This window comes from Kitasatospora sp. NPDC059646 (genome assembly GCF_042734615.1).
Lineage (GTDB): Bacteria > Actinomycetota > Actinomycetes > Streptomycetales > Streptomycetaceae > Kitasatospora.
In genome coordinates this window covers 1-55,032 of sequence record NZ_JBHWDS010000053.1, presented here as the reverse complement: position 1 = coordinate 55,032, position 55,032 = coordinate 1, and the positions used below count along the sequence as shown (strand labels likewise).

The 55,032-nt window shown below is 74.1% G+C and carries 58 protein-coding genes (1 of these 58 only partly in view); 18 read left to right on the top strand and 40 right to left on the bottom strand.

What is annotated here, in order from left to right:
* The 5 genes from ACFV1L_RS29505 to hemL form a co-directional block, all read right to left on the bottom strand.
* A protein-coding gene (locus tag ACFV1L_RS29505; protein ID WP_380371462.1) for a cytochrome c biogenesis protein ResB crosses the window boundary here: on the bottom strand, positions 1–79 show its 5' end (the start). Its footprint begins 1,727 nt before the window's first position; only the first 79 of its 1,806 coding nucleotides appear in the window; its start codon is at positions 77–79; its stop codon lies beyond the left edge, outside the window.
* 3 nt (positions 80–82) lie between these two features.
* A complete protein-coding gene (locus ACFV1L_RS29500) occupies positions 83–799 on the bottom strand; it encodes a cytochrome c biogenesis CcdA family protein (RefSeq protein WP_380371485.1) in 717 nt (238 codons plus the stop codon).
* 59 nt (positions 800–858) lie between these two features.
* Complete coding sequence (locus tag ACFV1L_RS29495; protein ID WP_380371460.1) at positions 859–1,458, bottom strand: TlpA family protein disulfide reductase; 600 nt, start codon at positions 1,456–1,458, stop codon at positions 859–861.
* 195 nt (positions 1,459–1,653) lie between these two features.
* Positions 1,654–2,304: a histidine phosphatase family protein gene (locus tag ACFV1L_RS29490; protein WP_380371482.1), complete on the bottom strand. Its 651-nt coding sequence runs from the start codon at positions 2,302–2,304 to the stop codon at positions 1,654–1,656.
* 83 nt (positions 2,305–2,387) lie between these two features.
* Positions 2,388–3,728, bottom strand: a complete 1,341-nt coding sequence (gene hemL / locus ACFV1L_RS29485) for a glutamate-1-semialdehyde 2,1-aminomutase (RefSeq protein WP_380371457.1) — start codon at positions 3,726–3,728, stop codon at positions 2,388–2,390.
* A gap of 367 nt (positions 3,729–4,095) precedes the next feature.
* On the opposite strand from hemL, the gene ACFV1L_RS29480 reads away from it, so the two are divergent.
* A complete protein-coding gene (locus ACFV1L_RS29480) occupies positions 4,096–4,584 on the top strand; it encodes a hypothetical protein (RefSeq protein WP_035863661.1) in 489 nt (162 codons plus the stop codon).
* Between the two features lie 262 nt (positions 4,585–4,846).
* Positions 4,847–5,413: a DUF4262 domain-containing protein gene (locus ACFV1L_RS29475; RefSeq protein ID WP_380371455.1), complete on the top strand. Its 567-nt coding sequence runs from the start codon at positions 4,847–4,849 to the stop codon at positions 5,411–5,413.
* A gap of 20 nt (positions 5,414–5,433) precedes the next feature.
* Here the strand turns inward: ACFV1L_RS29475 and ACFV1L_RS29470 are convergent, their stop codons facing one another.
* The 3 genes from ACFV1L_RS29470 to ACFV1L_RS29460 all read right to left on the bottom strand — a co-directional run bounded on the left by ACFV1L_RS29470 (position 5,434) and on the right by ACFV1L_RS29460 (position 7,602).
* Complete coding sequence (locus ACFV1L_RS29470; RefSeq protein WP_380371453.1) at positions 5,434–6,072, bottom strand: SMI1/KNR4 family protein; 639 nt, start codon at positions 6,070–6,072, stop codon at positions 5,434–5,436.
* Between the two features lie 85 nt (positions 6,073–6,157).
* Entirely contained in the window at positions 6,158–6,694 is a 537-nt protein-coding gene (locus ACFV1L_RS29465; protein ID WP_380371451.1) for a hypothetical protein, read from the bottom strand.
* Entirely contained in the window at positions 6,691–7,602 is a 912-nt protein-coding gene (locus ACFV1L_RS29460; protein ID WP_380371449.1) for a LysR family transcriptional regulator, read from the bottom strand. The genes ACFV1L_RS29465 and ACFV1L_RS29460 overlap by 4 nt, the downstream gene beginning before the upstream one ends.
* Positions 7,603–7,664: 62 nt before the next feature.
* Here ACFV1L_RS29460 and ACFV1L_RS29455 point away from each other — a divergent pair, with 62 nt between their 5' ends.
* Entirely contained in the window at positions 7,665–8,480 is an 816-nt protein-coding gene (locus tag ACFV1L_RS29455; protein ID WP_380371447.1) for an NAD(P)-dependent oxidoreductase, read from the top strand.
* 1,237 nt (positions 8,481–9,717) lie between these two features.
* On the opposite strand, the gene ACFV1L_RS29450 is transcribed toward ACFV1L_RS29455, so the two are convergent.
* Positions 9,718–11,001, bottom strand: a complete 1,284-nt coding sequence (locus ACFV1L_RS29450; protein WP_380371480.1) for an MFS transporter — start codon at positions 10,999–11,001, stop codon at positions 9,718–9,720.
* Between the two features lie 303 nt (positions 11,002–11,304).
* On the opposite strand from ACFV1L_RS29450, the gene ACFV1L_RS29445 reads away from it, so the two are divergent.
* On the top strand, positions 11,305–11,829 hold the full coding sequence (locus ACFV1L_RS29445) for a YbhB/YbcL family Raf kinase inhibitor-like protein (protein WP_380371446.1): 525 nt from the start codon (positions 11,305–11,307) through the stop codon (positions 11,827–11,829).
* Between the two features lie 164 nt (positions 11,830–11,993).
* Here ACFV1L_RS29445 and ACFV1L_RS29440 read toward each other — a convergent pair whose 3' ends face one another.
* Positions 11,994–12,752 (bottom strand): GntR family transcriptional regulator, encoded by a 759-nt coding sequence (locus ACFV1L_RS29440; RefSeq protein WP_380371443.1) that lies wholly within the window; start codon positions 12,750–12,752, stop codon positions 11,994–11,996.
* Positions 12,753–12,930: 178 nt separating this feature from the next.
* Here ACFV1L_RS29440 and ACFV1L_RS29435 point away from each other — a divergent pair, with 178 nt between their 5' ends.
* Complete coding sequence (locus ACFV1L_RS29435; RefSeq protein WP_380371440.1) at positions 12,931–13,437, top strand: ATP-binding protein; 507 nt, start codon at positions 12,931–12,933, stop codon at positions 13,435–13,437.
* A gap of 42 nt (positions 13,438–13,479) precedes the next feature.
* Here the strand turns inward: ACFV1L_RS29435 and ACFV1L_RS29430 are convergent, their stop codons facing one another.
* Positions 13,480–14,469: an N-acetylglucosamine kinase gene (locus ACFV1L_RS29430; protein WP_380371438.1), complete on the bottom strand. Its 990-nt coding sequence runs from the start codon at positions 14,467–14,469 to the stop codon at positions 13,480–13,482.
* Positions 14,466–15,221 (bottom strand): sugar isomerase domain-containing protein, encoded by a 756-nt coding sequence (locus ACFV1L_RS29425; RefSeq protein WP_380371435.1) that lies wholly within the window; start codon positions 15,219–15,221, stop codon positions 14,466–14,468. Before ACFV1L_RS29425 ends, ACFV1L_RS29430 begins: the two co-directional genes overlap by 4 nt.
* A 192-nt stretch (positions 15,222–15,413) precedes the next feature.
* On the opposite strand from ACFV1L_RS29425, the gene ACFV1L_RS29420 reads away from it, so the two are divergent.
* Positions 15,414–15,995, top strand: coding sequence for a DUF4291 domain-containing protein (locus tag ACFV1L_RS29420; protein ID WP_380371433.1), 582 nt, complete (start codon positions 15,414–15,416; stop codon positions 15,993–15,995).
* A 46-nt stretch (positions 15,996–16,041) separates the two neighbouring features.
* Here the strand turns inward: ACFV1L_RS29420 and ACFV1L_RS29415 are convergent, their stop codons facing one another.
* Positions 16,042–17,691 carry an RICIN domain-containing protein gene (locus tag ACFV1L_RS29415; protein WP_380371431.1) on the bottom strand — a complete coding sequence of 550 codons (1,650 nt, stop codon included), beginning with the start codon at positions 17,689–17,691 and terminating at the stop codon, positions 16,042–16,044.
* A gap of 256 nt (positions 17,692–17,947) precedes the next feature.
* Positions 17,948–18,187, bottom strand: a complete 240-nt coding sequence (locus tag ACFV1L_RS29410; RefSeq protein WP_380371428.1) for a chaplin — start codon at positions 18,185–18,187, stop codon at positions 17,948–17,950.
* Positions 18,188–18,442: 255 nt separating this feature from the next.
* Here ACFV1L_RS29410 and ACFV1L_RS29405 point away from each other — a divergent pair, with 255 nt between their 5' ends.
* The 4 genes from ACFV1L_RS29405 to ACFV1L_RS29390 all read left to right on the top strand — a co-directional run bounded on the left by ACFV1L_RS29405 (position 18,443) and on the right by ACFV1L_RS29390 (position 19,932).
* Positions 18,443–18,685: a chaplin gene (locus tag ACFV1L_RS29405; RefSeq protein ID WP_380371425.1), complete on the top strand. Its 243-nt coding sequence runs from the start codon at positions 18,443–18,445 to the stop codon at positions 18,683–18,685.
* Positions 18,686–18,844: 159 nt separating this feature from the next.
* Positions 18,845–19,087: a chaplin gene (locus ACFV1L_RS29400; protein ID WP_380371423.1), complete on the top strand. Its 243-nt coding sequence runs from the start codon at positions 18,845–18,847 to the stop codon at positions 19,085–19,087.
* 86 nt (positions 19,088–19,173) lie between these two features.
* Complete coding sequence (locus ACFV1L_RS29395; RefSeq protein WP_380371421.1) at positions 19,174–19,446, top strand: chaplin; 273 nt, start codon at positions 19,174–19,176, stop codon at positions 19,444–19,446.
* 102 nt (positions 19,447–19,548) lie between these two features.
* Positions 19,549–19,932 (top strand): hypothetical protein, encoded by a 384-nt coding sequence (locus ACFV1L_RS29390; RefSeq protein ID WP_380371419.1) that lies wholly within the window; start codon positions 19,549–19,551, stop codon positions 19,930–19,932.
* Positions 19,933–20,022: 90 nt separating this feature from the next.
* Here ACFV1L_RS29390 and ACFV1L_RS29385 read toward each other — a convergent pair whose 3' ends face one another.
* The gene (locus ACFV1L_RS29385; protein WP_380371417.1) at positions 20,023–20,730 is read right to left on the bottom strand and encodes a hypothetical protein; all 708 of its coding nucleotides are present in this window, start codon (positions 20,728–20,730) and stop codon (positions 20,023–20,025) included.
* A gap of 326 nt (positions 20,731–21,056) precedes the next feature.
* On the opposite strand from ACFV1L_RS29385, the gene ACFV1L_RS29380 reads away from it, so the two are divergent.
* From ACFV1L_RS29380 to ACFV1L_RS29370, 3 genes are all read left to right on the top strand, one after another.
* A complete protein-coding gene (locus tag ACFV1L_RS29380) occupies positions 21,057–21,401 on the top strand; it encodes a rodlet layer protein (RefSeq protein ID WP_380371415.1) in 345 nt (114 codons plus the stop codon).
* Between the two features lie 143 nt (positions 21,402–21,544).
* Positions 21,545–21,892, top strand: a complete 348-nt coding sequence (locus ACFV1L_RS29375; RefSeq protein ID WP_380371413.1) for a rodlet layer protein — start codon at positions 21,545–21,547, stop codon at positions 21,890–21,892.
* A 189-nt stretch (positions 21,893–22,081) separates the two neighbouring features.
* A complete protein-coding gene (locus ACFV1L_RS29370) occupies positions 22,082–22,339 on the top strand; it encodes a hypothetical protein (protein WP_380371410.1) in 258 nt (85 codons plus the stop codon).
* A 69-nt stretch (positions 22,340–22,408) separates the two neighbouring features.
* On the opposite strand, the gene hemB is transcribed toward ACFV1L_RS29370, so the two are convergent.
* The 7 genes from hemB to ACFV1L_RS29335 all read right to left on the bottom strand — a co-directional run bounded on the left by hemB (position 22,409) and on the right by ACFV1L_RS29335 (position 29,572).
* On the bottom strand, positions 22,409–23,389 hold the full coding sequence (gene hemB, locus ACFV1L_RS29365; RefSeq protein WP_380371408.1) for a porphobilinogen synthase: 981 nt from the start codon (positions 23,387–23,389) through the stop codon (positions 22,409–22,411).
* 66 nt (positions 23,390–23,455) lie between these two features.
* Positions 23,456–25,075: a bifunctional uroporphyrinogen-III C-methyltransferase/uroporphyrinogen-III synthase gene (locus ACFV1L_RS29360; protein WP_035863695.1), complete on the bottom strand. Its 1,620-nt coding sequence runs from the start codon at positions 25,073–25,075 to the stop codon at positions 23,456–23,458.
* Positions 25,072–26,046 carry a hydroxymethylbilane synthase gene (gene hemC / locus ACFV1L_RS29355; RefSeq protein WP_380371405.1) on the bottom strand — a complete coding sequence of 325 codons (975 nt, stop codon included), beginning with the start codon at positions 26,044–26,046 and terminating at the stop codon, positions 25,072–25,074. Before hemC ends, ACFV1L_RS29360 begins: the two co-directional genes overlap by 4 nt.
* Before the next feature lie 41 nt (positions 26,047–26,087).
* Positions 26,088–27,473, bottom strand: a complete 1,386-nt coding sequence (locus tag ACFV1L_RS29350) for a glutamyl-tRNA reductase (RefSeq protein ID WP_380371402.1) — start codon at positions 27,471–27,473, stop codon at positions 26,088–26,090.
* A gap of 31 nt (positions 27,474–27,504) precedes the next feature.
* Positions 27,505–28,374 carry a redox-sensing transcriptional repressor Rex gene (locus ACFV1L_RS29345; protein WP_380371477.1) on the bottom strand — a complete coding sequence of 290 codons (870 nt, stop codon included), beginning with the start codon at positions 28,372–28,374 and terminating at the stop codon, positions 27,505–27,507.
* Positions 28,375–28,481: 107 nt separating this feature from the next.
* A complete protein-coding gene (locus ACFV1L_RS29340) occupies positions 28,482–29,150 on the bottom strand; it encodes an exonuclease domain-containing protein (RefSeq protein ID WP_380371401.1) in 669 nt (222 codons plus the stop codon).
* 152 nt (positions 29,151–29,302) lie between these two features.
* Positions 29,303–29,572 carry a glutaredoxin family protein gene (locus ACFV1L_RS29335; protein ID WP_380371398.1) on the bottom strand — a complete coding sequence of 90 codons (270 nt, stop codon included), beginning with the start codon at positions 29,570–29,572 and terminating at the stop codon, positions 29,303–29,305.
* A 106-nt stretch (positions 29,573–29,678) separates the two neighbouring features.
* On the opposite strand from ACFV1L_RS29335, the gene ACFV1L_RS29330 reads away from it, so the two are divergent.
* The 3 genes from ACFV1L_RS29330 (at position 29,679) to ACFV1L_RS29320 (ending at position 33,396) form a co-directional block, all read left to right on the top strand.
* Positions 29,679–30,617 (top strand): HAD family hydrolase, encoded by a 939-nt coding sequence (locus tag ACFV1L_RS29330; RefSeq protein ID WP_380371396.1) that lies wholly within the window; start codon positions 29,679–29,681, stop codon positions 30,615–30,617.
* 470 nt (positions 30,618–31,087) lie between these two features.
* On the top strand, positions 31,088–31,942 hold the full coding sequence (locus ACFV1L_RS29325; protein ID WP_380371394.1) for an ECF subfamily RNA polymerase sigma factor, BldN family: 855 nt from the start codon (positions 31,088–31,090) through the stop codon (positions 31,940–31,942).
* 299 nt (positions 31,943–32,241) lie between these two features.
* On the top strand, positions 32,242–33,396 hold the full coding sequence (locus tag ACFV1L_RS29320) for a DUF5667 domain-containing protein (RefSeq protein WP_380371393.1): 1,155 nt from the start codon (positions 32,242–32,244) through the stop codon (positions 33,394–33,396).
* Between the two features lie 103 nt (positions 33,397–33,499).
* On the opposite strand, the gene ACFV1L_RS29315 is transcribed toward ACFV1L_RS29320, so the two are convergent.
* From ACFV1L_RS29315 to proC, 9 genes are all read right to left on the bottom strand, one after another.
* Entirely contained in the window at positions 33,500–34,504 is a 1,005-nt protein-coding gene (locus ACFV1L_RS29315; protein ID WP_380371391.1) for a lysophospholipid acyltransferase family protein, read from the bottom strand.
* A complete protein-coding gene (locus ACFV1L_RS29310) occupies positions 34,501–35,556 on the bottom strand; it encodes an NAD-dependent epimerase/dehydratase family protein (RefSeq protein ID WP_380371389.1) in 1,056 nt (351 codons plus the stop codon). Before ACFV1L_RS29310 ends, ACFV1L_RS29315 begins: the two co-directional genes overlap by 4 nt.
* A gap of 158 nt (positions 35,557–35,714) precedes the next feature.
* Entirely contained in the window at positions 35,715–35,813 is a 99-nt protein-coding gene (locus ACFV1L_RS29305) for a 30S ribosomal protein bS22 (RefSeq protein ID WP_003948845.1), read from the bottom strand.
* Between the two features lie 134 nt (positions 35,814–35,947).
* The gene (locus ACFV1L_RS29300) at positions 35,948–36,151 is read right to left on the bottom strand and encodes a helix-turn-helix domain-containing protein (RefSeq protein WP_035863710.1); all 204 of its coding nucleotides are present in this window, start codon (positions 36,149–36,151) and stop codon (positions 35,948–35,950) included.
* Between the two features lie 117 nt (positions 36,152–36,268).
* Positions 36,269–37,138, bottom strand: coding sequence for a phosphatase (locus tag ACFV1L_RS29295; protein ID WP_380371387.1), 870 nt, complete (start codon positions 37,136–37,138; stop codon positions 36,269–36,271).
* The gene (locus tag ACFV1L_RS29290; protein ID WP_380371384.1) at positions 37,135–38,319 is read right to left on the bottom strand and encodes an acetoin utilization protein AcuC; all 1,185 of its coding nucleotides are present in this window, start codon (positions 38,317–38,319) and stop codon (positions 37,135–37,137) included. Before ACFV1L_RS29290 ends, ACFV1L_RS29295 begins: the two co-directional genes overlap by 4 nt.
* A 39-nt stretch (positions 38,320–38,358) precedes the next feature.
* Entirely contained in the window at positions 38,359–39,618 is a 1,260-nt protein-coding gene (locus ACFV1L_RS29285; RefSeq protein ID WP_380371474.1) for an MFS transporter, read from the bottom strand.
* Positions 39,619–39,714: 96 nt separating this feature from the next.
* Entirely contained in the window at positions 39,715–40,365 is a 651-nt protein-coding gene (locus ACFV1L_RS29280) for an HAD family hydrolase (protein ID WP_380371382.1), read from the bottom strand.
* 11 nt (positions 40,366–40,376) lie between these two features.
* Positions 40,377–41,204 (bottom strand): pyrroline-5-carboxylate reductase, encoded by an 828-nt coding sequence (gene proC / locus ACFV1L_RS29275; protein WP_380371380.1) that lies wholly within the window; start codon positions 41,202–41,204, stop codon positions 40,377–40,379.
* A gap of 717 nt (positions 41,205–41,921) precedes the next feature.
* On the opposite strand from proC, the gene ACFV1L_RS29270 reads away from it, so the two are divergent.
* Both ACFV1L_RS29270 and ACFV1L_RS29265 read left to right on the top strand, forming a co-directional pair.
* A complete protein-coding gene (locus ACFV1L_RS29270) occupies positions 41,922–42,350 on the top strand; it encodes a hypothetical protein (RefSeq protein WP_380371377.1) in 429 nt (142 codons plus the stop codon).
* Between the two features lie 66 nt (positions 42,351–42,416).
* Entirely contained in the window at positions 42,417–43,628 is a 1,212-nt protein-coding gene (locus ACFV1L_RS29265; protein ID WP_380371375.1) for a hypothetical protein, read from the top strand.
* A 7-nt stretch (positions 43,629–43,635) separates the two neighbouring features.
* Here ACFV1L_RS29265 and ACFV1L_RS29260 read toward each other — a convergent pair whose 3' ends face one another.
* From ACFV1L_RS29260 to ACFV1L_RS29220, 9 genes are all read right to left on the bottom strand, one after another.
* Positions 43,636–44,142: a hypothetical protein gene (locus tag ACFV1L_RS29260; RefSeq protein WP_380371372.1), complete on the bottom strand. Its 507-nt coding sequence runs from the start codon at positions 44,140–44,142 to the stop codon at positions 43,636–43,638.
* Positions 44,143–44,188: 46 nt separating this feature from the next.
* Positions 44,189–46,033, bottom strand: coding sequence for a dihydroxy-acid dehydratase (ilvD, locus tag ACFV1L_RS29255; RefSeq protein WP_380371369.1), 1,845 nt, complete (start codon positions 46,031–46,033; stop codon positions 44,189–44,191).
* Between the two features lie 106 nt (positions 46,034–46,139).
* The gene (locus ACFV1L_RS29250) at positions 46,140–46,895 is read right to left on the bottom strand and encodes a class I SAM-dependent methyltransferase (RefSeq protein ID WP_380371367.1); all 756 of its coding nucleotides are present in this window, start codon (positions 46,893–46,895) and stop codon (positions 46,140–46,142) included.
* Positions 46,892–47,329, bottom strand: coding sequence for a VOC family protein (locus ACFV1L_RS29245; protein ID WP_380371364.1), 438 nt, complete (start codon positions 47,327–47,329; stop codon positions 46,892–46,894). Before ACFV1L_RS29245 ends, ACFV1L_RS29250 begins: the two co-directional genes overlap by 4 nt.
* Positions 47,330–47,386: 57 nt before the next feature.
* On the bottom strand, positions 47,387–48,199 hold the full coding sequence (locus tag ACFV1L_RS29240) for a sugar phosphate isomerase/epimerase family protein (RefSeq protein ID WP_380371472.1): 813 nt from the start codon (positions 48,197–48,199) through the stop codon (positions 47,387–47,389).
* A gap of 205 nt (positions 48,200–48,404) precedes the next feature.
* Positions 48,405–50,969 carry a hypothetical protein gene (locus ACFV1L_RS29235; protein WP_380371362.1) on the bottom strand — a complete coding sequence of 855 codons (2,565 nt, stop codon included), beginning with the start codon at positions 50,967–50,969 and terminating at the stop codon, positions 48,405–48,407.
* Between the two features lie 622 nt (positions 50,970–51,591).
* Positions 51,592–52,545 carry a Ppx/GppA family phosphatase gene (locus tag ACFV1L_RS29230; protein WP_380371360.1) on the bottom strand — a complete coding sequence of 318 codons (954 nt, stop codon included), beginning with the start codon at positions 52,543–52,545 and terminating at the stop codon, positions 51,592–51,594.
* Between the two features lie 49 nt (positions 52,546–52,594).
* Positions 52,595–53,872, bottom strand: a complete 1,278-nt coding sequence (locus ACFV1L_RS29225; protein WP_380371358.1) for an SUKH-4 family immunity protein — start codon at positions 53,870–53,872, stop codon at positions 52,595–52,597.
* Positions 53,869–55,032, bottom strand: a 1,164-nt coding sequence (locus ACFV1L_RS29220) for a toxin glutamine deamidase domain-containing protein (protein WP_380371355.1), incomplete at its 5' end; no start/stop codon positions are given. The genes ACFV1L_RS29220 and ACFV1L_RS29225, both read right to left, overlap by 4 nt.

Sequence of the window (55,032 nt, the reverse complement as noted above, 5' to 3'; positions counted from 1 at the left end):
CCTTCGGGTCGGGACCGTCCGGTGCGTCGGGGCTGTCCGGGGCGTCGGCCGGCTGGGGGCTGGTCTTCGTGTCGCTCACGGGTCAGATTCCGATCGAGAAGTTCTCGGTGAGGTACTGGAGCTGGTTCACCAGCGCGTCCCACGCCCCCGTCACCAGGGCCAGGCCGACCGCGACGAGCATGCCGCCGCCGATCCGCAGCACCCACTGGTAGTGCCGCTTGACCCAGCCGAAGGCGCCCAGCGCCTTGCGGAAGGCCAGGGCGGCCAGGACGAACGGTACGCCGAGGCCGAGGCAGTACGCGGTCATCAGCAGCGCGCCGCGCCCGGCGCTGGCCTGGCTGAACGCCAGCGACTGGATGGCGCCCAGCGTCGGGCCCATGCACGGCGTCCAGCCGAGCCCGAACACCACGCCGAGCAGCGGAGCGCCGGCCAGGCCGACCGCGGGGCGGCGGTGGCTGCGCAGCTCGCGCATGGTGAAGCCGGGCAGCAGACCCATGAAGGCCAGGCCCATCAGCACGGTGAGGCAGCCCATCACGATCGAGATGACCCGCTGGTGCGCCTGCAGGGTGTTCCCGAACGAGCCGAACAGCGCGCCACCGGAGACGAACACCGCCGCGAAGCCGAGGACGAACAGCAGCGAGCCGGCCAGCATCCGCCCCCGTCGCGCACCGCGCGCGTCCGACAGGTCGGCGGCGGAGAAGCCGGTGACGTAGCTGAGGTAGCCGGGCACCAGCGGCAGCACGCACGGCGAGAAGAACGAGACCAGTCCGGCGGCCAGCGCGATCGGCAGGGCGAGCATCAGCGCGCCGCTGCCCACGGTCTCGTTGTAGCCGACCCCGGCCGCGGCCAGGACGGTGCTCACTTCGACTCCGCGAGGACCGGCTCGATCATCTTGTCGAGGTCCTCGCCGGACAGCGCGTGCATGGCGCGGGCGGCCAGCTTGCCGTCCTTGTCGATCACGATCGTGGTCGGGATGGACTGCGGGTTGAGGCTGCCCTTGGGGAACTTGAGGATCTGGGTGCCGTCCGGGTCGTAGATGCTCGGGTAGGTGACCCCGAAGTTCTTCTCGAACGCGACGGCGTTGGCGGGGTCGGTGTCCCGGGTGTTGATGCCGAGGAACTGGACCTTGTCGCCGTACTTCTCGGAGCTGGCCTGCAGGCCCTTGGCCTCGGCGCGGCAGGGGCTGCACCAGGAGCCCCAGATGTTGAGGACGACCACCTTGCCGCGGTAGTCGGCCAGCCGGAGGGTGCCGGTGCCGTCCAGCCCGGTGCCGCTGATGTCGGGGGCGTCGGTGCGGCTGCCGACGGCGGCGGTGTCGATGCCGCCCTTGCCGGTGATGAAGCCGACCGAGCCGTCCCCGCCCGCGGAGCCGGAGCTGGAGCACCCGGCGAGGGCCAGGGCGGTGGCCGCGCCGAGGGCGGCGGTGAGGCGGAAGCGGCGGCTGGACGTCCGTGACATGTGAAAAGTTTCGCATGGCTCTTCGGCCCGTTTTAGGGGGGTCCGGCGTTGTCGGCCGGACCCCCCGTGACCTGCGCATACTCCACTTATGATCGTCTTAATTCGGGCATTCTGCCGCCCCCCGGGCTTACCTCCCGGCCGCCGGTGTGAGCAACGTCCCGGACCGGTGTGAGCAACGTCCCGGACCGGCGCGGGCTACGCCCCGAAGCTCTTCCCGACCGGCTTGTCGCCCTTCTTGCCCTTGCCCACCAGATGGGCCGGCAGCAGGTCGCGGGCCGGCTCGCGGTAGCCGATCGAGACGATCCGGTCGCCCTCGAAGGTGAAGCTGGTCAGCGACGCCAGCGAGCACTGCCGGCGGCGCGGGTCGTGCCACAGCCGGCGGCGCTCGGCGAACGACCGCAGGATCCAGATCGGCAGCTGGTGACTGACGCACACCGCCTCGTGCCCGCGCGCCGCGTCCCGGGCGCCGGCGATCGCGCCCATCATCCGCACCACCTGGTCGATGTACGGCTCGCCCCAGGACGGCTTGAACGGGTTGGTCAGGTACTTCCAGTACGAGGGGTTGCGCAGCGAGCCGTCGCCGACCCCGAAGGTCTTGCCCTCGAAGACGTTCTCCGCCTCGATCAGCCGCGGGTCGGCCGCGACCGTCAGGCCGTGCGCCTTGGCGATCGGCTCGGCGGTCTCCTGCGCCCGCTCCAGCGGGGAGGCCACCACGTAGGTGATGTCACGGTCCTTCAGGTGGTCGGCCACCCGCTCGGCCATCTGCCGCCCCAGGTCGGAGAGGTGGTAGTCCGGCAGCCGGCCGTACAGCACGCCCTCCGGGTTGTGCACCTCGCCGTGCCGCATCACGTGGACGACGGTGATGTCCTTCTTGCCGTCCTTCTTGCCGTCCGTCAGGTCGGCCGCCCGGCGGTCCGTCTGCTGATCCGTCACTTGGACTCCTCGGTGGCCTCGGCGGCGGCGCGGGCGGCGGCGGGCAGGGCGGCGGCGATCCGCTCGATCGCGCGCTCGTCGTGCGCGGACGAGACGAACCAGGACTCGAACGCCGAAGGCGGCAGGTAGACGCCCTGGCTGAGCATCGAGTGGAAGAAGCCGTTGAAGCGGAACGCCTGCTGGCGGCGGGCCTCGTCGTAGTTGGTGACCTGCTGGTCGGTGAAGAAGACCGAGAACATGTTGCCCGCGGTCTGCAGGCGGTGCGCCACACCCTCCTTGGAGAGCGCCTCGGTGACCAGGCCGGACACCTCGGCGGCGACCCGGTCGACGGTCGCGTACACCTCGTCGGTGCAGTGGCGCAGCTGGGCCAGGCCGGCGGCGGTGGCGACCGGGTTGCCGGACAGCGTGCCCGCCTGGTAGACCGGGCCGGCCGGGGCGAGGTGCGCCATCACGTCGGCGCGGCCGCCGAACGCCGCGGCCGGGAAGCCGCCGCCCATCACCTTGCCGAAGGTCAGCAGGTCCGGCGCCCAGCCCTCGCGGGCGGCCTCCAGCCCGTACCAGCCGGCCTTGGAGACGCGGAAGCCGGTCATCACCTCGTCGGAGATGAACAACGCGCCGCTCTCCCGGCACAGTTCGGCCAGGCCCCGGTTGAAGCCGGGCAGCGGCGGGACGACGCCCATGTTGCCGGGCGAGGCCTCGGTGATCACGCAGGCGATCTCGCCGGGGTGCGCGGCGAACGCGGCGCGCACCGCGTCCAGGTCGTTGTACGGCAGCACGATGGTGTCGCCGGCCTGCGCCCCGGTCACGCCCGGGGTGTCCGGCAGGCCGAAGGTGGCGACGCCGGAACCGGCGGCGGCCAGCAGCGCGTCCACGTGGCCGTGGTAGCAACCGGCGAACTTGACCACCTTCGCGCGGCCGGTGAAGCCGCGGGCCAGCCGGATCGCCGACATGGTCGCCTCGGTGCCGCTGGAGACCAGGCGGACCTGCTCGACCGGGGCGATCCGGGCGACGATCTCCTCGCCGAGCTCGACCTCGCCCTGACCGGGCGTGCCGAACGAGGTGCCGCGGGAGACCGCCTGCTGCACCGCCTCGATCACCGCCGGGTGGGAGTGGCCGAGCAGCATCGGGCCCCAGGAACACACCAGGTCCACGTACTCGCGGCCATCGGCGTCCGTCAGGTACGGGCCGCTGCCGGACACCATGAAACGGGGCGTGCCGCCGACCGCGCGGAAGGCCCGCACCGGCGAGTTGACGCCGCCGGGGGTGACCGCCAAGGCGCGCTCGAACAGCGACTGGGACTGGGGTGCTTCGTACGGGTAGCTCATCTGCTCGCTCATCCGTTGGGTCCGCGGGGTGGCCTGGAGCCTCTCTTACCCGCACATGGTCTCAAATCGTGTCCTGGCGTTCTGCATGTCGGGCCCGATCATCTGGAACGATGATCCGTGTGCTGCTCCCCTCACTGGCTGTGGCGAAGGTAAGGTCGAGTAGCGCGCGCTCGTGTAGCACGCCGGCAGACGGGTAAGGGGCATGTCCGGAGGGAAAGCCGGACATGCGGGGGTCTGTCGATTCCGGCGAGTTCCGGTGAGGATGGTCCGAGTGTCCGAGAGGCAGGACGGTTTCGACGAGGCCGCGGAGCGCACCCGCAGGCCTGCCGAGACCGGCGGGGGCAGGGAAGCGGGCAGGGGAAGGAGGGGCGAGGGCAGAGTGGGGGTCACCTACAAGTACTTCGGCGCACCGGACCGCGCCACCGCTGCCAGAGTCCCCACCGCCCTCGGCCCCGGCGGCCTCGGGCTCGACGCCGGCGAACTCGGCGCCCTCGGCCGGCTCGGCGACCTGATGGAGACCAGCGGCTCCGGCAACGGGCACCTCTCCACCAAGATCAAGCCCGAGACCATGAGCGCGATGGTCCTCACCGGCATCCAGGGCGTCCCCCTGCACCACGTCCCGCCGCTCGAACTGGTGGTCCTGCACCCCGACTACGCGGTGGTCCAGCTCCCGCACACCGTCGTCGAACCGCTCCGCAAGGCCGACGAGACCGAGCTCGGCGCCGCCGCGTTCATCTGGTCCACCGTCCCCGACCGCCGCGGCCCGCGGGACGCCTTCGTCATCTACCAGATGCTCCACGAGTGGCAGGACTTCGCCAACCGCCTCCACGACGCCGGCCACCAGCTGTACTGCCTGGTCTGGCCCTGACCCGCATTCCTTTCTGACGGCCGGTCGGAGGGCCGTGGCGGTCAGGGCCGTCGGGGCACACCGGGGGCACCGGCGGAGCACCCGGTGGCGTGCCAGCCGCGAACTCGCCCACCGGCGGTGCGGGCCGCCGAAGTTGATGGGTCATCACTCCGGCGCTGCCACGGGGGTGCCGGTGCGCGCCGGAACCGGCGTTCGCGACCGTCGAGCCCCGGCGGGCAGCCGCAGTGATCTGACCGCGATCGGCCACCGTAGGCTCACCGCCATGGACCTCCCCGACTGCGGCTGCCTGCTCTGCGACGGCACCGGCGACGAATCCGCGTGGGACGCACGCGACACCCGCATCGCGGCGAACATCCGCGACCACGACTGGCACGTCAACGGAGTCGCCGGCGGCGGACTGCCCGGCGACTGGTCCTACTCGATCGGACTGTGGCACACCCTGCGCAGCCCCGAGGTCAGCATCTTCGGCCTCCCCTCGCAGACCGGCATGCGGATCGTCAACGTCCTCGCCCACGAGATCCGGTCCGGGCATCCGCTCGAACCGGACCAGCGCCGCAACGACGTCCTGGGCGGCGGATTCTCGGTGGCGATCCGGCCGGTCCACCCCAGCTGGTACCTCAGCTTCTTCGGTGCCGGGGTCGACTTCTACCAGCGACCGCCGCTGCCCGTCACCCAGATGTTCTGGCCGGACAAGCAGGGCCGCTTCCCCTGGGACGCGGGTGTCGAAGCGACCTGCCGCGCCGCCCAGCCGCTCCTGTGGGTGCCCCGCGAGGAGTCAACCGGCCCGTGGGCGCACGCCGAACCTGCCCAGTACCGACCTCACGGGTGACCGGAGCGGGCAGACCTCGGTCACAGTCCCAGTCGAGCCCAGTCCGCATCCGGGTAGTCGGACTTGATCTGGTCGACCATGAGATCCCAGAACGAGGGGTAACGGAACACGCCGGGGTACCAGTTGGCGAACGCCCATGCCTCCCACTCCCCCTCAGCGTTCACGATGGCAGGGTTGAGCATCAGCAAGGCGCTGTCGCCCCAGGCGCTGATCTGCAGGGCGGTTCGGAAGTGCGTCCGGCGCACCGTCACGCAGTCCTGGTCCTCGCCGTACTGCATGTATTCGTCATCGGGGATCGCCGGGAAGTCTTCGTCGTCGCCCCAGGCCTCCACCAGGTCCGGGTCGAGGTCACGGAGCCATCCGACCTGCGCGGTGGCGAGGACCGCTCCTTCGGTGTCGTTCACGTGCGACCAGCCGTTGCTCACCGCGAGGAACTGTCGGTAGCTCGGCGGGAGTTGTGCGCCGAGCCGACGCTCCAGCGCCTGGATGTCGGCCTCGGCCGCGCCGCTCGTCCCGAGCCAACCACTCGCATGCGCCTCCGCCGGGAAGCGCCGCTCCACCTCGTACGCGTCAGGCGCCAGCCAGAGACGGCTCCACTCCTGGAGAAGCTCGCACCACGGGTGGGACCCCCCGGAGCCGGAACGGAAACGGTCGCTCATGGGCGGCACCCTACGGCCGGGGGACGACACCGCCGGCCGCACACCCGGACGCCGCCCTGACGCGGCGTCCGGTCCGGACGGTCATTCAGCGGTGCAGTCGGCGTGGGGTGGTGAGGTTCCACTCCGCCGGGAGGGGGTTGTCGCAGGCGGCGCAGGTCAGGTCGTCGTCCTTGACCAGATTGAGCTGGCCGCAGGTCGGGCAGCGGCGGAAGAGGAAGGCGTAGGTGAAGGCGTCGGGTCGGGGCAGGTGGGCGTGGTCGAGGGCGGTGGCGACGGCGGACCAGGAGTCGAGGTCGGGGCAGTAGCCGGTGGAGAGGTTGCTGATCTCGGCCACCGCCCAGCGCCCGGTGCTTTGAACGGCGAAGCGGATCTCTCCCGCTGCCAGGACGTCCGCGCCGCCGGCGCAGGCGACGTGCTCGCTGCGGCGCGGGGCCAGCCACAGGGTGCCGGTGAGGTCGACCACGTAGGTGAACGGATCGGTGCGTTCGCCGGGTGGCGACTCGGCCAGCCGGGCGGCCAGTTCGGTCGGGGTACGGACGGCGCGACCGAGGGTGTGACGGCCGGCGCGGGCGAGCAGTTCGGGTGGGCCGAGGTAGCGGAAGGCGCGAGGGGCTCCGGTCACCCCGACACGGTAGGGGCTGCGTCGGCTGCGGTGCGGAGGTGCGGGAGGAAGGCGGTGACCGCCGGGGTGGGGCGGTGGCCTCGGCGGGTCGCGGTGTGGACGTGCCGGACCGGGGTGTCGTCCGGGTGCAGCGGGACGAGGGCGAGATCGGGCCGGGCCGCGCGGGCGGCCAGGGACGGGATCAGGGTGATGCCGAACCCGGCTGCGACCAGGCCGAGTTTGGCCGTCCAACCGGCCACCTCGTATGCGACGCGGGGTCGGAATCCGCTGCGGGCGCAGGAGGCCAGCAGGGTCGATTCGAGGCGGCGGCTGGCGGCGATCCAGGGTTCCTCGGCGAGTTCGGCGAGCCGGAGGCGGCGTCGGCGGGCCAGCCGGTGGCCGCGCGGGAGGGCGACCAGGACGGGGTCGTCGGCGATCCGGTGGAGCTCGAACCGGTCGGTGTCGTACGGGTGTTCCGGATAGGCGGTGACCAGGGCCAGGTCGATCGCGCCGTCGGCGAGCAGGTCGAGCAGTTGCGCCGAGAGCCCCTCGGTGAGGGTCGGCGCGATGCCGGGGTGCGCGGCGCGGAACGCGGCCAGCGCGGCCGGGACGAGCGCCGCGTTGGCGCTGTCGAACGCACCGAGACGCAGGTGGCCGGCGGTGAGGCGGGTCAGGGCGGTGAGGTCGTGGCGGGCGGCGTCCAGCCGGTCGAGCACGGCTTCGGCGTGCGGCAGCAGCGCCCGTCCGTGCTCGGTGAGCCGTACGCCGCGGGCCAGCCGGTCGAACAGCGGTGCGCCGAACTCGTCCTCCAGAGTGGAGATCTGGCGGGACACCGCGGACTGGGTGAACCCCAGTTCCTCGCCCGCGGCCGTGAACGAGCCGAGCCGGGCCGCAGTGCGGAAGACGTCGAGCCAAGCCATGTCCATCATGCATGGCTACCATGCGAGACATTCGTTTGTCGCCTGCCCCGCCCGCCTCTAGCGTGGCGGTCATGGAGATCACGGAGCGCACAGCCTTCCTCGGACTCGGCCGGATGGGCCTGCCGATGGCCCGCCGACTCGCCGGCATCACCCGCGAGTTGACCGTCTGGAACCGGACGCCCGGCCGCGCCGGGGACCTCACCGAGGCCGCCACGCCGGCGGAGGCGGTGCGCGGGGCCCGGATCGTCGTCACGATGCTGTCCGACCCGGCGGCGGTCGAGGAGGTCGCGGCCCGCTTCGTCCCCTCCCTGGAACCGGGCACGCTGTGGATCGAGATGTCGTCGATCGGCCCCGAGGCCGTAGCCCGGCTGCGCGCCCAACTCCCGGACGGTGTGAGCATGGTGGACGCACCGGTGCTGGGCAGCGTCGGCCCCGCCGCGAGCGGCGGGCTGGTGGTGTACGCGGGCGGCGAGGACGCCGAGCTGGACCGCGCCCAGCCCGTCCTGGAACGGCTCGGCCAGGTCGTGCGGTGCGGCGGCCCCGGCCGGGGCGCCGCGCTCAAGCTGGTGGTGATCGGCGCGGTCGTCGCGTCCGTCACCGCGACGGGCGAGGCCCTGGCCGTCGCCGAACGGCTGGGCGTCCCGGACGAGTTGGCGCGCGGCGCGCTGTCGGCCGGGCCGCTGGCGGGCATCATGGGGCGAATCACGACCACGGCCGCCGACTTCCCGATCCGGCTCGCCGCGAAGGACCTGGCCCTGGCCGGCGGCGGACCCGTCTTCGAAGCCGCCCGCGCCACACTGCTGGCCTACCCTGCGCTCGCCGAGAAGGACCTCTCCGAGATCACCACGGCACAGCGTGAGCAGCTCGCCCGGGCGGCAGGCAACTGAGCCACCCGACCGAACGCGGAGCGTCGGCGCGGGAGTTGAGCGAGCAGCCTTCGTGGCAACGGGGATGCCGTTCCGGGCCTGCGGAACGGTCGAAGCCGAGGCACCACCGGAACGCCAGCACCTGGACAACGGGGCCAACCGACAGCCTGCGGAACTCACCGAGCCACGGCAGGGCGGCCAGGAGGGCGCGGAGCGCGACCCGGAGCGGCGAAGGGTGAACCCGGCCGTACAGAGGCCGAGTTGGACCGCCCCCAGGGCTCAGGCAGCGGCCACGTGGCCGGAGCTCTGGCCGTCCCGAACAGCAGGCGGCACGACACCGCATCCGGTGAGCGCGCCCCCCGCCGAAGAGGACGACACAGGCACAGCCGGTCGGTCGAGCCCCCGCGACACTCGCGCAGAGCGCGGGCGAACACGGCGGAGACGCCCACCAGTTGAGCGAGGCACTCCAGGAACAGCCAGCGGCGCCCGCGGCTACGCGGGCGCCCACGTGGCCGGAGGCACGGCAGCGCAGCAGGTGGGCGCCCATCCGCCGGACAGGACGCCCCAGGCACAGCCGGCCGATTCGAGCCGCCCCGACACTGCCACGGCACTCCCGCAGAGCGCGGGCGAACACGGCGGAGACGCCCACCAGTTGAGGGAGATATCCCAGGAACAACCGACGAACGCGACAGCCGGCAGAACACACAGCTGAGCGACTCGGGCGAGGGCAACCCACTTGGCCGAGATTCTGGCCGACCTGCGCGGCGGCCGGCACAGCGCCGCAGCCGGTGAGCGCCCCTGGGCCGGACAGGACGACACAGGCACAGCCCGGCGGCGCACGCGGCTACGCGGACCGGGCGCGGGCGGCCACGTGGCCGGAGGCACAGCAGCGCAGCAGGTGAGCGCCCATCCGCCGGACAGGACGCCCCGGGCACAGTCGGCCGATTTGAGCCGCCCCGACACTGCCACGGCACTCCCGCAGAGCGCGGGCGAACACTGCGGAGACGCCCACCAGTTGAGCGCGACGCCCCAGACGCAGCCGGCGGAGCACGCGGCTCGGGCGCGGGCGGCCACGTGGCCGGAGGCGCAGCAGCACAGCAGGTGAGCGCCCCTCCGCCGGACAGGACGCCCCGAGCACAGTCGGCCGACTTGAGCCGCCCCGACACTGCCACGGCACTCCCGCAGAGCGCGGGCGAACGCGACCGCAACGCACGCAAGTTGAGCGAGGCACCCCAGGAACAACCCGCGGAGCACGCGGCTACGCGGCTCGGGCGCGGGCGGCCAGGAGGGCGAGGAGCGCGACGGGGGCGGTGAGGAGGGTGAATGCGGCGGCGTAGGCGGCGAGTTGGGTGGTGCCGAGGCTGAGGCAGGTGTTGAGGACGGCGGAGGCGAGGGCGAGGACGGCCACTTGGCCGAGGTTCTGGTTGGTCTGCATGGCGCTGCTGGTGTGGCCCTCGCGGCCGGCGGGGCTGTGGCCGAGGGAGAGGACGGTGAGGGCCGGGGCGAGCAGGCCCATGCCGAGCGCGGCGATCGGCATCGCGGGGGCGGCGGTGAGGGCGGGCACGGTGGGGTGGGTGCCGAGTACGGCGAGGGCGACGGCGGCGGACATGACCAGGGCGCCGAGGACGACCACCCGGTGGCGGGGGACGTGCTGGAGGAGCCGGCCCTGTGCCCAGGAGCCGGCCGCCCAGGCGATGGCCGCGCCGGTGAAGGCGAAGCCGCTGACGACCGGGTCGACGTGCCGTTCGGTGAGGAGCAGCAGCGGGACGTACGCCTCCAGGGTGAAGAACGTTCCGGAGGAGAGGCCGCGCAGCAGGACGGTGGTGGGCAGGCCGCGCAGGGCGCGCCAGGTGCCGGCGGGGAGCAGGCGGGGGGCGAAGCCGATCAGCAGGGCGGCGGCGAGGGCGACGAACAGCAGGTGGCGGGCGTCCCGGCCGGAGACGCCGTACTGGCCGAGGGCGGCGGCGACGCTGACCACGGCGGCGATGAACAGCGGCGGGCGGGGCGGGCGGTCGTCGGGGGTGCGGGGTTGCGCGTGGCGGCGCAGGACCGGGACCAGGAGGAGGGCGGGCAGCGCGGTGAGGGCGGCGAGTCCGTAGAAGACGGCGCGCCAGGACCAGAGTTCGGAGACGAGTCCGGCGACGGGCGGGCCGACCAGGGAGGGGATCACCCAGCAGGCGCTCATCAGGGCGAGCACCCGGGGGCGGAGCCGTTCCGGGTAGGCCTGACCGATGGCCGCGTTGACGGCGACGGCGGACAGGCCGGCGGCGAGGCCGTCCAGGAAGCGTCCGGCGGCGAGTTGCCAGATGGAGGTGCTGGCGGCGGAGACCAGCAGGGTGAGCACGGTGAGCACCACGCCGGCGGCGAGCGGGTCGCGGGCGCCCGAGCGGTCCGACCAGGTGCCGCCGAGGACGCCGCCGAGCAGGCTGGCGGCCACGAAGCACCCGGCGACGAGCGGGAACAGGGCGACGCCGTGCAGGTCGGCGGTGGCGGTCGGCAGGGTGGGCACCACGGCCAGGGCGGCGAAGCCGGTCAGGAACATCAGGGCGGTGAAGCAGGCGGTGACGGCCCGGTACTCCCGGGCGAAGATCCCGTCCACGGCGCGGGCTCCTTCGGCTTCGACGACAGGCGACAGGCGGCAGGCGGCAGGCGGCAGGCGGCAGGCGGCAGGCGGCAGGCGGCAACCCCCAAAGGTCTCTACCAATAACGGCTCCGCGCAAGCGAATATCGGGGTCGCCGCACGAGGCGCCGTCAGCAAAGGCTCGGCAAACGGAGCTTGGCGCGCGTCCCGGCACTGACTAGGGTCGCCGGGCACCCATCGACGCCCACCCACGGGGAGACACTCATGACCGCTGCCAGGCCGCCGCTGCCGGACGCCTTCCTGCGACCCGTCCCGACGTTCACGCTGACCAGTTCGGAGGTGACCGACGGGGGCCGGCTGGGCGAGGAGCAGGTCTACCAGGGCGGGAACCGTTCGCCGCAGCTCAGCTGGTCCGGCTTCCCGGCGGAGACCCGGAGCTTCGCGGTGACCTGCTTCGACCCGGACGCGCCGACCGGCTGCGGCTGGTGGCACTGGCTGCTGTTCGACCTCCCGGCGAGCGTCACCGAGTTGGCGTCCGGCGCGGGCACCGGCGAGTTCCCCGGCCTGCCGGCGGGCGCCGTGCACGGCCGCAACGACTACGGCACCCGGGACTTCGGCGGCGCGGCCCCGCCGCCCGGCCACGGCCCGCACCGGTACGTGTTCACCGTGCACGCCCTGGGGGTCGACTCGCTCGGCCTGGACGCGGACACCTCGGCGGCGGCGATCAGCGGCACCCTCGGCTTCCACGCGCTGGCCCGCGCCACAGTGGTCGCCGAGTACGAGAGCTGACACCCGGCAGCGGATCCGGCGGGCGGGCGCTCGTCCACAGCCCTGTGGACAACCTCCCGCCCGTCGGCCCGGCCGTCCACAGCCTGTGCACAGCGGACCGGCGGCCGGGGACGGGGACGTCGCACCCGCACCCCGGCGTCAGGCGTCGCCCCCGGGTGCCGCCCTCAGGCGTCGAAGTCGTATTCGAGGATGTACGAGGACGAGTCGAGCACCATGGCGTTGAACTCCACCGCCTGGCCGTCCTCGGAGAACGCGGTGCGGTGGACCAGGAAGACCGGCGTGCCGGGGGCCAGGGCGAGGCGTTCGGCCTCGTCGCCGGCGGGCATCCGGGAGCGGATGTGCTCCTGGAAGTGCACCGGCTTGTGGCCGAGTTCGGCGAGCCGGGCGTAGGTGCCGCCGGGGCCGGTGTCCGGGTCGGTGATCCGGCTGCCGGCGACCAGCGCGGCGGGCAGGTAGGACTCGGAGAGCAGCACCGGCTTGCCGTCCAGCACGAAGCGGCGGCTGCGCACGCAGGCGGACTCGCCGGGCTTGAGGCCGAGGACGGCGGCGATCTGCTCGGGCGCCTCCCGCTCGTCGACGGTGAGCTGGTCGACCGTCAGGTCGCGGGCCGCTATGTCGGCGGACCAGACGGAGGCGCCGCTGCCCCAGTTCCGGCCGGACAGCCGCTGGATGCCCCGGCGCCTTATCGGCCGGAACTCCCGCACGAACACGCCCACGCCCTTGCGGGCCTCCGCGATCCCCTCGGTCTGCAGCACGCCGAGCGCCTGACGGGCCGTCATCCGGGCCACGCCGTACGTCACCATCAGGTCGTTCTCGCCCGGGAGCCGGTCACCGGGTCGGTAGCGGCCGGAGTCGATGTCGCGCTTGAGGTCCTCGGCGATCCGCTGGTACTTGGGCTGGGTGGCGCGGGGGTGACTGGTCATGGCGGCGGGCTTCCTTCCCCTCTCTAGACATCCTACGCACGGTCCACCCCCTGGTGCATTGACATCTCTAGAGATTTCAGCTTGTCTAGAGATGCTTGGATCTGACATACCCTCATATCGGCTGCCGAGTCTCCCGTCATCGAGCGTTCATCGAGCGAATCCGCGTGAGGAGTCCGCCGTGTCCGTGCACCGTCGATGGTTCTCCCTGCCCCGCGAACCCGCCACCGTCGCCGCCGGACGACGCAAGGTCCGCGCCCTCATCACCGCCTGGGGCGGCGGCCCGCTGGACGAGGACACCCAGTTGACGGTCGACCTGGTCACCTCGGAACTCCTCGGCAACGCCGTCCGCCACGCGACCGGCCGGGCCGTCACGGTCGGCGTCCACGCCGACCCGCTGCACCACCGGGCCGTCATCGAGGTCTACGACAGTTCCCCCGCCCTTCCGGTGGCCGGCCGGCCCGACCAGGACTCCGAGTCCGGCCGGGGCGTCCTGCTGATCGCCGAACTGGCGCTCGCGCACGGGGTGATCCGCAAGCGTTCCGGCAAGTGGGTGTGGGCCGAGATCGCCCTGCCGGGCGGGCGGATCGCCCGGCAGGGGTGGTGGCCGACCCAGGGCCCGACGGACGGCACGCGGCCCCGGGACCCGGCCGACCGCCTCGCTCCCGGGGCCATCACCTGCCGCTGAGCGGCAGCGGCCAGGCAGTCACGCGGCCGGGCGATCAGGCGGTCACGCGGTCAGCCGGCGGTGGAGCTCCGCCGTCCCCCGGCCCAGGGTCCGGGCGGCGAGCCAGGCCGCGGCGCCGGCGCCGTTGCGGGCGGTGGAGACGGCGGCGTCCGGCCAGCGGGCGGCCAGGCGGGGCCGCAGCCGCACGGCGAGCTCGGTCTCGGAGGCGAGCAGGCCGCCCGCCAGGACCAGTGGCAGCGGGGAGTCGGGTTCGCGGACCAGGGCGAGGGTGTCGATCAGGTGGTCGGCGGCGCGCTCCACCAGTGCGACGGCGGCGGGGTCGCCGGCCGCGGCCCGGTCCAGGACGATCGGGGCCAGCCGGGCCAGCCGGGCGGGGGCCTCGGCATGGGCGGCGGCGATCAGCGCGGAGCGGGGCTCGCTCCCCAGGCCGTCCGGCCCGACCAGGGCCTCCGCGATCGCGCCGGCCAGGCCCGGCAGCCGAAGTGACGGCCCGTCGTGCGGCAGCGCGCGGTCCACGGCGGTGAGGGCGGCGGAGACCGCCTCCCGCCCGAGCCACAGCCCGGAGCCGCGGTCGCCGAGCAGCCAGCCGTGGCCGTCGGCGGTGCGGCGCAGGGCGTGGTCGCGGATCTCGGCGGCGATCGCGCCGGTGCCGCTGAGCAGCAGGGTGCCGTCGGCGGCGGCGGTTCCGGCGGCGTGCGCGAGTTCGGCGTCGCCGACCAGCCGCGGGGTGACGGTCAGGCCGACGGCGGGCCAGAGCGCCAGGACCTCCGGCGGGGCGAGCGAGCCGCCGGCCAGGCCGATCACTCCCGCGGCGACCCGGCCCGGGTCGAGCGCGCCGAGTGCGGTGCGGACCGCCCCGCCGATCTCCCGGACGGCGGTCTCCGCCCCGTGCGCGACCGGGTTGCCCCCGGCGCCGTGCGCGGTGCCGAGGATCCGGCCGTCCAGGGTGGCGACCAGGGCGCGGGTGCTGGTGCCGCCCACGTCGAGGCCGAGCACCAGTGGTTCCGCCGACGCGTCCTGACGGCCTGTCATGCGGTGCGGCGGATGCGGCCGGCGTACAGCGCTTCGAGCTTGCTGTTGTGCTCGTCGCCGCCGGGGATGTTCGCCGAGAGGTAGACGGGCGGGACGCCGCCGGCCTCCTCGACCCGGCGGATCACCTCGGCGACGATCTGCTGGCCGAGCAGCGCGGCGGTGATGGAGGAGATGCCGCAGGCCCGGCCGCCGCCCGCCATCGGCAGGACGGCGTCGCCGAACGGGGCGCCGTTGTCCAGCACCACGTCCGCGTAGTCGCGCAGCCGCAGGCCGGAGGGGTGCTTGGGCTGGACGCCGGCGGTGTGCTCGGCGGAGGTGACGACGATCAGCGGGTGGCCGTTCTCCTTGGCCAGCCGGGCGAGTTCGACGACGCAGCCGTTGACGCCGGAGTTGGAGGCGAGCAGGAAGACGTCCGACGGGTGGGGGTCGGTCAGCTCCCAGAGCAGGGCGGCGGATTCGGTGCCGCGCTCCAGTTCGGAGCCGGCCAGGATCTCCACCGGCCGGCCGCCGAACAGCACCACGTCGCGCAGGGCGATCCGGTTGCTGGGCACCAGTCCGCCGGCCCGGCCGGCGATCTCCATGGCGAACGCCTCGGAGTGGCCGGTGCCGAACGCCTGCACGATGCCGTCCGCGGCCAGCGCGTCCGCGATCAGCTCGGCGGCCCGGGCGACGCCCTCGGCCTGGGTGCTGCTGACCTTGTCGATGGCGGCGTGGGCGGCGGCGACGAAGTCGGCCGCAGAGGGGCTGGGCACGGGAACCTCCAGGCGGAGCACTGTGGGACGGCTCACATGGTCGGGCCGCGCCACCGCCGCTGTCAACGACAGGACTAGACCAATCGAGGAGTCGTCGGATCCGTGGCCCGCACACCCGCCGCAGCCCGGCGGCCGGCCGGGCGAGCGGAAATTCGCGGGCGCGCAACGGCGGGGCCGGGACAGGATGAGGGCATGGAAGAGGTGCCGACGAGGCAGGTCAGAGCCCGGTACGACGAGGAGACGGTGACGGTCTACCAGGTGTTCCGGCCGGAGATCGGCGACCCGGCGGTGGCCGACGGGCGGTTCCCGGAGGCATTCGGCCACGACCGGATGACGTGGATCAAGCCGTCGTTCCGCTGGCTGATGCACCGCAGCGACTGGGCGCGGAGCCCCGGGCAGGAACGGATCCTCGGCGTGGTGATCAGCCGTCGGGGATTCGACGAGGCCCTGGAGTCGGCCGTGCTGAGCGGCTACAAGCCGGGGCTGCACGCCTCGAAGGCGGAGTGGCAGCGGGTGCTGCGGCGCAGCCCCGCCCGGGTGCAGTGGGATCCCGAGCGGGATCTGCACCTGCGGCCGCTGCCGCACCGGTCGCTGCAACTGGGCCTGGGCGGGGAGCTGGTACGGCGCTACGCCGAGGAGTGGCTGGTGCGGATCGAGGACCTGACGCCGCTGGCCCGGGAGTTGCACGCCACCCGGGACGCCGGGCTGCTGCCGCCGGAGCGGCCGTACCCGGTGCCGGCGGGCGCGGCCGCCCGGCTGGGCGTGACCGGCTGACGGAGGGCCGCCCGGATCGCGGGCGACCCTCCGTCAGCGCTCCGGATCAGCCGTGCAGGTAGACGATGCCGAGCTTGGTCAGCTGCCAGTGCTGCGCGGCGGAGCCGTTGTCGGCGGCCAGCTGGACCAGGGAGTTGCCCTTGGCGTCGGTCTTGGCGGAGGCGGTGGCCAGCTTGGTCGGGTCCTGGGAGTCGGCCAGCTTGTAGGTGCCGTCGCCGACCGGCTGGAGGATCCAGTGCTGGTTGCCGCCGCCGTTGCAGCGCCACTGCTGGAGCTGGGTGCCGGGGGCGGTGGAGGCGCCGGAGGCGTCCAGACACATGTCCCGGTTGCCGCTGAAGTCGAGTTCGAAGGAGCCGCCGGCCTTGACCTCGAACACGAAGGACTGGTTCAGCCCGCCGCCGGCCGGGTAGGTGATCGCGGCCCGGCCGTTGGTGGAGTCACCGTAGGTGCCGCCGCCGGACAGGTCGAGCACCTTGCCGTCGGCCTGGTTGGTGAGCTGGTACCAGGCGCCGTCCTCGGGGGTGTCCGGGAACGGCTTGCCGGGGGTGAGCGCGGTGATCGACGTCCAGTTCTGCTGGTTGAGCGAGCAGAACGCCTGGGCGAGCCCGGGCTGCTGGTAGAACTGCCGCAGGCAGTTCGCCTCGGCCGAGTACCCGGCGACCCGCAGGTGGTAGGACTGCCGGACGTTGTTCATGCACAGGCCGGGGATGGAGATCGGGGTGTCGCAGCCGTTGCGGGTGCTCTCCGACAGGTCGATCACGTCGCCGTTGGTGAACTCGTACGGCGAGCTGGTCCACTCCGCGCAGACCTCGTGGCCGAAGGCGACCCGGCGCTGGTCGAGGTAGCGGACGCCCGGCACGCCGGAGGCGGCCTCGCGCAGCGCGTCGCTCAGGGTGGGGACGACCCAGTTGTGGCCCCAGGCGAGGTCCTCGGGGAAGGCCGGGCAGCCGTCCGCGACCTTGCCGGCGTAGTCGTTGCGCCGGATGTCGGGGGTGATCGGGTTGAAGTACGACTGGTAGACCAGCTGGTAGGAGTCGTCCGAGTAGCCGGCCTTCCGCATGGTGTTGCGGATGTTGGTCAGCGCGGCCGTCACCTTGGGCTTGACCCCGGCGGCGCGGCGGGCGATCTCGGCGCTGCCGATGGTGTCCCGGCAGCCCTGGGACTGCGGGATCGGGAAGTACTGGGCGAGGCAGGACATCATGATGCCGGCGAAGTCGAAGTCGTCGTTGGCGCCGATCGTGACGACGACCATCTTCACGTCGTAGTCGGCGGCGGTGGCGGCGAGTTGGACGTCCTGCTTGGGCTCGCCGAAGTCGCCGCTGCCCGGTCCGGTGATCTTCGCCAGTTCGGGGTCGCTGACCAGGTCGCCGGTCTGGGCGCCGGAGCAGGCCAGGTCGATCGGGGTGACGCCGGGGATCTGGGTCACGAAGATCTCGGACTTGGTGGAGCGGTGGCAGTAGTTGGTGGGGCTGTCGGTGCCGGGGACGTAGTCGTCGTTGGTGTCGGTGCCGGCGCCTTCGCCGGAGATCGCGCTGTCGCCGAGCGCGACGATCGCGGCCGGCTTGCCCGCGCCGGGCGAGGCGGCCCGGGCGGTGCCCGCGGTGCCGAGGCCGGAGCCGAGGCCGAGGGCGGCCAGCAGCGCGGCGGTGGCGAGCAGGGCGGGTGACCTGCGGCGGACCGTTGGTGTCCTGGACACTCATGACTCCTTGCGAGGGTGGGGGAACGCCCGGCGGGTACCGGGCGGCGCGGAGCATGGGGGAACCGGGCCGGGGCCCGGTGAACATGAGGCAGGCTCACATGCTAGGTACTGACAGGTAACACAACAAGACTCGTGACAAGCCCCGGCCGGGATTGTCACGAGCCGTCAGGAACACTGCCCCGAAACGCAGTCGAGCCGCCGACCGCACCCCGCAGGGGTGTGGGCGGCGGCTCCGCCGGCTCGGGGCCGACCGTCAGCCGGCGTTGACGCAGGCGTTGCCGAACGCCGGGTTCAGCAGGGCGATGATGTCGATGGTGTTGCCGCACAGGTTGATCGGCACGTGCACCGGCACCTGGATCGCGTTGCCGGAGAGCACGCCGGGGGAGTTGGCGGCGACACCCTCGGCGGTGCTGCTCGCCATGGCGGAGCCCGCGCCGGTGGCGACGATGCCGACGACAGCAGCGCCGACCGCGGCAGCCTTCTTGATGCTCATATGAGTCTCCTCGATAAATCAGATCTTCCAATTGCCGCGCCGGGCTACCGGAAGGAAGCACACGGGACGTGCACTCACCCAACGAAGCCGCTCCCGATCAGTTGCGGAGGGCGCACCGGCAATCACTCGTCCGGAGTAGCCGCAGCATTCGGGTGAACGGCTCCGACCAACGGCGAACTCGCCCGTTTCCCTCGCCGCACTGGTTCGTTCTTCCTGGCGAACCCCGCTCCACCGCACGAGAAATGAGGCTCCATCATGCGCAAGCTCGCCTACGGCGCGTTCGGCACCGCGGCCACCGCGGCCCTGCTGCTCGGCTCCGCAAGCGCCGCCCTGGCCGGGGGCGCCACCGCCGAGGGCGTCGCCGCCAACTCCCCCGGCGTCGCCTCCGGCAACCTGATCCAGGTGCCGATCCACATCCCGGTCAACCTGTGCGGCAACACCATCGACATCGTCGGCGTGCTGAACCCGGCCTTCGGCAACACCTGCGTCAACGCCTGACGCTGCCGGTCCGGCGGTCGCACCGCCCGGCCCACGGGCGACACGCGGACCGTGGGCCGCGTGAGTGACATTCACCGCGCATCCGGAAAACAGCGGGCGATGATGCGATCGCCCGACACCCGACCATCCACCGTCGGGCAGAACGTGAGGAAGAACGCTATGCGCAACTTCAAGAAGGCCGCGGTCCTGGCCGTCGCCTCCGCCGGCCTGGTCCTCGGCTCAGCCGGTCTGGCCAACGCCTCCGCCACCGCCGAGGGTGTCGCCGCCAACTCCCCGGGCGTGCTCTCCGGCAACCTGATCCAGGTGCCGGTGCACGTCCCGGTGAACATCTGCGGCAACTCGATCAACATCATCGGCCTGCTGAACCCGGCGTTCGGCAACATCTGCGTCAACGAGGGCTGATCAGCCCGACGCGGTGCCGCGTCGCACCGCGCACCCGCGCGGTGCGGCGCATCAACTCCCTGTTGTGATCTAGGAGATCAACCCCCATGCAGAACCTGAAGAAGGTCGCCGTCCTGTCCGCCGCCGCCGCCGGCCTGGTCCTCGGTTCGGCCGGCCTGGCCAACGCCTCCGCCGAGGCCGAGGGCGTCGCCGCCAACTCCCCCGGCGTGCTCTCCGGCAACCTGATCCAGATCCCGGTGCACGTCCCGATCAACGCCTGCGGCAACTCGATCAACGTGATCGGCCTGCTGAACCCGGCGTTCGGCAACACCTGCGTCAACGCCGACGTGCCGCCCGCCCCGGTGGGCGACGACTGCTGAGCTGCCCCGGCTGACCGGCAAACCCCTGTGCTGACTGCCCCTCGGCCCTCCGGCCGGGGGGCAGTGTTCGTCCCCGCTCCCCTCACACCGAAGGAATGGCCGATGTCCCGGAAGACCACCGGAGCGCTGGCCGCGCTCGGCACCGCGATGCTGCTCGGCGGCGTCACCGCCCAGACCGCGCACGCCGAGACCGAACAGCTCGGCGGGCTCGCGCTGCCCACCACCCAACTGCAGAAGACCGACACGCAGCAGGCCCTCGGCAGCACCACCGCCGCGCTCGGCTACGCGGTCGCCCCGATCAAGGCACTGCGGCTCGACCCGTGGGCCAAGTCCTCCGCCGACGTGTTCAACAACGGCGTCGCGGTCGTCCCCGACAACGGCCTCGCCCCGGTCGGCACCGCCCCGCTCACCTCCCCGCTGTCCGCCGGCGGCGGCGCGAAGGACCTGCCGCTGGTCGGCCCTTTGCTCGGCGCGCTGCCGGTCTGAGGCGACGCCCGCCCGGCACGCGGACGGCCCGGCTGCTCCTCGCGGAGGCCGGGCCGTCGGCGTGCCGGGCGGGCCGTCGGTGACGGGCCGTCACATCCCCGACTGGTCGAGCGCGCCGGTGAGGGTGCCGACCGGGTTGGCCTGGTTCAGCATCATGCCGCTCATCGAGGTGGTGGTGGCGGCCAGCGCCTTCACCGAGTCGGTGACCGAGATCTGGTCCTGCGCGCCGCCGAGTTCGGCCTTGGCGCCCGGCACCGCCTGCACCGGGGCGGTCACCAGGTGCGGGTCGACCTTGTCCAGGGTCAGGGCGGCGTCCGTCAGCCGGCCGCCCTCGCCCTCCACGAAGGTGACCGGGCGGCCCAGGCCGACCGCCGGGCCGCCCAGGTTCAGCGGGGCGGCCGGGGCGTCCAGGCCGACGGTGCCGAGGGCCGCGCCGCTGTCCGCCTCGGGCAGCGGCAGGGTGGCGCCCAGCGAGGGGCCGAGCTTGCCGCCGTTGAGCGCGGGCAGCACGTGCTCCGGGATCGGCTGGGCCGGGTCCTGGCCGGTCTCGGTCGGCGGCAGCAGCGGCGAGGTCGGGATGCCGCCGTGGATCTCGGCGCCGTCCGCGAGCAGCGGCAGCGCCGAGGAGGCGGTGGAGAGCGGGATGCTGAACGGCACCTCCTGGGTGGCCAGGCCGTTCTCGATCGCGGCCACCTCGGCCGGGGTCTTCGGGGCCGCCTGGGCCACGCCCTGGGCCGCCGCCACGCCGGCGCCGACCGCCAGCAGCAGGGCGCCCGTGGCCCGCTTGGGGAGCTTCATCGTGTTCGCCGTTCGTTCGGGGGATTCCGGTTGTTCCGGTACGCCAGTAGGTCGGTACGTCGTTAATTCCGTACGACTTATTCGCGCTGCGGGCGACCGCAAAAACACTTCGGACGCGTCGCGCGCACCCTGGCGAACGACCCAGCTCCCTTGCAGATAGCGGCAGTTAACCGAAACGGCTGAATAGTCGGACCGGCGCGGGGCGAAACCGACGATCCTCGACGAAATTCCCCGGAACCCCCGTAACTTTCCCGTTCGCCATTCTTTGATCCCGACGACGACGGGGCAGCACCCCTCGAACAGCATTGCAGAGAGGTATCTCCATCATGCTCAAGAAGTCTTTGGCGACCTTCGGCCTGGCCGCCGCCTCGCTGGCCGCGGTGTCCACCCCCGCCGTCGCGATCGGCAACGCGGACGGTGCGACCGGTTCCATCCAGGGCAACGGCGGCACCAACGCCACCGGCACCTGGGGCAACCACAGCCCGAACTTCCACTTCGCCGACAACCCCAACATCTGCCTGCCGGAGATCCACAACATCGGCGTCGCGGTGCTGGGCGTGGCCGTCCCGGTCGAGGTCGACGCGCTCAACAACGAGCCCAAGCAGACCTGCGTGATCGGCCAGAGCACCCAGGGCAACGGTGACGGCGGCGTTTCCCACCTGATCGGCTGACGCACCGCCACTTCCCGGACGCGGGGCCCGGCCCCGCACCGCACGACCCGCCCGGTCCGTTCCCCCGGCCGGGCGGTGGCCCCGGCGCGAGCCACGCGCAGGGGCAATGCTCCACTCCACCAGATCCGAAAAGGAATGACCCCATGATCAAGAAGGCTCTCGCCGCCGCCGGCGTCATCGCCGCCGGTTTCGCCATGACCGCCTCCCCCGCGATGGCCATCGGCGACGCGGACGGCTCCGCCGCCTCGCTCCAGGGCAACGGCGGCACCAACGCCACCGGCACCCACGGCGACAACAGCCCGAACAACCACGTGCTGGACAACCCGAACATCTGCCTGCCGGAGATCCACAACATCGGCGTCGGCGCCCTCATCGGCATCGTCGTCCCGGTCGAGGCCTCCGTCCTGGACAACAAGCCGACCCAGATCTGCAACGTCGGCCAGACCACCCAGGGCAGCGGCGACGGTGGCGTCAGCCACCTGATCGGCTGATCTCCCAGCCACAGCCGACCGCCGGGTCCGGGGCCAACCCCACGGGCCCGGCGGTTCCCTGTCTCCGGCCGCACCCGGTCGTCCGCGGCGCGATCGGGTGATCGGAGCGCCGGTGGGCGCGTGCAGCGCCCCATCAGCCGCATCCCTGTGCTGACGTAGAGCCAGCATCCGACGCAGAGAGGAACTCTCATGAAGAGCAAGCTGGGCAAGGCCGCCGTCACCACCGCCGCCGCGCTCGCCCTGGCCGGCGTCGCCGCCCCCGCCTACGCGTCCGTCGCGGTCGGCGGCGGCGGGAAGGGCGTCGTCTCCGCCGACGAGCCGTTCGTGGCCGGCGGCGGTGGCGGCTTCGCCGCGACCGACCACATCCTCACCGCGGGCGGCGGCGGGGGCTGGGCCACCTCCACCGCGGCCGGCGGCGGCGGTGGCGGCATCATCGCCCTGGGCTGACGCCGCGTCGGCAATCGAAGGGGGCGGGCACCGCGAACGGTGCCCGCCCCCTTCGGCGCGTGCTGCGGGTCAGCGGATCAGGCGGGCGGCCTCGGTGGCCCAGTAGGTGAGGATCTGCTCGGCGCCGGCCCGGCGGATCGAGGTGAGCGTCTCCAGGATGATCCGCTCGCGGTCCACCCAGCCGTTGGCCGCGGCGGCCTCGACCATCGCGTACTCGCCGGAGACCTGGTAGGCGGAGACCGGCACCGGGGAGAGGTCGGCGATCCGGCGCAGGATGTCCAGGTACGCCATCGCGGGCTTGACCATCACCATGTCGGCGCCCTCGGCGAGGTCCTGCTCCAGCTCGCGCAGCGACTCGCGGGCGTTCGCCGGGTCCTGCTGGTAGGTCTTGCGGTCGCCCTTCAGCGAGGAGCCGACGGCCTCCCGGAACGGGCCGAAGAACGCGGAGGCGTACTTCGCGGTGTAGGCGAGGACGCCCACGCCCTGGTGGCCCGCCTCGTCCAGCGCCCGCCGGACCACCGCGACCTGACCGTCCATCATCCCGGACGGGCCGACCAGGTGGACGCCCGCGTCGGCCTGCACCACGGCCATCTCGGCGTACCGCTCCAGGGTGGCGTCGTTGTCGACCGAGCCGTCCGCCGCGAGGACGCCGCAGTGGCCGTGGTCGGTGTACTCGTCCAGGCACAGGTCGGACATCACCACCAGGGCGTCGCCGACCTCGGAGACCACGTCGCGGATGGCGAGCTGCAGGATGCCCTCGGGGTTGGTGCCCTCGGAGCCGACCGCGTCCTGCACCTCGGGGACGCCGAACAGCATGATGCCGCCGACGCCCGCCTCGGCGGCCTCGACGGCGGCCCGGCGCAGGGTGTCGCGGGTGTGCTGGACGACGCCCGGCATCGAGGTGATCGGCTTCGGCTCGGCGATGCCCTCGCGGACGAACGCCGGCAGGATCAGCTCGGCCGGGTGCAGCCGGGTCTCGGCGACCAGGCGGCGCATCGCGGGGGTGGAGCGCAGGCGGCGCGGGCGGACGGACGGGAATTCGGCGGACACTTCGAAGGCTCCCTGAGTCACGGAAAGACGTCAGGGGGAGGCGGAGGGCCTCCCCCTGACGGAGGGTCAGCGCGCCTTGCGGCGCGAACCGGGGCGGCGTTCGCTCGGCCGGTAGACCGGCTCGCCCGCCGCGGTGGCGGCGTCCCGGCGGGTGGCCCCGAAGTCGGCCAGCGCCTGGGCGAGCGCGGACGCGGACGGGGCCGGGGCCATCACGTCGACCCGCAGGCCGTGCTCCTCCGCCGTCTTGGCGGTGGCCGGGCCGATGCAGGCGATGACGGTCACGTTGTGCGGCTTGCCGGCGATGCCGACCAGGTTCCGGACGGTCGAGGACGAGGTGAACAGCACCGCGTCGAAACCGCCGCCCTTGATCGCCTCGCGGGTCTCGGCCGGCGGCGGCGAGGCGCGCACCGTCCGGTACGCCGTCACGTCGTCGACCTCCCAGCCGAGTTCGACCAGGCCGGCCACCAGGGTCTCGGTGGCGATGTCGGCGCGCGGCAGCAGCACCCGGTCGATCGGGTCGAACACCGGGTCGTACGGCGGCCAGTCCTCCAGCAGGCCGGCGGCGGACTGCTCGCCGGACGGCACCAGGTCGGGCTTCACGCCGAAGTCGACCAGCGCCTGCGCGGTGGTCTCGCCGACCGCCGCGACCTTGATGCCGGCGAACGCCCGGGCGTCCAGGCCGTACTCCTCGAACTTCTCCCGGACGGCCTTGACGGCGTTGACCGAGGTGAAGGCGATCCACTCGTAGCGGCCGGTGACCAGGCCCTTGATGGCCCGCTCCATCTGCTGCGGGGTGCGCGGCGGCTCGACCGCGATGGTCGGCACCTCCTGCGGCACCGCGCCGTACGAGCGCAGCTGCTCGGACAGGCCGTGGGCCTGCTCCTTGGTGCGCGGCACCAGCACGTTCCAGCCGAACAGCGGCTTGGTCTCGAACCAGGAGTGCGAGGCGCGGTGGGCGACCTGCTCGCCCACCACGGCTATCACCGAGGTCGCCGGGTCCACCGGGGCCGACACCGGCGAGGGCAGCACCCGGGCGGCCTTCAGGTCGGCGGCGATCGCCGCCAGGGTGGAGGTGAAGGTGCGCTGCCGGGTGGTGGTGCCGGACAGCGTCGCGGACAGCGCCGCGTCGGGCTTGCGGCCGTGCGCCACCAGGGCGTTGGCGGTCGCCGGCAGCTGGCCCAGGGTGGTGCGCACCACCAGCGTGGTCTCGGGCGCGCCCAGGTCGACCAGCTGGCCGCCGAGCAGCGCCTCGCCGTCCACGAAGCGGACGTCCGCGCCCTGGTCGCCGCGGAGCGGCACACCCGCGTAGGCGGGCACGCCCACCGACTGGGCGACGCCGGGGACGACCTCGAACGGCACGCCGGCCTTGGCGCAGCGCAGCATCTCCTGGGCGGCGCAGCCGTCCAGGCCGGGGTCGCCGTCGACGGTGCGGACCAGGTGGCGGCCCGCCTTGACCGCGTCGGCGGCCAGGTCGGACAGCTCCTTGCCGGCCTCGGCCGGGTCGAGCACCTGGACGCCGCTGGGGCAGTGGGTGCGCACCGCGGCGGCGGTCAGCGGGTCGGCGATCAGCACGTCGGCGGTGCTGAGCACGTCGACGGCGCGCAGGGTGAGCAGCCCGGGGTCGCCGGGGCCGGCGCCGAGGAAGGTGCAGCGCCCTGCGGGCGGGTGGAAACCGGCGGCGGTCATCGGGCGCGCTCCCCCATCAGGTTGGCCGCTCCGGAGTCGAGCAGCCGGGTGGCCAGGGCGCGGCCCAGGGCCGCGGCCTGCTCCTCGGCGGTCTCGTCGGGGACGAGCGGGCCGTTGGCGGACATCTTGAGCAGTTCGGCGCCATCGGTGGTGCCGACCACGCCGTCCAGGCGCAGTTCGGTGCCGGCCCAGGCGGCCAGCGCGGCGACCGGCGCGGAGCAGCCGGCCTCCAGGGTGGCCAGCAGGGCGCGCTCGGCGACCACGGCGGCCCGGGTGGGGGCGTGGTCGAGCCGGGCCAGCACGGCGGCCAGGGTCGGGTCGACGCACTCGACGGCCAGCGCGCCCTGCCCGGGGGCGGGCAGCATCAGCGCGGTGTCGAGGTGCTCGGTGATCTCGGCGTGGCGGCCGAGCCGGTTCAGGCCGGCGGTGGCCAGCACCACGGCGTCGAGCTCGCCGGAGGTGACGTAGTTGATCCGGGTGTCGACGTTGCCGCGGATGGCGACGGTCTCCAGGTCCGCGTCGTGGGCGCGGGCCCAGGCGTTGAGCTGGGCCATCCGGCGCGGGGAGCCGGTGCCGATCCGGACGGTGCGGCCGCCGGCCTTGCCGACCAGCTCGGCCAGGGTGAGGCCGTCCCGGGCGATCAGGGCGTCCCGGACGTCCTCGCGCTCGGGGACGGCGGCCAGCAGCAGCCCGGCGGGGGCGGCGGTGGGCAGGTCCTTGAGCGAGTGGACGGCCAGGTCGATGCGGCCCTCCAGCAGGGCGTCGCGCAGCGCGGAGACGAACACGCCGGTGCCGCCGATCTGCGCCAGCGACTCCCGGGAGACGTCCCCGTAGGTGGTGATCTCGACCAGCTCCACCCGGCGGCCGGTGATCTTGGCCACCTCCTCGGCGACCATGCCCGACTGGGCCATGGCGAGGGCGCTGCGGCGGGTGCCGAGGCGCAGCGGCGTCACTGTCTCTGGACCATTCATGAGGTGATCGTCCTGGTCGTGCTGGGGGGCTGACGGGGTGTTCATCTGGGCGCTCCGGCGGGCGGGGCGACGGCGGCCTGGGCGGCTGGGACGCCGCCCGCCGGGATCGAGGATCCGGCCTGGGCGCCGATCGGGGTGCCGGAGACAGCGTGCACTGCCGCGGGGTCCAAGTCGAACAGCTCGCGCAGGGCCTCCGCGTAGGAGGCGCCGCCGGGCTCGGCGGCGAGCTGCTTGACCTTGACGGTCGGGGCGTGCAGCAGTTTGTCGACCACCCGGCGCACGGTCTGCGAGATCTCCGCGCTGGAGCGCTCGTCCAGGTCGGGCAGCCGGGAGGTGAGCCGGGCGAGTTCGCTGCGGACCACCTCGGAGGCCATGGCGCGCAGGGCGACCACGGTGGGGGCGATCCGGGCGGCGCGCTGCGCCTGGCCGAAGGCGGTGACCTCGTCGCCGACGATGGTGGTCACGGCGTCCACGTCGCCGGCGCCGGGGGTGGCGGCGTGCGCGTGGGAGAGGCTCTCCAGGTCGACCAGCAGCGCGCCGTCGAGCTCGCGCACGGCGTGGTCGATGTCCCGGGGCATGGCGAGGTCGAGGAAGGCGAGCGGCTGCCCGGCGGTCCGGGCGGCGAGTGCGGCGGCGACCTCGGGGGCGTCGATGACGGTGCCGGCCGCGCCGGTGCAGGAGATCACCAGGTCGACGTCGGCGAGCGCCTTCGGGACGTCGGCGAGGTCCAGGGTGCGGGCGGCGCCGCCGAGGATCTCCACCAGGCGTTCGGCGCGGGCCGGGGTGCGGTTGGCGATCTGCAGCTCTGCGACGCCGGCCCGGACCAGGGTGGCGGCGGCCAGCGAGCTCATCGAGCCCGCGCCGACCACCAGGGCGCGCTTGCCGGCGATCGGGCCGGCGCCGGCGGCGACCTGCTCCAGGCCGAAGGTGACCAGCGACTGGCCGGCCCGGTCGATGCCGGTCTCGCTGTGGGCGCGCTTGCCGACCCGCAGGGCCTGCTGGAACAGCTCGTTGAGGCCGCGGCCGGCGGTGTGCTCGTCCTGGGCCTTGGCCAGGGCGTCGCGCAGCTGGCCGAGGATCTGGCCCTCGCCGACGACCATCGAGTCCAGGCCGCAGGCCACCGAGAACAGGTGGTGGACGGCGCGGTCCTCGTAGTGCACGTAGAGGTGCGGGGTGAGCTCGTCGAGGTCGACGCCGCTGTGTCCGGCGAGCAGCTGGGACAGCTCGGCGACGCCGGCGTGGAACTTGTCCACGTCGGCGTACAGCTCGATCCGGTTGCAGGTGTTGACCAGCGCGGCCTCGGCGACGGTCGCCGAGGCGGCGGCGTCGTGCAGCAGCCGGGTCGGGGTGTCGCCGGTGAGCGCGGCGCGCTCCAGCACACCGACCGGAGCGGTCCGGTGGCTCAGACCGACTACCAGAAGACTCATGCCCCCACCTCGTCGTGACGGATGTTGGTGCTCACGCCGGCATCACCGCGGACAGGTCGTCGTCCGGGCCCTGGGAGCCCTTGGCGGCCGGGGTGTTCTTCGCCTGCTCGGCGGCCTTGCCGCCGCCGGCGGCGCGGCGCAGCTTGGCGGCGGCGGCGCGGACCGGCCCGGGGGCGCGGTCGAGCACCGAGTCGCCGGCGGACGGCTCGTCGCCGGCCTTGCGCTGCTCGTGGAAGGCGAGGATCTGCAGCTCGATCGACAGGTCGACCTTGCGCACGTCCACGCCGTCCGGGACGGTCAGCACGGTCGGGGCGAAGTTCAGAATGCTGGTGACGCCGGCCTCGACGAGGCGGTCGCAGACCTGCTGGGCGGCGCCGGGCGGGGTGGTGATGACGCCGATGGAGACGTGCTGGGTGACGACGATGTCCTCCAGCTCGTCCATGTGCCGGACCGGCAGGCCGGCCGCGGTGCTGCCGACCACGTTGGGGTCGGCGTCCAGCAGGGCGGCTACCCGGAACCCTCGGGAGGCGAAACCGCCGTAGTTGGCGAGCGCGTGGCCGAGGTTGCCGATGCCGACGATGACGACCGGCCAGTCCTGGGTGAGGCCGAGCTCGCGGGAGATCTGGTAGACGAGGTACTCCACGTCGTAGCCGACGCCGCGGGTGCCGTAGGAGCCCAGGTAGGAGAAGTCCTTGCGGAGCTTGGCGGAGTTCACGCCGGCGGCGGCGGCCAGCTCCTCGGAGGAGACGGTCGGCACGGAACGCTCGGACAGCGCGGTCAGCGCCCGCAGGTAGAGCGGGAGGCGGGCCACGGTCGCCTCCGGGATGCCCCGCGCGCGCGAGGTCCGGCGCGCGGCGCCCGGGTCGGGCGTCTGCGAACTGCTGGGTGAGGGTCGGCCGATTGCCACGTTGCTCCTGTGGGTGAAGCTGGGCTTGGACCGCCAGGCTATGCGTTTGTGAACGTGTGCACAAAGATGGTGTCCGATTTGTCCCCGAACAGTGACACGCATCACTCGTAACCCGCCGCGCCGATCAGCGGACGCGGCCCCTCCACTCCGGCCGGCCACGGTCCCAGCGGGGTCCACCGGCGCAGCAGCGACACCCGCCCCCGGGAACGGGCCGGGCCCAGCCGCGGCCACGGCACCGCGGCGGCCGCCGGCACCGGCTCCTCCGCCGCGGCGCCGCTGCGCAGGCAGTGCCGCAGCAGTTCGACGGTGGCCTGCGCGTCGCCGAGCGCGGTGTGCGCCGGGAACCAGCCGAGCCCGGCCGCCTCCACGCACGCGGACAGCCCGAAGCCGCCCGCCTGCGGCAGCAGCCGCCGGGCCAGCCGCATCGTGCACAGCGCCGGCACCGGCGGCAGCACCACGCCGATCCGCGCGAACTCCCGCTCCAGGAACGCCCGGTCGCAGGTCACGTGGTGCCCGACCAGCACCCGGCCGGCCAGCAGCTCCAGCAGCGCCGGCGCGATCTGCCGGAACCGGGGCGCGCCGACCACGTCCTCCTGCGCTATCCGGTGCACGTGCGTCGGTCCGACCGGCCCGACCGGGTCGAGCAGGGTGGCGAACTCCCGCTCGGTGCGCAGCGCGGCGTCCAGCTGCACCACGGCCACCTCGACCACCCGGTGGCGCCAGGGGCTACGACCGGTGGCCTCGACGTCGACGACGGCGTAGCCGCTCATCGAGCCCTCCTCCTGCACAGCCCCCGGCGGACACGGAAAACCGTTCGATGGTAAGCCGGGGGCCGGGCGAACTCCTAGGACGATCTCTGTCGAACGTCTACGAAGGACCGCCCGGACAGGCCGGTGCGAGGAGGGTCACACCGGCCGCGCGGTCAGGCCAGCGCCTTGCGCAGCCGCTGCTCGTCGACCCGCCAGAAGTCGTGCTGGCGGCCGTCGATCAGGGTCACCGGGATCTGTTCGGCGTACTGCTCGTACAGCGCCGGGTCCTGCAGGATGTCCTTCTCCTCGAAGCCGGCGCCGAGTTCGCCGGTCACCTTGAGGATCACCGCCCGGGCGTCCTCGCACAGGTGGCAGCCGGGCTTGCCGATCAGCGTCACGGTGATCTCGGCCGGGTTCTTCTTCGCACGTCGCAGCAGGCTCACGCAGTCATTGTGCCGCCGCACACGCGCCGGGCAGGACGCCCCCCGTTCACCGGTGCGGCACTCCTCGGACACGGGGCCGGACGCCCCGGCTGACTATGCTCGTCGCATGGCAGCGCTGCGAAGGCTCACCAGGTCAAGGCGTTCCACCGACGAGCGGACCGCCCTGGCGGGCGAGGCCGCGGCCGACGCCGCCCAGGAGCAGCTCGCCCCGGACGGCGCGGAGCCCGCCCGGCCCAAGGCCCCGGAGGGCGACCACACCCCGGTGCCCGGGGACGTCCGGGCCGCCGCGTTCTTCGACTGCGACAACACGATCCTGCGCGGCGCCGCGATCTTCTACCTCGGGGTCGGCCTGTACCGGCGACGCTTCTTCACCCGCCGCGACCTGGCCCGGTTCGCCTGGCAGCAGGCCGCGTTCCGGCTGCGCGGCGCCGAGAACGCCGAGCACATCGCGGACGCCCGGGACAGCGCGCTCGGCCTGGTCGCCGGCAAGCGCACCGCCGACCTGGAGCGGATCTGCGAGGAGATCTTCGAGCCGGTGCTGGCCGAGAAGGTCTGGCCCGGCACCCGCGCCCTGGTGCAGATGCACCTGGACGCCGGCCAGCGGGTCTGGCTGGTCACCGCCGCCCCGCAGGAGGTGGCCCGGCTGATCGCCCGCCGGCTCGGCATGACCGGCGCGCTCGGCACCGTCGCCGAGACCCGCGACGGCGAGTACACCGGCCGGCTGGTCGGCGGCATGCTGCACGGCCCCGCCAAGGCCGCCGCCGTCCAGGCGCTGGCCCGCCGCGAGCACCTCGACCTGTCCCGCTGCGCCGCGTTCAGCGACTCCGCCAACGACATCCCGATGCTCAGCCTGGTCGGCCACCCGTACGTGATCAACCCGGACGCGGCGCTGCGCCGGCACGCCCGGGCGATGGGCTGGCGGGTGCGGGACTTCCGCACCGGGCGCAAGGCCGCCCGGATCGGCGTCCCCGCCGCGGCCGCGCTCGGCGTGGCGGCCGGGGCGACCGCCGCCGCAGTGGCGATCCGCCGCCGTCAGCGCGCCTGACCCGCCGTCAACTCACGTCTCCCGCGCACGTCAACCGGCCACCGCCGACACGCCGCCCACGGGTGGACCCGCGCCTCGTCGCGGCGCGGCGGCCCCTCCTCCCGGGTGACGGCCCGGCGGCTCCCGGCCGGTGACCGGAACTGATCGTTCGACAGTCCGGCAAAGTCGTGGGTTGGGACCGCCGCGACCGGGGAAACCCCGGCCTTCCGGCACCGTTCGGTCACCGGACGCGCACAACTGGTCACATTGAGCCCGTGGATCGGCGTCAACTCCGGTCACCGAGAGGTGATTATGCGCAAGAAGTGGACCTCCTCCGACCACTTCGACCACGCGGTGTAGCTGTCATTGCACAAAGCGTTATTCTCTCCTGGTGCACGCCACCCGAAGCGTCCCCGTGACGGGTGGTCAGTGCGGCGTGCTCTCCGCACAGGCGGAGGTGATCCGTCCACAGTTCTGCCTCTGGGAGTCCCGTGTACCCACCCGTCCGGAACGACGCGCCAGCCAACTCCCGCCCGTCGACCGCCAGTCTGCGCCGCGGTGTGCGCCTGGAGCGACTGTGGGCCGCCATCCGCGAGTTCGAACTGATGGTCCCCCGGCCGACGTTGGCCGGCGCCGCGGCCGCCCCCGCCGCGTTCGCCGGGCCGCTGCTGCGCTCCACCGCGGCGGGCTCCACCGCCGCGGGCAGTCCGGCCGCCGACCGGCGCGGCCGCACCGTCCCCTCCCCCGGGACGCGCGGCCGCTCCCGCACCGCGCCCGCCGGCCCCGGCTACGACACCGAGCACAACCCCGTCGTCGACCTGGTCGAGCGCGCCCAGAACGGCGAGAGCGAGGCCTTCGGCCGGCTCTACGACCACTACGCCGACACCGTGTACCGGTACATCTACTACCGGGTCGGCAGCCGGGCCACCGCCGAGGACCTCACCAGCGAGACGTTCCTGCGCGCGCTGCGCCGGATCGGCACCTTCACCTGGCAGGGCCGCGACTTCGGCGCCTGGCTGGTCACCATCGCCCGCAACCTGGTGGCCGACCACTTCAAGTCCAGCCGCTTCCGGCTGGAGGTCACCACCGGCGAGATGCTGGACTCCAACGAGTGCGAGCGCAGCCCCGAGGAGTCGGTGCTGGAGTCGCTCTCCAACGCCGCCCTGCTGGACGCGGTGCGCCGGCTCAACCCGCAGCAGCAGGAGTGCGTCACGCTGCGCTTCCTGCAGGGGCTCTCGGTCGCCGAGACGGCCCGGATCATGGGCAAGAACGAGGGCGCCATCAAGACGCTCCAGTACCGGGCGGTGCGCACGCTGGCCCGCCTGCTGCCGCCCGACGCCCGCTGACCCGCCGTGGCCGACACACCCGACAGACCCCCGCCCGCCCGCACCGCGCCGGACGCGCCGTCAACCCGCCCCGCGCGCCTGCCCGTCCGGGTGAGGGAGCGGTCATCTGCTCTGCTTAATACGCCAGGGGGGTCGTGCGTAACCGACTCCCGACACCGCTCGTTGGCCAGCGTGCAGTCCGCCACCGGGCCCGCAGTCAAGTGGGATCTCGAACTGTCACCCGATGGTGTGGTTTCGGCCTGTCGGGACAACCAACCGACGGGCCACGGTGTCGAAAACGACGAAGGGAGGTGTGGCCCGTGACGGCAAACGTGCTGGAGCACCGGCGGGCGAAGTCCTTCGCCGAGGCGCTGGAGGCCCACCAGAGTGACCACCGGAGCAGCGGCGCACACCGGGCCGGCTCCGCCGCCATGACCGAGCTGCTCGCCACGGCCGACGCCCTCGGCTCGCTGCCCGCCCCCGCGCTCACCGCCGAGACGCGGACGGTCCAACGCGCCCGGCTGATGGCCGCGTTCGAGCGGCAGTGGGCCGACGGCGCACCCACGGCGGTCATCCCCCTCCAGCGCGGCCGGCGCTCCCGGCGCACCCGCTGGGGCCGCCGCCTCGCCATCGGCGGGCTGGTCGCCGGCGTCGCCGTCGGCTCCCTCGCCGGGGCCGCCGCCGCCTCCACCGGCGCCCTGCCGGGCGACGCCCTCTACGGCATGAAGCGCGGCCTCGAAGGGCTCCGCCTCGACCTGGCCGACAACGACTCCGAGCGCGGCGCCCTGCTGCTCCAACAGGCCTCCACCCGGCTGGACGAGGCGCAGACCCTGCTCGGCCGCACCGACCCCGGCAGCGCGCTCAGCCCCGCCACCGTCGACCAGGTCCGCCGCGCCCTCGACGACATGCACGCCGAGGCGCTGCGCGGCCGCGACCTGCTCCGCGCCGTCTACCGCTCCAACGGCTCGCTCGCCCCGATGCGCGAACTCGCCGGCTTCGCCGGGCAGGACGAACGCTGGACGGCCCTCCAGTCCCGCCTGCCGTCCGGCCTCACCACCCAGGCCGACAAGGTCGACCGCCTGTTCAGCGAGATGAGCGAGGACGTCGCACCGCTCCGGCTGATCCAGCCCGCCGCCCAGAGCGGCGAGGGCGGTGCCACCGGCGGCAGCAGCACCGGCACCGGCCCGCAGCAGCCCGGCAGCGGCTCCCCGGGCGCCGGCAGCGGCGGCGCCGGCCGCGCCCCGGGCGGCACGCCCAGCTCGCACGCCACCCCGGCGGCCACCCCGCCCGCCCAGCCCGGCCTGGGCGACCTGCTGGGCAGCCTCACCGGCGCGACGCCCGCCCCGGCCGGCACCCCGGCCCCGGGCAGCACCCCCGCGCCGTCGGGCTCCCCCGCCGCGCCCGCCGACGGCAGCCAGGGCCTGAACCTGCCGCCGCTCCTCCCGGGCCTGCTGCCGGGGCTCACCCTCGGCTGACCCGGCCCGGTCTCCCCGCGCCCGCACCGGGGCGCGGGGAGACCGCCCGGTGCGCGGTGACGGCCAGTCGCTCGGTGCCGGCCGGCTGCTCGGTGACGGGCCGTCAGCCGAAGACCGAGCGCCGCTGCACCAGCAGCTTGTACAGCGTGTGCTGGATGGTCTCCCGGACCTGGTCGGTCAGGTTGAACACCAGCATCGGATCGTCGGCGGCCTCCTTCGGGTAGCTGTCCGTCGGGATCGGCTCGCCGAACTGGATGGTCCACTTGGTCGGCAGCGGGATCGCGCCGAGCGGGCCCAGCCACGGGAAGGTCGGCGTGATCGGCACGTACGGCAGGCCGAGCAGCCGGGCCAGGGTCTTGAAGTTGCCGATCATCGGGTAGGTCTCCTCCGCCCCGACGATCGAGCACGGCACGATCGGCACCCCGGCCCGCAGCGCGGACGCCACGAACCCGCCGCGGCCGAACCGCTGCAGCTTGTACCGGTCCGCGAACGGCTTGCCGATGCCCTTGAAGCCCTCCGGCCAGACCCCGACCACCTCGCCGCGCTCCAGCAGCGTCTGCGCGTCCTCGTTGCAGGCCAGCGTGTGCCCGGCCTTCCGGGCCAGCTCGTTGACCACCGGCAGCACGAACACCAGGTCCGCGGCGAGCATCCGCAGGTGCCGGTCCGCGTGGTCGTGGACGGCGACCTGCGTCATCAGCGCGTCCAGCGGAATCGTGCCGGAGTGGTTGGCGACGATCAGCACCCCGCCCTCGGCCGGGATGTGCTCGGTGCCGCGGACCTCGATCCGGAAGTACTTCTCGGCCAGCGGCCGGAGCAGCGCGAGGAACACCTCCTCGGTCAGCTCCCGGTCGAAGCCGAAGTCGTCGACCTCGTAGTCGCCGGTCAGGCGGCGGCGCAGGAAGCCGAGGCCGGAGGCGGCGCGCTGCTCCCAGCCCTTGCCGAGCAGCCGGGTCGCGGTCGCGCCGAGCTGGCCGGAGAGCGCCGCGCCGACGCCGTCGGCCAGCCGGTCGGCGAGCGCCGGGCGCGGCTCCGGGCCGGACCAGCTCGGGGCGGACTCGATCGGGATGACCTTGGCCGCCGGGTCGGCGGGCTCCCGGGCGGCTGTCATCGCGGCCTCAACTCCTCGGGTTCGGTGGGGCGGGGGTCGGCGAGCAGGGCGGTGAGCCGGTCGGTGACGGCGGCCAGCCGGGCCGGCGGCAGCGGGCCGGGCGTCACGTGGGCGGCGAAGTCGGCGAACGCCCCGGGGGTGCTCCAGCGCGGCGTGAAGCCGAACGTCCCGCGCAGCAGCGCGGTGTCCACCACCCGTCCGTGGGTGAGCAATTGGAGCTGTTCCTGGGAGAACGCGCGGTCCGCGGGGGCGGTCAGCTGGCGGGCCAGCTGGGCGACCGCGCCGAGCGCGGGCCGCAGCAGCGGCACGGTCGGCCGGCCCAGCCGGCGGGCGCACTGGGAGAGCAGCAGCACGCCGTCGCCCGCGACGTTGTAGGTGCCGGTCGGCGCGTCCAGCGCGGCCAGCCGGAGCACCTCCACCGCGTCGTCCTCGTGGACGAACTGCAGGCGCGGGTCGTGGCCGAGCGCGGTCGGCAGCAGCGGCAGCCGGAAGTACGCGGTCAGCGGGGTGTCGCCGTCCCGGCCGAGGATGTTGGCGAACCTCAGCACCGTCACCGCGACGTCGGGGCGCCGGCGGGCGAACCCCCGCACGTAGCCCTCGACCTCGACGGCGTCCCGGGCGAAGCCGCCGGCCGGGACCGCCTTGGGCTGCATCCGCTCGCCGAACACCGCCGGGTCGCGGGGCGCCGAGCCGTAGACGGCGGTGGTCGACTTGACGACCAGCCGGCGCACCCCGGGGGCCTTCTGGCAGGCGCCGAGCAGCTGCATGGTGCCGATGACGTTGGTCTCCTTCACCAGCGCCCGGCCGCCGTGGCCGAGCGAGGTGACGTTCAGGTGCACCACGGTGTCGACGTCGTACTCGGCGATCACCCGGGCGATCGCCGGCCGCCGCAGGTCGACCTGCGCGTACCGGACGCCGAGCGGCAGCTCCGGCGGCGGCGGGCCGGCGTCCGCCCCCACCACCAGGTCCACGCCGGACTGTTCGGCGATCTGTCCGGCGAACCGCGCACCCAGCCGGTGCGCGACGCCGGTGACGAGCACGACCTTGCCCACGTTGCCGCGACCTCCCTGGCTGCCGATCCGGCCTTCCCCCTGGCCTGCACCGTACCGCGCCGCGGTCACCGGAGCGGAAACGCCACTGCCCGCCGCCGGAAATCATCCGGGGGCGGGCAGAGCGGAAACCTGGCGGCGCGAGGCGACCGCAGGCGGTGTTACTTCTTGTTGCGACGCTGCACGCGAGTGCGCTTCAGAAGCTTGCGGTGCTTCTTCTTGGCCATACGCTTGCGACGCTTCTTGATGACAGAGCCCACGGAACATTCCTCGCTCACTCGGACCCGCGCCCGTGAGGAACGGGAGTCCATACGACTGACGGAGGGCCTAGCCTACCGTCCACCTCGCGTTTGCCGTAATCGGTGTCCCGTGGTGGTTGTCGGCGGCTGCGGAGCTACGCGCTCTGCAGCCGCACGTAGGACTCCTGGAGGTACTCGTGCACCTTCTGCTCGGGCACCCGGAACGAGCGTCCGACCCTGATGGCCGGAAGTTCGCCGCTGTGCACCAGGCGGTAGACCGTCATCTTCGAGACCCGCATCACCGAGGCGACCTCGGCGACGGTCAGGAAGACCACATCCTGCAGGGGACGCTCGCTCATGACCCTCACCCGACCCTTACCCGTGTGCAAGGCACCGGCTTCCCCTCCGGTGACTCCACCGGCACACGTGTATCCCCAGAGTAGTTATGGGTGGTACGGGTGGGAAGAGGGGGGCCGTCAACTGTTGTACGGTGCGAGATCCGCCCGTTGCAGTACGTAGTCACTCAGCGGTCTGTAGCAGGACGGGCCCGAACCGTCCTCCAGCGGGACGACCACGCTCACCAGGCCGTCGGCCTCGGCCGCGAACGGGGCGACGTCGTTGCAGTCCGCGATGCCGCCGGCCGGGATGCCGAGGCGGCCGGCCCCGCACAGCCAGCCGTGGTCGCCCAGGACCAGGTCGGGCGGGGGGTGGCCGGCGTCGGCGAGGGCGGTCAGGGCGAGCCGGACCGGCAGCGGCGAGTGGGTGTGGGCGAGGTCGCCGGGGCCCGGGCGGCCGGGGCGTTCCGGGCCGTCGAGGGCGCGCATCACCAGCACCCGGTCGACCGCGTCGAGGTAGCGGGGGCGGTCACCGTCGGGAGTGGGCTCACGGAAGCGCACGCCCAGCGCAGGGGTGTGCACGGGGCAGCCGGCCGCTTCGAGCGCCCTGACGAGCGCCGCGTGGAAGCCGGTCAGCCGGGTCGGGTGCCCGGTGCCGGCCAGCACGCTGCCGCGCCGGTCGGCGGTGCGGCGCAGCAGGGCGGCGAGCCGGTCCAGGGCGGCGACGGTGAGGTCCGGGTCGATGGAGTCGGGGCCCTCGGTGTACCGGGGGTCGGGGTTCACGCCGACGCGTTCGGCCATCAGCCGCAGCACCGCGTCCTGGTCGCGGCGGGGCTCGGGGGCGAGGCCCATCAGCGCCTTGGGGTCGCCCTGGGCGAACAGCCGGTAGTGGCGGAGGTTGTTCTGCCGGGGCGTCGGCACCTCGGGGCCGGCCAGGCGGTGCTTCAGCAGGTGGGCGCGGAGGTCTCCGCCGGCATCCGCTGCCGGGCGGCGCCCCTGTCGGGCCGTCACGGGATGAGTCCGTGGTGCGGGAGGACGGCGCGGCGGGTGGCCAGGATCGCCTGGTCGAGCCGGTCGGCGGGGTCGTAGCCGCCGTCGTGGAAGTCCGTCCAGTGCGGGGTGACGCCGTCGGTCATCCGGAGCGGGGCGGGGCGGCGGGTCAGCCGGTAGACCTCGGCGCGCCAGTCCGCCGGGGTCTCGGTGGCCGGGTCGAGCGGCTGCCCGGCGGCGGTCGCCACCAGGTGGGTCCAGGTGCGGGGCACCACGTCGACCACCGCGTACCCGCCGCCGCCGGTGGCCACCCAGCGGCCGTCGGCGTGGTCGTGGGCGAGGCGGTGGACCGATTCGGCGATCAGGCGCTGGGCGTCCACGGTGACCGCGAGGTGGGCGAGCGGGTCCTCGACGTGGGTGTCCGCGCCGTGCTGGCTGACGATCACCTGCGGGCGGAACGCGGCCAGCAGTTCCGGGACCAGGGCGTGGAAGGCGCGCAGCCAGCCGGCGTCGCCGGTGCCGGCCGGCAGGGCCAGGTTGGCGGCGGTGCCCTCGGCGTCCGGGCCGCCGGTCTCGGTGGCCCAACCGGTCTGCGGGAACAGCGTGCTGGGGCTCTCGTGCAGGGAGACGGTGAGCACCCGGGGGTCGTTCCAGAACGCCTGCTGGACGCCGTCGCCGTGGTGGACGTCCACGTCGACGTAGGCGACCCGCTCCGCGCCGAGCTCCAGCAGGCGGGCGATGGCCAGGGCGGGGTCGTTGTAGATGCAGAACCCGGAGGCCTGGCCGGGCATCGCGTGGTGCAGGCCGCCGGCGAAGTTGACGGCGTGCGGGGTCCTGCCCTGCCAGACCGCTTCGGCGGCGGCGACCGACTGGCCGGCGATCAGCGCGGACGCGGTGTGCAGGGCCGGGAAGGACCAGTTGTCGTCGGTGCCGAGGCCGTGCGTGGGGTCGGTGGCGGCGGGGTCGGCGGCGGCGCGCTTCACGGCGGCGACGTACTCGGCGGTGTGCACGAGGCGGAGCGTGGAGTCGCCGGCGGCGGGGGCGGAGCGGAGTTGCACGGCGGGGTGCCGGGCGAGGCCGAGGGACTCGATCAGACGCATCGTCAGGGCGAGGCGGGTCGGGTCCATCGGGTGGCCCGGGCCGAAGTCGTAGCCGGTTTCGGCTTCGTCCCAGAAGAGGTGCAGTCCGCAAGTTTCCGCCATGCGCACACGGTATCCGGCGGCGGCGCGCCCCCGTGCACGTCATTGCGGGGTGACGCGGTCTTTCCCCGGGCCGACTGCGGCTCCGCGCAGTTCCTCGCGTCCCTGGTCCGGGATCCGCTGCTCGCCGGTCGGGGCGAAGTGCCGGGCCAGCGGGAGGATGGCGAGGATCAGGAGCATGGGGGCGCAGAAGGCCCAGCGGTAGCTGGAGAGTTCGGCGAGGGTGCCGACCAGGGGGGAGCCGATCAGGAAGCCGGCGTAGTTGAAGAGGTTGAGGCGGGCGACGGCGGCGTCGCTCGCGTGCGGGAGGAGCCGGCCGCCGGCGGCGAAGACCTGGGGGATGATCGCGCAGATGCCGAAGCCGAGGACGGTGAAGCCGAGGATGCCGGTCCAGCCGGCGGGGGCGAGGGCGGCGATCAGGAAGCCGGCGCCGGCCAGGCTCGCTCCGGCGCGGACGACGGGCATCGCGCCGAAGCGCTGGACGGCGCGGTCGCCGACGGCGCGGCCGAGCAGCATGGCGACCATGTAGCCGAGGTAGGAGAGCTTCGCGAGGTCCTCGCGGCTGCCGAGGCCGTCGGTGAGGTACTTGACGCTGTAGTTGGAGACCGAGGCGTCCGCGATGTAGGCGAAGGCCATGGCGGCGCACAGCGGGAGCAGCGGCCGCCAGGGGACGCGGCGGGCGGCGAGTTCGGCGGCTTCCCGGACGGCGTCGCCGAGTTCGGCGGGGCCGGCGAACCGGCGGCCGACGACGAGGGCGGCGGGGACGAGGACGATCGCGGCGCCGCCGAACAGGACGGGCAGTCCGGCGTCCCAGTGCGCGCCGAGGCCGGCGATCACGGCGCCGAGGATGCCGCCGAGGCTGAACGCGGCGTGGAAGCCGATCATGATGCTGCGGCCGTAGCGGTGCTGGAGGCCGACGCCGAGCATGTTCATGGACGCGTCGAGGGCGCCGACGAGGAGGCCGAACAGGCCGAGCGCGACGGCGAGTTCCCACAGCCGGCTGCCCAGGCCGGTGAGCGCGAGGGTGAGGCAGAGGGCGGGCTGGACGACGCGCAGGACGCCGCGGGCGGTGGTGCGCTTGACCAGCGTCTCGGAGCCGATGGAGCCGACGCCGGCCAGGATCGGGACGGCGGCGAGGAAGACCGGCAGCAGGGAGTCGCTGAGGCCGTAGCGGTCCTGGAGTTCGGGGATGCAGGTGACCAGCAGGGCGAAGGTGGTGCCCTGGAGGAGGAAGGACAGGGCGAGTGCGGCGCGTGCCTGCCGGAGTCGCGGGGTGGGGTCGGCCATGGCCGTGACCTGCATCGGGACCTCGCTCACCACCGACGCTACCGGCCGGTACGAAGGACGTTGGCCAGAGCGTAGGGGGTGAGCGGCGTCGGCGGGAGGGGTCGGACGCGATCAGTTCAGCAGGTCGATCGCCCGTTCCAGGTCGGTGTAGAGGCCGGTGGCTCCGGCGGCGGTGAGCTGCTCGGGGTCGGTGAGCGCCGCGTAGCCGTAGACGTCCATGCCGGCGGCGCGGGCGGCCAGCACGCCGTTGCGGGTGTCCTCCAGGACGAGGCAGCGGGCCGGGTCGGCGCCCATGGTGCGGGCGGCGTGCAGGAACAGGTCGGGGGCGGGCTTGCCGATGCCGACGTCCTGGGCGGAGAACAGCAGTTCGTCGGTGAAGTGGCCGGACAGGCCGGTGAGGCGGTGCGCGGTGCGGATCCAGGAGTGGTGGGCGGAGGAGGCGACGCAGTAGCGGATGCCGCGCTCCTGGACGCGCGTCAGGAACTTCTCCGCGCCGTGCACGGGCCGGAGTTCGGTCTCGAAGGCGGCGAACACCCGGTCGTGGAAGAGGTCGTCGAAGCCTTCGGGGAGGGTGGCTCCGAAGCGTTCGGCGACCACGTCGTGGACGTGGTGCGCGGCGGTGCCCATGAAGTCGCGGTAGGAGTCCTCGACGGTGGTGGGGAAGCCGAGTTCGGTGAGGTACTCGGCGAGCACCCGGTTGGCTATCGGCTCGCTGTCCACCAGCACGCCGTCGTTGTCGAGGATCAGCAGGTCGTAGCTCATGTCGCGGCAGCCTACTTTCCGCCGGTGGCCAGTTCGCGGGAGCGGTCCCGGGCGGCTTCGAGGGCGCCGAGGAGCGCGGCCCGGACGCCGTGGTTCTCCAGTTCGCGGATGGCGGCGATGGTGGTGCCGGCCGGGGAGGTGACGGCCTCGCGGAGCTTGACGGGGTGTTCGCCGGAGTCGCGGAGCATCACCGAGGCGCCGATCGCGGACTGCACGATCAGCTCGTGGGCGACCTGGCGGGGCAGGCCGAGCAGGATGCCGGCGTCGATCATCGCCTCGACCAGGAAGTAGAAGTAGGCGGGGCCGGAGCCGGACAGGGCGGTGGCGGCGTCCTGCTGGCTCTCGGGGACGCGCAGCGCCTTGCCGACCGAGCGGAAGATCGCCTCGGTGCGGGCCAGGTGGGCCTCGGTGGCGTGCGAGCCGCCGGAGATGACGCTCATGCCCTCGTCCACCAGGACGGGGGTGTTGGGCATGACGCGGACCACCGGGGTGCCGGGGGCGAGGCGCTCCTCGAACCAGGCGGTGGGGATGCCGGCGGCGGCGGAGACGATCAGCTTGTCGGCGGCGACGTGTTCGGCGAGTTCGTCGAGCAGGGTGCCCATGTCCTGCGGCTTGACGGCGAGGATCAGGGTGTCGGCGAGCTTGGCGGCCTCGGCGTTGCCGACGGTGGTGACGCCGTAGCGGTCGGCGAGTTCGGTGGCGCGCTCCGGGCGGCGGGCGGTGACCAGGACGTCGGCCGGGTCGGCGCCGGCCCGCAGCAGGCCGGAGAGCAGCGCTTCGCCGATCTTTCCGGTGCCGAGGAAGGCGATCTTCTGGCCGGCGGTGGTGGTGTTGCTCATGGACGCCCTCCGTGCGCTGCGGTTCCTGGCCGCCATCTTGCCCCGGAACGCCTCCGCTCCGGCGGAGGCGTCCATCCTGCGGGCGGTCGGTCGGCGTCCTCGTCGGGGACGACGCCGAGGACGAACTCGGCGTCGCGGACGGTTTCTTCGGTGATCCGGACGCCGGCGGGCCGTCCGGCGGGCGCGAAGAACGCCGAGTGCGGTCCGGCGACGGGCTCGGTGGGCCGGCCGACCTCGCGCAGCGGGTCGTCGAGGGCGTGGGGCACTGCCCTGGGGCCCACTCGGGCTGTTCGAAGGATGTGAGCAGTTCGCCGTCGCGGCAGTGGTGGAGCCGGTGCCCGGGCTTGCCGCCGTTGCTGTCGCCGGTGACGGTGGTGCCGCCCGCGGAGCGGGCCGGCAGGTAGCGGCCGACGCCATTGTCGAGGGCGGGCAGCGGCGCCCGGTCGCCGCCGTCGCCCGGCGGGACGGCGCCGAGGGTGCCCAGCACCTGCTGCGGGGTGAAGGCGTAGCCGTCGCGGCGGCACCGGTCGAACCACGGGGAGTCGTCGAGCCTTGCGAAGTCGTGCGCGGTCGGTGCCATCGGGCCAGTGGGGCGGGCGGGGCCCACAGGGCGTCACCTGCCGGGTGGGGCGTTGGCCCGTAGGGGGAATCTCAGGGGCCCGGACACTGGATTCCGGGGCGGTCGAGGAGCACCGTGGAGGCATGGGACACGGAGAGTTGTCAGGACGTGAGAGCCGCCAGGTCGCCGTCGCCGCGGCGACGCTCGGGCCGTGGCGGACGGCGACGGCGGTGGGGGCGGTGGTCGGTGGCGCCGCGCTCGCGGTGGACGTGGTCACCGGCCACTGGTCGATGGACATCCTGGCGGGGCCGGTGGGCCTGGCCCTGTTCTTCTTCTTCCTGGTCGGCACGGTCGGCGGCCGGCTGCGGGCGACCGGCGACCGGCGGCTGCGCCGGTGGGCGGACGAGCATCCGTGGCAGTCGGCGCTGCCGGCGGCCGGGGCGCTGCTGGTGCTGAACACCTTCGCGCTGTGGCTGCTGGGCAGTTGGGGCCTGTTCGGGGCGCTGTTCACGTCCTTGCTGCCGGCCGGGGTGCTGCTGGTGGTGGCGGGCGTGGTGGGCTCGGTGAAGGCGGCCCGCCGGTCGTAGGGCGCGCGGCCCGGGAGCCGGCCCCCGGTGTCGGGCGTGTCGGCGGTGGTCGGCATACTTCCGGCCGTGCCGACCATTGACGAGCCGGGGCCGGAGCACGGCGATCCCGGACAACAGGGGGACCCCTTCGAGGGGCTGGTGCTGGACGAGGAGTTCGTCCGCGCCGCGAAGGTGAAGGAGGCGTCCGGCCGGGCCCGGATGCTGACGGAGCGTTGGAAGCGCAACCCGCCGCAGCCGGAGGAGGCCTGGCGGCCCGTCACCGAGCTTCGCCGGCCGCGCCGCCGTCGGGCGGGCCGGGTGCTGCTGCTGGTGGCGGTGCCGTTGGCGCTGGTAGGGGGTCTGCTGGCGTTCGGCGGCGGGTCGGAGCGGGCGCCGAAGTCGTCGGCGCTGCCGTCGCTGGGGGCGGCGACGGCCGCGCCCAGCGGTCCGCCGCCGACCGTCGCGCCGGAGCGGGCGACGCCGGAGCGGCCGTGGGCGGGTTCGCCGGCCGACGCCTGGCCGGCCGGGCCGGACGGGCTGGCGCTGCCGCCGGCGGCCGCGGTCGGCGTGTTCGGCCAGGAACAGGTGGCGGCGAGCCTGGCGCTGGTGAAGTCGTTCCTGGTGGCGACCAACATGGATCCGAAGGTGCTGGCGGGCGGGCGTCCGCAGGCGGCGCTGGACCTGTTGAACCCGGCGGCGGGCGACGAGTTGGCGCAGGAGCTGGCCCGGCCGAGCGCCGAGCACGACCCGGCGAACTGGGTGAGCCGCTTCGATCCGGCGTGGGCGGTGCCGGTGACCGATCAGGTCAAGGTGCAGGGCCTGGTGACGTTCGAGGGTGACGGCGACCAGGGGCTGCTGGTGCACGCCGACGTGACCTTCGTGTACGCGGTGCGGCCCGGCCCGGAGGTGGGGAAGGCCGTGACGCCGTCCGCGCAGCCGTCCCGGCCCGGACAGCCGGTTCCGGACGGCGGGGCGGGCGCGGCGAAGCCGGTGGGCTGGGTTCAGGACGACCCGGCGCCGGTGGACGTGGAGCGGGAGATCGTCCGCCGCGCGATCGACTTCCGGTTCGCCGATCCGTCGCGGTTCCAGGTCAAGCGCGGAAAGTTGACGCCGACCCACTGGTACAGCGACCTGGGCAACAACGAGTGCGGGTTCAACGGCGGCTTCCTGCGGCCGTCGTTCCTCGCGGCCCGCGCCACGGGCAGCGCCCGCCCGTCCGACGGCCCGACCACGGACCCGTACGACTGGCACCGCCCCTTGGACACGAGTGGCAGGTGCGGGGCCGTCAGCCGTAGTTGAGGCGGGATCAGCCGGTCCGCCGCCGGGCCGCCTTGCGGGCGTCGCGCTCCGCGCGGGCGGCCCGGCGGCGCTGCCAGGTGGCGGTCCGCTGGTCGTGGACGGCCCGTCGGAGGCCCTCGCCGGGGGCTTCCACCAGGCTGCGCAGGAAGTAGGCGGCCAGGGCGCCGACGGAGCCGATCAGCCAGACGCCGGCCAGTGACCTGTCCTCGGCCATCCAGCCGGTGAGGGAGGTGCGGCCCTCGGTGAGGATCTTCCAGGTGCGCAGGCCCGCGAGGGCGGTGCAGACGCCGATGGCGAGCATCAGCAGCAGGGAGAGCCAGGCGGCGTCGGAGAGCCGGACCCCGGAGACGCCCAGGCGCAGCAGGAGCGCCCCGGCGGCGGTGGCCGCCAGGGCGCCGAGCGACACCAGGACGCGGCGCAGCCAGTAGGCGGCGCCGCGGTCGACCCAGGTGGTGCCGAAGAAGCGGATCGGCTCGGGGGCGGGCGCTCCGTCGCCGGTGGTCGTCGTCGTCACGGTCCGATTATCACCACGACGGGTCGCCCGCCCGGGCCGACGCGCCTCAGCCGAGCTTGGAGACGTCCCGGACGGCGCCCTTGTCGGCGGAGGTGGCCATCGCCGCGTACGCCTTGAGGGCGGCCGAGACCTGGCGGTCGCGGTTCTTCGGGCGGTAGCCGCCGGCGGCCTCCAGCTCGACCCGGCGCTCGTGCAGCTCCTCGAAGGAGATGTCGAGGCTGATCGTGCGGGCCGGGATGTCGATGGTGATCGGGTCGCCGTCGCGGACCAGCGCGATGGCGCCGCCGGACGCGGCCTCCGGCGAGATGTGGCCGATGGACAGCCCGGAGGTGCCGCCGGAGAACCGGCCGTCGGTGATCAGCGCGCAGGCCTTGCCCAGGCCGCGGCCCTTCAGGAAGGACGTCGGGTAGAGCATCTCCTGCATGCCCGGGCCGCCCTTGGGGCCCTCGTAGCGGATCACCACCACGTCGCCCTCGGTGACCTGCTTGGCGAGGATCTTCTCGACCGCCTCGTCCTGGGACTCGCAGACCACGGCCTTGCCGCGGAAGCGCCAGATCGACTCGTCCACGCCGGCGGTCTTCACCACGCAGCCGTCCTCGGCGATGTTGCCGTACAGCACGGCCAGGCCGCCCTCGACCGAGTAGGCGTGCTCGACGCTGCGGATGCAGCCGCCGACGGCGTCGGTGTCCAGGGTGTCCCAGCGCTCGGACTGGCTGAACGCCTCGGCGGAGCGCACGCAGCCGGGGGCGGCGTGCCACAGCTCGACGGCCTGCTCGGACGGCGAACCGCCGCGCACGTCCCAGGTCTTGAGCCACTCGGCGAGCGAGTCGGAGTGCACGGTGTGCACCTCCTCGTTGAGCAGCCCGCCGCGGTACAGCTCGCCGAGGATGGCGGGGATGCCGCCCGCCCGGTGCACGTCCTCCATGTAGTACTTGCCGTTCGGGGCGACCTTGGACAGGCACGGCACCTTGCGCGAGATCGCGTCGATGGCCCGCATGTCGAAGTCGACCCCGGCCTCCTGGGCGGCGGCCAGCAGGTGCAGGATCGTGTTGGTGGAGCCGCCCATCGCGATGTCCAGCGCCATCGCGTTCTCGAACGCGGCGCGGGTGGCGATGTTGCGCGGCAGCACGGACTCGTCGTCGCCGCCGTAGTAGCGGTTGGTGATGTCGACGACCGTCCGGCCGGCCTGCTCGTACAGGGCGCGGCGGGCGGTGTGGGTGGCCAGCACGGAGCCGTTGCCGGGCAGCGACAGGCCGATCGCCTCGGTCAGGCAGTTCATCGAGTTGGCGGTGAACATGCCGGAGCAGGAGCCGCAGGTCGGGCAGGCGTTCTCCTCGATGATCGAGATGTCCGCGTCGGAGACGTTCTCGTTCACCGCCTGGGAGATGGCGTCGACCAGGTCGAGCTTGCGGACGGTGCCGTCGACCAGGGTGGCCTGGCCGGCCTCCATCGGGCCGCCGGAGACGAACACGGTGGGGATGTTCAGGCGCAGCGCGGCCATCAGCATGCCCGGGGTGATCTTGTCGCAGTTGGAGATGCAGATCAGGGCGTCGGCGCAGTGCGCGTTGACCATGTACTCGACCGAGTCGGCGATCAGGTCGCGGGAGGGCAGCGAGTAGAGCATGCCGTTGTGGCCCATCGCGATGCCGTCGTCGACCGCGATGGTGTTGAACTCGCGCGGGATGCCGCCCGCCTGCTTGATCGCCTCGGAGACGATCCGGCCGACCGGCTGCAGGTGGGTGTGGCCGGGGACGAACTCGGTGAAGGAGTTGGCGACCGCGATGATCGGCTTGCCGAAGTCCTCCCGGGCTACGCCCGCGGCGCGCAGAAGGGCGCGCGCGCCCGCCATGTTGCGACCTTGGGTGACCGTGTTGGACCTCAGCTGGGGCATCGGAGCCGCTCCTTCGGGAACTTTCGGGGTTCGTCGAGCCTACGCCCGCGCCGACCCGATCCGGACCAGGTGTCCGCGATGCGGTCAGCGCGGGCGGGCGTCGGAGCTACGGCTTCGGGGCGACGTACAGCTCCAGCCGGTACGGCTCGACCAGCTTCCCGTCCGGGAAATCGGCGAGCAGCGCCTCCCGCTCGGCGGCCAGGATCGGCGCGCGCCGCTCCGGGGCCAGCACCGCGACGTACGAACGGGAGGTCAGGTCGGTGATCACCTGGTCGACCGTCACCTGCCGCTCCCAGCGCACCGTGGCCGCGCGGACCTCCAGGCCGGCCCCGGTCAACTTCTCGTGCCCGGCGATCACCCCGCCGTAGTAGTGGTAGCCGGGCAGGGTGGCCGCCATCCGCTCCTGGTGGGCGGCCAGCCAGGGCGTCCCGTAGTCCTTGATGTTCCACCAGACCGCCAGCGCCCCGCCCGGGCGCAGCACCCGCAGGGCCTCCGGGACGGAGCGGTCCGGGTCGGTCCAGTGGAACGCCTGCGCGTAGGTGACGAGGTCCACCGAGGCGTCGTGGAACGGCAGTTCGTCGCCGCCGGCCTTCACCACGGGCAGCCCGGGGCTGACCTCGCGGAGCACCGCGGCCATGCCGTCGCTGGGCTCGACCGCGACCACCCGGGCGCCGCGGCCGGCCAGCAGCCGGGTGGCGATGCCGGTGCCGGCGCCGACGTCCAGCACGTCGGCGCCGGCCAGCGGGCGGCCGGACAGCCGCTCCAGGGCGTCGAACAGCTCGGCCGGGTAGGACGGCCGGGCCGCGTTGTACTCGGCCGCGACCGCGCCGAAGGAGTTCGCGTGCGCCTGCTGGTCACTCATCGATTCGTCTCCCGTCGTCCCCAGGTGCGCGAGCACAGCACCAGGCCGTACCCGTCCGGATCCACCACCGTGACCCCGAACTCGTCCCAGTACGGGTTGTGCGCGGGCACCCGGCGCCCGCCCGCCGCGACCAGGCGCTCGACCAGGGCGTCGTCGACCGGTCCGCCCAGGTAGAGCACGAACAGGTCCTCGACGGTCGGGGTCGGCGCGACCGGGTCGTCCGGGTCGAGGGCCAGTTCGAAGTGCCAGGCGCCGTCCGGGAATCCGAGCATCAGCAGGTCGTGCGCGCCGGGCCGGCGCTCGGTGCTGCGCCACAGCACCGACAGGCCGAGGCCGTCGACGTAGAACCGCTCGGCGGCGGCCAGGTCGCGGGACGGGCGGGCCAGCCGGACGTGGGTGGCGGGGCCGGGCACGCCTTCGGTCGGGGTGATCATGGAACCGACTCTAGGCCCGGTCCGCCGCGCTGTCCGCCGTTCTGCGAACGCGCGTTCTCAGGGCGCGGGCGGCGCGGGCCGGACCGCCGCCAGGTGCAGGCGGGTGAAGGCGAGCGCCTCGGCGAGGTCCGCCTCCCGGTCGGCGGGGCTGCCGGACTTGCGGGTGTTGACCTCCAGCACCACGTGCCCGTCGAAGCCGGTCCGGGCCAGGTGCTCCAGCAGTTCCGCGCACGGCTGCTTGCCGCGCCCCGGGATCAGGTGCTCGTCCTTCCCGGATCCGGAGCCGTCCGCCAGGTGCACGTGCGCCAGCCGGTCCCCCATCCGGTCGACCAGGTCCAGCGCGTCCACCCGGGAGGTCGCCGCGTGCGACAGGTCGACGGTGAAGTGCCGGTACGCCTCCTCGGTGACGTCCCAGCCCGGCGCGTAGGCCAGCATCTCGCGGTCCCGGTAGCGCCACGGGTACATGTTCTCCACCGCGAACCGGATCGGGGTCTCCCCCGCCATCCGGTCGATGCCGGCCACGAACTCCTTCGCGTACTGCCGCTGCCAGCGGAACGGCGGGTGCACCACCACGGCGTCCGCCCCCAGCCGCTCGGCCGCCTTCCGGGCCCGCACCAGCTTCGTCCACGGGTCGGTGCTCCACACCCGCTGGGTGATCAGCAGGCACGGCGCGTGCACCGCGAGGATCGGCACCTCGTACGTGTCGGAGAGCCGGCGCAGCGCCTCTACGTCCTGGCTGACCGGGTCGTTCCAGACCATCACCTCGACACCGTCGTACCCCAGCCGGGACGCCAGCTCGAACGCCGTCTCGGTGGTCGACGGGTACACCGACGCCGTCGACAGCGCGACCTTGGTGTCCGGCACGTGCAGCGCGGGGTGCGGGGGCAGCACCAGCCGGTCGGTGGTCCGCAGCAGCGGCGGCCGCTCCAGCTTCCGCCGTGCCGCGCGGGCGGCCCTCGCCGCCTTCAACGGCAGAGGGCCGCGCCTCGGCTTTCGCTCGTCCGCTGTGTCCGCCACGCGAACCAGGTTAAGCGCATCGCGCGTGCCCGACGGGTTCCGCGCCCGGTGGGGAAGCTCACCCCGCCGGGGCGACCACCGTGAACGCGTCGGGCAGGTAGCCGGGCACAGGGACGCCCTTCCGGTACGTGACGCCCTCGACCACCAGGTCGAAGCTGCCGGCGCAGCGGCGCAGCACGTCGATCCGGACCTGCAGCTCGGTGCCGTCCGCGTTCACCCGCAGCGGGCGCATCTCCAGGTCGCCGCACCAGACGTCCCGGCTGCGCAGCTTCAGCTGCGAGTTGAGGCTGAGCCCGGTGCCGCGGACGGTCGCCTCGACGTAGCTGCCGCCGGTCCCCGAGGACGGGGTGAGCGCCTCCGGGACGCCGCTGCGCGCGGTGCCGGTGCCCGGCCGGGCGCCCTGCAGCGTGAAGGCCAGCGGCAGGTGCGCCCGGCCCGGGCTGAACAGCAGGACGGCGTGCCCGGTGCCGGTGCCGCGGTAGGTACACACGGTGGAGATCGCGGAGAACGCGAGGTCCCGCGCGCAGGTGTAGGCGGTGTCGTCGTCGGCCCAGTTCTCCCGGCCGGCCACGGTCAGCCGCGCCCCGAACAGGTCGTCGTCGACGGCGGCGGCGACGTCCAGCCGCCGGCCCGGCTGCATCTCCAGCACCGCGCAGTAGAGCGGGGAGTCGTCGCTGAGCGTCCCGCTCAGCGGCGCGAAGCCGTCGGCGGAGACCGGGTGGGCGGCGCACTCGGGCGCCCAGCCCGCCGCGGTGGCCAGCCGCCAGACGTCCAGGCCGCCCGGGAACGGGACCCGGCCGAGCGGGTCGTCCGAGGCGACCGCGGCGAGGTAGCGGGTGGAGCCGGTGACCCGGCAGTCGGCCTCCCAGGTGCTGCACGACCGCCGGCCCTCGGCGTCCACCACGGTCACCCGGGCGATCGCCTGGTCGGTGCCGGCGTGGGTGCTCACCTGCAACAGGTCGGCGGCGGCCGCGTCGAAGGTGGTGCAGTGCGCGTCGACGGAGCTGTCGAAGGTGAAGCCGGCCGACGGGCTGCCGATCCGGCCCGAGGCGGCGGGCAGGTCGCAGGCGGCCGCCGGGGTGGCGTCCCGGCGGACCACGGTGAAGTCGACCCGGCCGAGGCCGTTGGTCAGCACCGCGGTGTACGGCCGGCCGGCCGGCGGCCGGCAGGTGCCGGTCCGGCCGGACACGATCGTGCAGAACTCGGTGCCCGACGGGTCGACCAGGTGCAGCACCGAGCCGTACTGCGGCCCCGCCAGCCGGTAGCCGACCAGTTCGACCGCCGGGTGGTCGGCCGGGACGGCGAAGCAGTTCTCCAGCGCGCCGTCGGCCGGCCGCCCGGACAGGCCGGTGCGGACGCCGCTGCCGGTGCCGTACGCGGAGGCCGCCCACGGCGTGCAGCCGGCCGTCTCGCCGACCCGCTGGACCAGCAGGCGGTGGTCGAACGCGCCCCGGGCGTCCGCCACCAGCCGGAACGGGGCGGCACCGGTCAGCCGGCACACCTGGTACGTGTCGTTGACGGTGAAGCCCCGGCACTGCTCGGCGCCGGCGGCGTCCAGCACGCGGTAGCGCGCCGTCCCGCCGGTGGCCGTTCCGTTCAGCACGTAGAGCGCTTCGCCGGACGCGGTCGGCAGGGTCCGGCAGCGGTCCCGCCCGGCGGCGCCGAAGTTCTCGACGGGAGCGCCGGAGGCCATCTGGTCGTCCCGGCCGACGGTGCAGCCGCGGGTCTCGGTGACCGAGTGGAGGACCATCGCGTAGGGGACCGAGTAGGTGCTCGGATCCAGCGTGTAGACGTAGTCGCCGGCGGTGAGGTCGCAGTCCCGGGTCGGGCAGAGCGCGGTGGCCTCCCCGCGGCGGAGCGCGTCGGCGCGGTAGAGGAAGCCGCGCTTGTCGCCGATCTCGCCCGTCCCGCGGAACAGGTAGCGGCCGTCGGCGGGCACCCGCAGGATCCGGCAGCGGGTGGTGTCCGTCAGGTCGGGGGCCGTCCCGAACGCCTGCGGCTCGACCACCGGGCAGTCGTCCGGCCGCGACAGCCGCGACAGGGTCAGCTGGTAGCCCCCGCGCTCGTCGCCCCAGCCGGCCTCGACCACCACCCGGTACGGGGCGGCGCCGGTCAGCCGGCAGTCCGCGTACGTGTTGCCGGACCGGCAGACCTGCGCGCCGGTGGCGTCGAACACGCTCGCGTCGAGGCCGGAGCCGGTCAGCCGCATCAGGTCGCCGGAGGCGAAACCGGTCCGGTAGCAGGTGCCCGCCAGGCCGGCCGGCACACTGCCCCGGAACAGGGCGGGCGAGGCCGGCGACAGGTCGGCGGCGCCGACGCCCACGCACGTGTCGGTGGAGAGCACCGGCAGGTACGACAGCGCGATCGACAGGGTCTCGGAACTCGTGTTCTCCAGCCGCAGCGTGTACGGGCCGGCCCCGTCCGTCGCGCACCGGATCCGGCCGCGGTCGGAGGGGTCGAGCGGGCTGACGCACGCGACCCGCTTGCCGTTCGGGCCGAACAGCTGCGGTGCCGTGCCGTACAGCGCGCCGGACACCCGGACCATCACCAGGTCGTGCGGCCGCGCCGACCGGAGGTCGAACTGCGCCGTCGTGCGCGGGGCGACCCGGCAGTCCACCACCACCTGGGGCTCCAGCCCGGCGGGGCACGCGCCGGGCGAGGGCGAGGACGACGGCGAGGGGCTGGGCGACGGCGAGGCGGAACCGGACGGCGACGGCGACGATCCGGTCGGAGTGGGGCCGGGGCTGTCGGACGGCGTGCGGGCGGGCGTCGCGCCGGGCTTCGGCGTGGGCCCGTGGGTCGCCGCGGATCCGCGGCCGCCGGCCGGGACGGTCCGGCTCCCGCTCCCGGATCCGGTGGAGCCGGACGATCCGTCGTCCGTCGCCCCGTCGGAGGGCTCCGGAGATGCCGGAACGTCCGAGGCGGCGGACGGCGACGGAGCCGGGCCCGCCCCGGCACCGGGCGTCGCGGCGGCGGACGGGACCGGAGCCGCCGACGCGGGGAGGGCGGTCCCGGACGCCGTCGGCCTCCCGTCCCGGCCCGGAAGCAGCACGGCCAGCGACACCAGCACGGCGAGGACCAGCAGTCCGCCGACCACGGCGACCCGGCGCAGCCCTCTTCGGCGACCGGAAAACGGCACGGACACGCGACCCCCCGAACGAACGCTCTCCCCGAAACCCCCGGATCCTAGCGGCTCGCATGCGAATTGCCGATGGGAGAGCAGGAGTTGATTCGCCGTCGGCCGGCTACGCCTCGATCGCGACCCGGTTGTCCTGGCCGTCCATGGTGTCGAGGCGGCGCAGGATGATGCCCTCGCGCAGCGCCCACGGGCAGATGTCCAGTTCCTCCAGGCCGAACAGGTCCATGGCGGCGTCGGCGACCAGCGCGCCGGCCAGCAGTTGGCGGGCGCGGCCGAGGGAGACGCCGGGGATCTGGGCGCGTTCGGCGGGCGTCATCGCGGCGAGGCGGGGCAGCCAGGCGGAGAGGCCGGCCCGGGTGAGCTTGCGGGGGACGCGGACGCCGGCGCCCTCGGGGGCGGCGCCGGTCATCCGGGCCAGCTGCTTGAACGTCTTGGAGGTGGCCACCGAGTGGTCGGGGGCGCCGAGCCGGGCGATGTCGCCGACCGTGCCGGCGATCTCGGCGCGGATGTGCCGCCGCAGTTCGCGCAGGTCGCCCGGGTCGGCGACGTCGCCGGGCAGGCGGGAGGTGAGCCGGCCGGCGCCGAGCGGCAGGGAGGTGGCGACGTCGGGCTGTTCGTCGAGGCCGCAGGCGATCTCCAGGGAGCCGCCGCCGATGTCGAGGTTGAGCAGCCGGCCGGAGGACCAGCCGAACCACCGGCGGACGGCGAGGAAAGTCAGCCGGGCCTCGTCCTGGCCGGACAGCACGGTGAGGGCGACGCCGGTCTCGTCCTGGACCCGGCGCAGCACCTCCTCGCCGTTGGCGGCCTCCCGGACGGCGGAGGTGGCGAACGGCAGCAGGTCGACGACGCCCTTGTCCTCGGCGACCCGCAGCGAGGACGCGACCATGGACACCAGCCGCTCGATGCCGACGGGGCTGATCGCCCCGTCCTCGTCCAGCAGCTCGGCGAGGCGCAGGTCCGCCTTGTGGGAGTAGGCGGGCAGCGGGGCCGCGCCGGGGTGGGCGTCCACCACGAGGAAGTGGACGGTGTTGGAGCCTACGTCGAGCACACCGAGTCGCATGACCGTCCAACCTAGCCCAACCCGGTGACCGCCCGGGGTGCGGGCGGGGTCACAGCATTCCGTCCCAGAGCTGCTCGACGACGACGGCCCACCAGTTCTCCGGGTCGCGCAGCGCGGTCCGGTCCAGGGCGGCCAGCGCCCACTGGAACTCGGCGACGGCGGGGCCGGCCTGCTCGGGCGGCAGGTCGCGCAGGCGCGGGTAGCGCTCGGCGAGCAGCGCGAGGCAGCGGGTGAAGGCGGTGAGGTCGGTGTTGGTGTAGCGGGCCTCGCCGGTGTCGGGGTCGACGGCGCGGATCCGGCCCTGCGCGGTGTCGACGGTGAACAGCGCCCAGCCGTCCGAGCCGAGCAGCCGCTGGCCGAGCAGCGCGGCGCGGGCCGCGGCGGTGGTGCGGCGGCCGCGGCCGAGCGCGGCGAGGTGCTCGGCCAGGTCGGGCAGGACGGGTCCGGCCTGTTCGGCGATGCCGTCGCCCTCGGGCAGGTGGAGGGCGAAGAACCCGGGGACGGTGCGCGGCAGCCCGGTGCGCTGCAGGGCGCGGGCGGCGGGCTCGGGCAGGTCGGCGGCGAGCACCGCGGCCTGCTCGAAGCGGTGCACGCCGTCCTCGCCGAACAGTCCGGTCAGCCGCTTCCCGAGGCCGGTCTCGTCCTCGGGCTGGGCGGGCGGCACGGCGAGCGGGAACGGCACCCGGTTGTAGTGGCGGCCGCTGCGGGCGACCAGGGCCCGGACGGCGGCCGCCCGGTGGTCGTGGCGCGGCCCGTACGGCTGCTCGAACTCGATCCGGACGCCGGGCAGCCGGGCCGCGATGACGTGCTCCCAGTAACCGCCGGGGAGCATCGACAGCCGCAGGTCGGTGCGGAGCGCGATCAGGTTCTCCAGCGCGACGCCCTGCGCGGACAGCTGCTGCCAGGCGCGCAGCGCGGGGTGCGGGTGGCCGTGCGCGGAGTGCACGGTCAGCGAGCGGGTGGCGCCCTTGTCGTCCCGGTAGCCGATCACGGCCCGGGTGCCGGGGCCGGTGACCGGCGGCAGGGCCGGGTTGTGGCTGCCGGCGCCGAGGCGGTCGCGGTAGAGCCGCTCCACCTCGGGCACCGGGACGGACGGGAAGACGGTGAGTTCGCCGCTGACCCGGTCGACGACGGCGCAGGCCGCGCCGATCTCCTCGGGGGCGCGGCGCGCCCCCGTGAGCGGGTCGGTGAGGATCGGCGCGGGCTCCGGCCAGAGCACCCAGCCGAGGTCGAACTCGTGGCACCTGACAGGCCGTGAACCCTCCTGCGGGAGGTCGCCGTTGACCCAGCGGTGGGCGGTGGCGAGGGCCTGTTCGCGGGTGATCATCGGCTGGTGCTCCCGGTGGTGCGGTGGATGGTGAGACGGGAGCGCGGCGGCGCTGCCACGGGCCGCTCCTCGGCGGCCGGTTCCTCGGCGGGGCCGCCGACCGTGGCCGGCACCGGCTCGGGCCCGGCCGCCGCGGCGGGGCCGCCGGCCGGGACGGCGACGGTGGCGGGCAGCGGGGCGGTCAGGTCGATCGGCCGGTCGGCGGCGTCCACGGCGATCGCCCACAGGCCGTGGTCGGCCGGGTAGAGCGGGGTCGGCGCGGCGTAGCCGGTCTGGTGGTCGAGGTAGCTGAGCACGCCCTTGTGGTTGACGGCGTTCCAGGTGTGCGAGCGGCCGAAGGCGTCGACGGTGAGCAGCACCGCGCGGGTGCCGGTGCCGTGCGCGAGCAGCGCCTGGCCGAGCTTGCCGTGGGCCTCGTCGCCGTCGCCCAGGTCGAGGAAGTGGGTGCCGAGTTCGAGTTCGGCGCGGTCCCGGCCGCCGCGTTCGCCGGCCGGGCCGTCGGGCAGCCGGGGCGCGGCGCAGGTGGGGGCGCCGCCGAGGGTGTCGACGGCCGACAGGGCGACGTCCACGCAGTTGTTGGCGCGTCCGCTCTCGCCGGGGCCGCCGCCGTTGAGGACCTCGATCCACTCGCCGACCATCGGGTCCGGGTACGGGGCGGGGGTGCGGCGCACCACCTCGGCCTGGTGCGCGGGGTCGACCGGGCCGAGCCCGCCGGGCAGCCCGTACGGGCGGCTGTCGGCGAGGGTGCGGACCGCCTGCTCGGCGGAGCCGGGCCGGGCCGCGCCGCCGCCGCGGCCGCCGGTGATCACCAGCCAGGCGGCGGACGCCTGGTGCACCGGCGCACCGGACTCGTCGGCCGGGCCGGGCCGCCGGACGTCCGCCATCGGCTCCTGCCGGACGGGGCCGCCGGGGGCGTGCTGGCCGATGCCGCCGCCGCCCGCGGGCGGGACGGGTCCGGTCACCGGGCGGGCCGCCACCGCGCGGCCGTCCGCCGCGTGCTGGCCAACGCCGACCACCGCGGCCGCCGAACCGCCCTGGCCGCTCGCACCGGGCGTGCCGACCGCCGCGCCCGCGGCCGCACCGGGGGCGCCGGGCGTGCCCGCCGCGCCGCCTGCGGCCGCACCCGGGGCGCCGGGGGCACCGGCCGCGCCGCCCGGGGC

Coding starts and splice junctions, on each gene's coding strand:
- ACFV1L_RS29400 (WP_380371423.1), top strand. CDS start 18,845: ATGCGCAACTTCAAGAAGGCCGCGGTCCTGGCCGTCGCCTCCGCCGGC.
- ACFV1L_RS29370 (WP_380371410.1), top strand. CDS start 22,082: ATGAAGAGCAAGCTGGGCAAGGCCGCCGTCACCACCGCCGCCGCGCTC.
- ACFV1L_RS29460 (WP_380371449.1), bottom strand. CDS start 7,602: ATGATGGACATGGCTTGGCTCGACGTCTTCCGCACTGCGGCCCGGCTC.
- ACFV1L_RS29390 (WP_380371419.1), top strand. CDS start 19,549: ATGTCCCGGAAGACCACCGGAGCGCTGGCCGCGCTCGGCACCGCGATG.
- hemC (WP_380371405.1), bottom strand. CDS start 26,046: ATGAATGGTCCAGAGACAGTGACGCCGCTGCGCCTCGGCACCCGCCGC.
- ACFV1L_RS29375 (WP_380371413.1), top strand. CDS start 21,545: ATGATCAAGAAGGCTCTCGCCGCCGCCGGCGTCATCGCCGCCGGTTTC.
- proC (WP_380371380.1), bottom strand. CDS start 41,204: ATGAGCAACACCACCACCGCCGGCCAGAAGATCGCCTTCCTCGGCACC.
- ACFV1L_RS29495 (WP_380371460.1), bottom strand. CDS start 1,458: ATGTCACGGACGTCCAGCCGCCGCTTCCGCCTCACCGCCGCCCTCGGC.
- ACFV1L_RS29405 (WP_380371425.1), top strand. CDS start 18,443: ATGCGCAAGCTCGCCTACGGCGCGTTCGGCACCGCGGCCACCGCGGCC.
- ACFV1L_RS29440 (WP_380371443.1), bottom strand. CDS start 12,752: ATGACCAGTCACCCCCGCGCCACCCAGCCCAAGTACCAGCGGATCGCC.
- ACFV1L_RS29360 (WP_035863695.1), bottom strand. CDS start 25,075: ATGACCGCCGCCGGTTTCCACCCGCCCGCAGGGCGCTGCACCTTCCTC.
- ACFV1L_RS29330 (WP_380371396.1), top strand. CDS start 29,679: ATGGCAGCGCTGCGAAGGCTCACCAGGTCAAGGCGTTCCACCGACGAG.
- ACFV1L_RS29500 (WP_380371485.1), bottom strand. CDS start 799: ATGCTCGCCCTGCCGATCGCGCTGGCCGCCGGACTGGTCTCGTTCTTC.
- ACFV1L_RS29340 (WP_380371401.1), bottom strand. CDS start 29,150: ATGAGCGGCTACGCCGTCGTCGACGTCGAGGCCACCGGTCGTAGCCCC.
- ACFV1L_RS29225 (WP_380371358.1), bottom strand. CDS start 53,872: ATGATCACCCGCGAACAGGCCCTCGCCACCGCCCACCGCTGGGTCAAC.
- ACFV1L_RS29290 (WP_380371384.1), bottom strand. CDS start 38,319: ATGGCGGAAACTTGCGGACTGCACCTCTTCTGGGACGAAGCCGAAACC.
- ilvD (WP_380371369.1), bottom strand. CDS start 46,033: ATGCCCCAGCTGAGGTCCAACACGGTCACCCAAGGTCGCAACATGGCG.
- ACFV1L_RS29410 (WP_380371428.1), bottom strand. CDS start 18,187: ATGAGCATCAAGAAGGCTGCCGCGGTCGGCGCTGCTGTCGTCGGCATC.
- ACFV1L_RS29230 (WP_380371360.1), bottom strand. CDS start 52,545: ATGCGACTCGGTGTGCTCGACGTAGGCTCCAACACCGTCCACTTCCTC.
- ACFV1L_RS29315 (WP_380371391.1), bottom strand. CDS start 34,504: ATGACAGCCGCCCGGGAGCCCGCCGACCCGGCGGCCAAGGTCATCCCG.
- ACFV1L_RS29350 (WP_380371402.1), bottom strand. CDS start 27,473: ATGAGTCTTCTGGTAGTCGGTCTGAGCCACCGGACCGCTCCGGTCGGT.
- ACFV1L_RS29245 (WP_380371364.1), bottom strand. CDS start 47,329: ATGATCACCCCGACCGAAGGCGTGCCCGGCCCCGCCACCCACGTCCGG.
- ACFV1L_RS29470 (WP_380371453.1), bottom strand. CDS start 6,072: ATGAGCGACCGTTTCCGTTCCGGCTCCGGGGGGTCCCACCCGTGGTGC.
- hemL (WP_380371457.1), bottom strand. CDS start 3,728: ATGAGCGAGCAGATGAGCTACCCGTACGAAGCACCCCAGTCCCAGTCG.
- ACFV1L_RS29450 (WP_380371480.1), bottom strand. CDS start 11,001: ATGTTCCTGACCGGCTTCGCCGCCCTGGCCGTGGTGCCCACCCTGCCG.
- ACFV1L_RS29395 (WP_380371421.1), top strand. CDS start 19,174: ATGCAGAACCTGAAGAAGGTCGCCGTCCTGTCCGCCGCCGCCGCCGGC.
- ACFV1L_RS29285 (WP_380371474.1), bottom strand. CDS start 39,618: ATGCAGGTCACGGCCATGGCCGACCCCACCCCGCGACTCCGGCAGGCA.
- ACFV1L_RS29280 (WP_380371382.1), bottom strand. CDS start 40,365: ATGAGCTACGACCTGCTGATCCTCGACAACGACGGCGTGCTGGTGGAC.
- ACFV1L_RS29420 (WP_380371433.1), top strand. CDS start 15,414: ATGGAAGAGGTGCCGACGAGGCAGGTCAGAGCCCGGTACGACGAGGAG.
- ACFV1L_RS29385 (WP_380371417.1), bottom strand. CDS start 20,730: ATGAAGCTCCCCAAGCGGGCCACGGGCGCCCTGCTGCTGGCGGTCGGC.
- ACFV1L_RS29475 (WP_380371455.1), top strand. CDS start 4,847: ATGGACCTCCCCGACTGCGGCTGCCTGCTCTGCGACGGCACCGGCGAC.
- ACFV1L_RS29300 (WP_035863710.1), bottom strand. CDS start 36,151: ATGAGCGAGCGTCCCCTGCAGGATGTGGTCTTCCTGACCGTCGCCGAG.
- ACFV1L_RS29430 (WP_380371438.1), bottom strand. CDS start 14,469: ATGACAGGCCGTCAGGACGCGTCGGCGGAACCACTGGTGCTCGGCCTC.
- ACFV1L_RS29445 (WP_380371446.1), top strand. CDS start 11,305: ATGACCGCTGCCAGGCCGCCGCTGCCGGACGCCTTCCTGCGACCCGTC.
- ACFV1L_RS29455 (WP_380371447.1), top strand. CDS start 7,665: ATGGAGATCACGGAGCGCACAGCCTTCCTCGGACTCGGCCGGATGGGC.
- ACFV1L_RS29490 (WP_380371482.1), bottom strand. CDS start 2,304: ATGCGGCACGGCGAGGTGCACAACCCGGAGGGCGTGCTGTACGGCCGG.
- ACFV1L_RS29380 (WP_380371415.1), top strand. CDS start 21,057: ATGCTCAAGAAGTCTTTGGCGACCTTCGGCCTGGCCGCCGCCTCGCTG.
- ACFV1L_RS29250 (WP_380371367.1), bottom strand. CDS start 46,895: ATGAGTGACCAGCAGGCGCACGCGAACTCCTTCGGCGCGGTCGCGGCC.